Raw genomic sequence first — 53387 nt, 5'->3', positions numbered from 1 at the left:
GGCGGTGCGGGATCGCGCCATCATGGAGTTGATGTACTCCTCAGGGCTGCGTCTGGCCGAGCTGGTGGGGATCAATCTGGTGGATCTGAAGCTCGACGACCGTCAGCTCAAGGTGACCGGCAAGGGCTCGCGGGAGCGGGTGCTGCCCATAGGCCGGATGGCGGTCGAGTGGCTGCAGAAATGGCTCAAGGTGCGCCCGCTGCTGGCCGGGGATGAGAGCGAGGCGCTGTTTGTCTCCAGCCGCAAGCAGCGGCTGTCGGCCCGCTCGGTGCAGGCCCGCCTCGATGGCTGGGGCAACAAGCAGGCGCTCAACGCTCATGTCCATCCCCACAAGCTGCGCCACAGCTTCGCCACCCATATGCTGGAGTCCTCCGGCGATCTGCGGGCGGTTCAGGAGCTGCTGGGACATGCCGACCTCTCCACCACCCAGATCTATACCCACCTCGACTTCCAGCATCTGGCCAAGGTTTACGACAGCGCCCACCCAAGGGCCAAGCGTGACCCGGATGCACAGGACGATGAATAACGGGCCCTGAGCCCCGTTGCAGAGGAGAGTCCATGCACTTCTATCGCCGCTGGCAGCCGGTTGCTGCCATCTCGTTTGACCTCGATGACACCCTCTATGACAACGGCCCCGCCATCGTGCGCGCCGAGCAGTGGATGCTGAGCCATCTGCGCAGCGAATATCTGGCCACCGCCATGCTCGACAAGCCGCGCTGGCTGGAGTTAAAACGCACCGTGTTGCTGGCCAGGCCCGAGCTGCGCCACGATGTCAGCCTGGCGCGCCAGCAGACCATCCGCGCCGCTATGGTGGCGGGGGGGATGGCTGACCAGCAGGCCAGCCGCGAGGCGGAGCAGGTCTTTGCCGCGTTTCTGGCAGAGCGCTCGAAGATCGAGGTGAGCGAGTCCACTCATCAGCTGCTGGCCAGACTGGCCGAACGCTACCCGCTGGTGGTCATCACCAACGGTAATCTGGATCTGGCGCAGGCAGGGCTGGATCGCTACTTCAGGCTGGTCTGCAAGGCGGGGATGAATGCCAGAATGAAGCCTGCCCCGGATATGTTTGAGCAAACCCGCAGTGCCCTCAAGCTGCCTGTGGAGCGGATCCTCCATGTTGGGGATCATCCCGAGACCGATGTGCTGGGTGCCCGCTTGCACGGCTTTCGCGCCGCCTGGATCAACGAGCGGCAGCAACCGTGGCAACAGCTGCAACTGTTGCCGGACGTGGAGCTGACGGCACTGGAGGAGCTGGCCGAGCTGCTGCTCTGATGGCGCTGGCGGGTGGCCCGGCTCAGGCGGTAATGGCTGTCATCGAATAGCGATGTATGGCAAGGGGTCACGACCGCTATTTGCGGCAAATCAGCCCGAGCAGGGTGTAGCGGTCGCGCTGGTTGACGCGGCAGTAACTGATGCCGACGGGCAGCGCCTGCTGCAGGGTGATGGCGCTGTTTTGATAGCGGCAGACCAGATAGAGGGGGCGCAGGCTGCTATCGAGCTGGCTCCAGTAGTGGATCTCGTCGCTGTCGCCATTATCCGGTTTGAGTTGGGCCAGCTCGGCAGGATCTCCGTCGAACAGGGCCAGATTATCGAGCCGGTGGCTGAGGGTTTCGTCTTGTTTGCCATCGTCATTGCGGGTAAACGCCTGCCAGCCCTGCTGCGGGGTCAGCAGCTGCTGGCGAGTCTCGATGGTGGCGGGACAATCAAATTGCAGGCTGGCGGCAAGGGCCAAGGTGGTCAGTAACATGGCTGCGGCTCTCTCTTCACGTCCTCAATACGATGCCATGCTACGTCATCTTCCGCCGAACAGCTTCATCAGTTTATCAAGCAGATCAAGCTGTTGTGGTGGCTGTTTCATGGCTTCCGCCTCCCGCTCCAGCAGGGCCCGCTGCTCCTGCTGGCGGTCGCTCAGCACCCGGTAGAGGGGCTCGACCAGCGCCTCGCGCTGCATCACCAGCTCCTGAAACATTGCCTGATTGATGCGATAGGTTTCGACGGTGGCCACCGCCCGTACCGTGAAGGAGCTGGGCTCGCCGGTGAGCAGGCTCAGTTCGCCAAAGAAGTCTCCCGCGTTGAGCGTACCAAGCTTCAGCTCTCGCCCTTCGACATTGACCACCATCTCGGCTTCCCCTTTGACCAGCACGAACAGCCAGCTGGAGACATCTCCCTGCTCCAGCATGATGTCGCCGCTGACGAAGGGGGCGAACTTCACCTGATCGGCCAGCTGGAGCAGCTCGTTCTCCTGCAACATGGCAAACAGCGGCAGCTTGCGCAGGGTATCGGTTCGTTCGGCGGTGTGGCGCTTGTGGCGGGCATCCAGATGCTGCTTCTCCTTGGCCATAAAGACGTTGAAGATCGGCGGGGTGAGGCGGCGATCGTTGCGGCGCAGGGCGGCATCGATCAGGCTGCGCACCATGGAGTCGGTCGGATCGTCGCGAGCCAGGTCAGTGAGCCAGTAGCGCACCGCATAGCGGGCGATGCCCCCCTCGACATTCATCAGCAGGCAGTCCGGTTGCGGATGCTTGGCGACGCAGGGGAGCTTGGTCTCCCGCAGGGATTTCTCGATCAGCGCGATGATCTGGGTCGGCAGGGTATCCAGGGTCAGATCGAACCAGACCCAGCGCCGCCACTGCAAGGGTTCGCCACGACGGCGCCCGAGCACGGTGAAGCGCTGTTTGAGCAGGTGGCTGTTGGGGATGACGACTGTCTCCCAGTTGCGGGTCTCGATGGTGGTGGCACGCCAGTTGATCTCCACCACCCGGCCCTGGGTGGTGTCGACTTGCAGCCAGTCACCGATGGCGATGGAGTTGTCGAGCTGAATGGAGACCCCGGCCAACAGGTTGCCAAGGGTGTCCTGCATGGCGAAGGCGATGACCGCGGTGATGACCGCCGAGGTGGTGACTATCTCCCCGAGCGCCATGCCGGAGGCGTAGAGGCGAAACAGACCCCAGCCGATATAGCCGATGGTGATGACGATATCGGCGATGATCCGCGGGATCCGCACATGGCAGAGGGGGAGCAGAAATTCGAACAGCAGGATCCCCCATATCTTGACCAGTATCAGGCCGGCCAGCAGGGTGGAGATCTCGATCAGCAATTGATGGGGCAGCGGCAGTTTGAACCAGCCCCCTTCCAGCTGGATCAGCAGGATCACCACCGCGCTAATCATCACGAAACTGAGCTCGGAGAGCAGCTCCCGTCGCTGTCCCGGACGGCGCCAGAAGTGGATCAGCATCAGGGAGAGGGTGAGCAGGGTCCAGAACGGGTGTTCGCCAATCCAGATCAGCGTCGGTAGCGCGGTGAGGTTTTCGCCAGCCATAGCAGCACCTTATTGTGGTTTTATTTCCAGCATAGCTGCTGCGGCGCGGGGAAATGGTGCGTTGGGGCGGCAATTTATTTATCCTGTGCAGAACCGGGCAAAGGAGTGCGATTGAGTGAAATTTTCAAAGAAAATCATCTGTTTGATGGCCCTGTTGCCATTGGCGGGCTGCGACCTGCTGACCGAGAAGTATCGGGTCGAATTCCGGGATGGCTCCTGGCGTGAAATAGCCATTACCCCCTTCTCCAGCGAGGCGCGCTGGCGTGAGGGGTGTGCCACCGGCGAGGTGCTGAGTGACATGAAGGTGCCCATCAAGCGGGGTGACACGGTCAATGGCCGCGAGCAGTTGCTGATCGGTGGCGAGAAGTTCGAGCTGGATGACAACAACCTCTACCGTAGCAACGGCATGGTGTTTGGCCATTCGCCTGACCATATCCAGCGTGGGCTCAAGGGGATGGATATCTGCCGTACCCTGCGCCCCGAGCGGGGCGGACTGCCCAAGCTCAAGGCGCGCGGGTTTGGCGACTGAATCGATGAGGGATTAACTAGCCGCCATCAATGCACTGCGTTGGCGGCAGGCATCGCCAAAGGCTTGAAAGATCTTGATGGAGTGGGGGTTTTCATTGGCCTTCCACTCCGGATGCCACTGCACTGCCAGCAAAAAGGGTGACAGTGCGGGAGCATGAAGCGCCTCGATCAGCCCATCTTCGGCGTGGGCCAACGGCTCCAGACCCTTCCCCAACCGGTTGATACCCTGTCCATGCAGGGAGTTGACCGGAATCTGTTCTTCCCCCATCAGCTTGGCAAACCAGCTGCCTGGCAGCAGTTTGATCTGATGGCTCGGCCCATACTGCTCGTCGACCGGATCGTCGGCATCCTCCCGGTGATCGTCATAACCCGGCTCGCTGTAGACCTTCTGATGGATGTCTCCCCCCAGCGCTACGTTGATCTCCTGCATGCCGCGGCAGATCCCGAGGATCGGCAAGCCACGGGCGAGCGCCCCCTTGATGAGGGGCAGATCGAACAGGTCGCGATCCCTGTCTTGCTGTTTTTCCGGCGTGAGGTTCTCCTGGCCGTAAAGGGCTGGATCGATATTGGAGCCGGCGCCGCTCAGATAGATGCCGTCAGCCAGATCCAGATACTGCTCCAGATCGGCGGTGCCGCAGCAGGTGGGAACCAGCAGCGGGACGCAGTCGCTTATCTCCACCAGCGGCATGATGTATTTGTGGGTCATCACCTGATAGGCGTGGCCGTTGCGGGGCTGGGCGCCCATGGTCATCAGCACGACAGGTTTACGGGTGGCGGGAGGTTGGGGATTTGGCATAGGGCACCTTGATTATCCTTGGCGTTGAAGTCTCATCCTGCGCCTTGGGCAGGCCCTTGCAAACCGACAGGGCAAGGGCATGCCTCAAGGCATGGTCATGGGATCCCGCGTCGGGCCGGGTGGCAGAATCGTTGGTCAGTCTGGGCAGCGACGGCATGGATCCTCTCTTCAGTCTGCCAAGGCCGTTCAATATGTCAAACAAAATGATGCCAAGTTGTTAACGGATTTGTCTTGAACTGCTCTGAAGCTGCGATTTAACGGGGCTGTTGAGATGGGCCGTTATGGTTGGGGTAGCGAAGTGGTGGATATATTAAACGTGCAGGGATGGCGGGGATGTGGAGAGGAAAAGGCATCAATAGAAACACGCCTCCGCGAGGGGAGGCGTGTTTCGGGGATCACAGCAGGTCTTCGATCTCGCCGCGCAGATACTGGTACATCTCGCGGTAGGCGACCGGCGGCTTGTTCAGCTCCCGCTCCTTGTTGGCGGAGCGGATCAGCTGGCGCAGCTTCTGGCGATCCAGCTCGTGGAACTGGGACATCAGCTCGTTGAGGGCGCTGTCACCTTCGGTGATCAGGCGCTCGCGCCACTGCTCCAGCCGATGCAGGCGGGCATTCACGGTGGAGTGACGGTTCTTGATGATGGAAAGCGCTTCGGCAATCGGCTCGATATCGCGGCTGCGCATCAGGCGGCCGATGAACTGCAGATGGCGACGGAAGGACTCATCCTTCTTCGGCTTGAGTTTGCGACCCAGCTCGACAGCTTCTGCAAGCTCTTCATCCAACGGGATTTTTTCCAGCTCGCTGTGGCTGAGGGAGACGATCTCTTCCCCCATTTTCTGCAATGCTTCGGCATCGCGCTTGAGCTGGCTCTTGCTGGGGCCCCAGTCTTCGAACTCGTTGTCGTCTTGATATTGACTCATCGGTCTCTTGATTCCTGTCATTCACGTTTGGCGGATATGTTACCAGCTTCTCCCGCTGGGCGCAGGGGTCTGATATGCTTACCCCCCTTTCCTTCTTTCATACAGATGTGAGTTATGGATCAGCAAGACCAAATCCGCCAGGATCAAGCCCATCTCGAGGCCGTGGTTGCCGAAGCCCTGGAGATAGCCAAAGGACTGGGCGCCTCGCTGGCCGAAGTCTCCATCAGCAAGCAGACCGGGTTGTCGGTGAACACTCGGGGTTGTGAACTGGAAAGCATTGAATTCAATAAGGATGGCGCCCTCGGCATCGCTGTCTATCGCGATGGTTGCAAGGGATCTTCCTCGACCACCGATCTGAGCAAACCCGCCATTCGTGCCGCCGTTGAAGCGGCTATCGAGATTGCTCGCCACACCTCGGCCGATGATTGCGCCGGTCTGGCGGACGCCGAGCTGCTGGCTTGGGATGCCCCCGACCTGCAACTGTGCCACCAAATCGAACTGGATCCCCAGCGCGGGATCGAACTGGCCATCGAGTGCGAACGACTCGCTCTGGGCCGCGATGCCCGTATCAAGCACTCCGACGGCGCCGGTTTCTCCAGCCATCTAGGCATCAAGGTCTATGGCAACAGCCACGGCTTCGTCAAAGGTTATGCGGCGTCGCGCAACTCCCTGAGCTGTGTGCTGATCGGCGAGCAGGATGGCGACATGCAACGGGATTACGGCTACTCCTCCAGCCGTACCCTCGACGGGCTCTGGAGCCCGCAGCGCATTGCCGACGAAGCCGTTGAGCGTACCGTCTCCCGCCTCGGCGCCCGCAAGATCTCTACCCGTCATGCGCCTGTGCTGTTCCACCCGGACACAGCCTCCGGTCTGTGGGGCCATCTGGTGATGGCCATCAGCGGTGGCAACCTCTATCGCAAGTCGAGCTTCCTGCTCGACAAATTGGGCAAGCAGATCCTGCCCGAGTGGCTCACCATTCAGGAGTTCCCCCACCTGCTGGGCGGGCTTGCCAGTACCCCGTTCGATGGCGAAGGGGTGCGTACCCGAGACATGGATATCATCCGTAACGGCGAGCTGATGAGCTGGCTGCTGACTTCCTACTCCGCTCGCAAGCTGGGGCTGACTACTACGGGTCATGCCGGTGGCATCCACAACTGGCAGGTCTCCAATACTGGCCAGGATTTTCAGGGCATGCTTAAAGAGATGGGCACCGGTCTGCTGGTGACCGAGCTGATGGGGCAGGGGGTCAATATCGTCAATGGCGACTACTCCCGCGGCGCCGCCGGTTTCTGGGTCGAGAATGGCGAGATAGCCTATCCGGTCGAGGAGATCACCATCGCCGGCAATCTGGCCGAGATGTTCAGCCATATCGTGGCGGTGGGTCGTGACGAGGATGAGCGCTCCAGTCTCAAGACCGGCTCGGTGCTGGTAGAGAATATGAAGCTGGCGGGCCACTGATCCCGGTTTCAACAGAACCGAAACCATGAAAAAGGCCCCCTCGCCAACGCGAGGGGGCCTTTTTATCGGCCAGCGATCAGGGGGCTATCAGCCCTTGATGCGCTCGATGCGGCCACCCAGACCCTGCAGCTTCTGCTCGATGTCTTCGTAGCCACGGTCGATGTGATAGATACGGTCGACGATGGTGGAGCCTTCTGCCACGAAGCCGGCCAGCACCAGACTGGCGGAGGCGCGCAGATCTGTCGCCATCACCTGGGCACCCTTGAGCTGCTCGGTGTCACGGCAGATGGCTACGTTGCCCTGCAGTTCGATGTCTGCACCCATCCGTACCAGTTCAGGAACGTGCATGAAGCGGTTCTCGAAGATGGTCTCGGTGACCATGCCGGTGCCTTTGGCAACGGCGTTCAGCACGGTGAACTGTGCCTGCATGTCGGTCGGGAAGGCCGGGTAGGGGGCAGTCTTGATGGTGACCGGCTTGAGGGGGCGGCCAGTCATGTCGAGGGTGATCCAGTCTTCACCCTTCTCAATCAGGGCGCCAGCCTCTTCCAGCTTGACCAGTACCGCTTCCAGCAGAGTCGGGTCTGTCTTGCGACAGGTGATCTTGCCGCCGGTGACCGCTGCACCCACCAGGAAGGTACCGGTTTCGATGCGGTCAGGCTGTACGCTGTAGTTGCCGCCGTGCAGACGCTCGACACCGTCGATGGTCAGGGTGTCGGTGCCCGCGCCCTGGATCTTGGCGCCCAGAGTATTGAGGAAGTTGGCCAGATCGACCACTTCCGGCTCGCGCGCGGCGTTTTCGATCACGGTGCGGCCATCAGCCAGGGTGGCGGCCATCATCAGGTTTTCGGTACCGGTCACGGAGACCATATCCATCAGGATGTGGGCGCCTTTCAGGCGGCCATCGACACGGGCCTTGATGTAACCATCTTCGATGGTGATCTTGGCACCCATCAGCTCCAGGCCGTGGACGTGCAGGTTGACCGGACGGGCACCGATGGCGCAACCGCCGGGCAGGGAGACGTCAGCCGCGCCGAAACGGGCAGCCAGCGGGCCCAGCGCCAGAATGGAGGCGCGCATGGTCTTCACCAGCTCGTAGGGGGCGACATGGTTGTTCACCGCACCGGTCAGCACGGTGACGTTGCCGTTGACCTTGGTGGTCGCGCCCAGCATCTCCAGCAGCTTGATGGTGGTGCCCACATCTTTCAGGCGCGGCACATTGGAGAGGTGTACCTCTTCATCACAGAGCAGGGTCGCGAACAGGATCGGCAGCGCGGCGTTTTTGGCGCCGGAGATGGTCACTTCGCCGTTGAGAGTACAACGACCATCGATTTTGAATTTGTCCATTTTTACTTCGTTACCAAATCAGGAGGGCAATAGGAATTTACGTTCGCGTTTCCACTCGGCGTCGGTGAACGCCTTGATGGAGAGGGCGTGAATGGCGTTGCTGGCGATCTTGTCCATCAGCGGGGCATAGATGGCCTGCTGCTTCTTGACCCGGCTCATGCCGTCAAACATGTCACCGACGGCGATCACTTGGTAGTGACTACCGTCCCCTTTGACATGGACTTCGGACAATGGCAGAGCCTCAAGGAGTATCGCTTCAATTTCAGAGACTTGCATTATGCGTCCTCAGTTGTGAGCGGGGTTGACTGAAACAGCCCGGCCACTCCGTAGAGGTTGGCCAGGGTATAGAAATCACTGGAGGCGCCCACCAGTTGCGGTGTGGCGCCTCGCGCTAATACGGCTTTGGCCCATTTGACCAGCAGGGCCAGTCCGGCAGAGTCGAGGGTGGTGACGCCGCCGAGCTCGAGCTGGTCGTCCTGCCACCATTCGGCGCGGCGTTGCCACAGGTCATTGACCTGTGGCGCCTGCAGCTCACCGCTGAGGGTCATGGTTTGAGTACCAGCGGCTTGGCGTTGTGTTCGCGCAACTGGGCGATCACCGCATCGATGCCGTTTTGGCGGATCAAACCGCCCAGCTCGCTCTGCTTGGCGGAGAGCAGGCTGATCCCCTCGGCAACCATGTCAAAGGCTTTCCACTCGCCGGTCTTGTTGTTCTTGCGCAGTTTGAACTCGAGGAAGATGTCCGGCTTGCCGGCCTCTTTCACGCTGACGTTGACGGCCGTGATGTTGCCGCTGGGAGCTTTGCCCGGCTCGACCTTGACGGTCTGTTTGTCAAAATGGGCCAGCGCATCGGCGTAGGAGCTCACCATGTACTCGGTGAACACCTCGACGAAGGCATTGCGCTGCGCTTCGGTGGTCTCTTTAATCTGGTTGCCAAGCACCTTGTAGGCGGCGAAGCGGTTGTCCACATAGGGCAGCAGCTCTTCGCGGATGATCACCCGCAGGTGATCCGGATTGCTTTTCACCTGGGCCTGATCGGCTTTCAGGCGGGCAAAGGTCTGCTTGGCAGCCTGATCCACCAGCGCGTTGGGGTCGGTGGCATCGACGGCGGCCTGGGCAGACAGGGAAAAGAGCATGCTGGTCATCAGACCCAGCAGCAGGGCGATTTTCTTGAACATGATTACTCCTTCTTGCTGTCTGATTTGCTGTCGGAGGATTGGCTGTAGAGGAACTTGCCAATCAGATCTTCCAGCACGATGGCGGATTTGGTGTCTTCAATCAGGTCGCCATCCTTGAGCATCTCGGTGCCCATCTCCTCATCGCTGAAGCCGGGGGCCAGACCGATGTACTGCTCGCCGAGCAGACCGGAGGTGAGGATGGAGAGGGAACTGGTATCGGCGAACTCGCCAGCGCTCTTTTGCATCATCAGGGTCACTTCGGGCACCTGGGTTTTCGGGTCCAGTACGATGTCGCTGACCCGACCAACCACCACGCCGCCGACCTTGACCGGCGAACGGACTTTCAGGCCGCCGATATTATCGAAATGCGCGCGCAGGGTATAGGTTTCTCCTTCCGGTTTGAAGCTCAAACCGGCCACTTGCAGGGCCAGTGCCAGAATGGCACCGATGCCAGCCAGCATGAAGGTGCCGACCAGGAATTCTACTTTGCTGAACTTCATCTTTACCTTATCCAAACATGACTGCAGTGAGTATAAAATCCAGGCCGAGCACGGCGAGGGATGAGTGGACCACGGTACGGGTCGTGGCCTGACTGATCCCGGCCGAGGTCGGCTTGGCATCATAGCCGTTAAAGAGCGCAATCCAGGTGACCACCAGGGCGAAAATCAGGCTCTTGATGGCGCCCTGCATGATGTCTTCATGCCAGTCGACGGAGGCCTGCATGGCAGACCAGAAGCCCCCTTCGTCCACGCCGAGCCAGTCCACACCGACCAGCTTGCCGCCGAAGATACCGATCAGGCTGAACATAAAGGCCAGCAGCGGCATGCTGATGACGCCAGCCCAGAAGCGGGGGGCAACCACCCGGCGCAGCGGGTCGACCGCCATCATCTCGAGGCTTGAAAGTTGCTCGGTGGCCTTCATCAGGCCGATTTCAGCGGTCAGGGCCGAACCGGCACGGCCGGCAAACAGCAGTGCCGTGACCACAGGACCCAGCTCCCGCAGCAGGGAGAGGGAGACCAGCGGTCCCAGGCTCTGCTCGGCGCCGAAATCCTTCAATACGTTGTAACCCTGCAGCGAGAGCACCATGCCGATGAACAGGCCGGAGACCAGAATGATGGCCACCGACTGCACACCCACCACATAGAGCTGCTGGACAAGCAGCGGGAAGTGCTTGCGCGGCTCGGGTTTGCCCGCCAGCGCATGGAACAACATGATGGTGGCGCGACCGACGGAGCTGATAAACCGCACTCCGACCCGCCCCAGCTTGCTTATTTGACTTATCAACATCAGAGATCCTGTAGCAGATCGCCTGCCGGAAAATGAAACGGAACAGGACCATCGGGCAATCCTTTGAGGAACTGCTCGACTTCGGGATTGTGCTCCTCGCGCAGCTGATCCGGCGTACCGTGCGCCACCACCTTGCGATTGGCGATGATGTAGGCGTAATCGGCGATGCTCAGCACCTCTTTCACGTCGTGGGTGACGATGACGGAGGTGATACCTAGGGCATCGTTCAGCTCCTTGATCAGTTTGACCAGCACCGCCATGGTGATGGGGTCCTGCCCGACGAACGGCTCGTCATACATGATGAGGTCAGGATCGAGCGCAATTGCCCGAGCCAGCGCCGCCCGGCGCGCCATGCCGCCGGAGAGCTCGGAGGGCATCAGTTTCGCCGCGCCGCGCAAGCCCACCGCCTGCAACTTCATCATGACGATGGTGTGGATCAGCTCCTCCGGCAGGCCGGAGTGCTCCCGCAGCGGGAAGGCCACGTTGTCGTAGACCGTCATGCCGGTAAACAGGGCGCCGCTCTGGAACAGCATGCTCATCCGCTTGCGCACTTCATAGAGGCGCGAACGGGAGAGGGTGGGGATATCTTCCCCGTCAAACAGAATGTGACCGGACTCCGGCTTGAGCTGGCCACCGATCAGCCGCAGCAGGGTGGTTTTACCGATGCCGCTCGGGCCCATGACGGCGGTGACCTTGCCACGAGGAATGGTCAGGTTGATCCCGTCATACAACAGCCGATCTCCGTGACTGAAAGTCAGATCGGAGATAGTGATCAGGTCATTGTTCAAACAATTGTCCATCCGGTGTAAATGAGGTGCGAATTTTATGGGGTAGTCTAGGTCTAAGCAACAGCAAGGAACAACTATTGAACAGGCTGCCAGCCCATTTGCACGACAGTTTTCTGTAACAAAGTGCGTCATCGAGAGCGGGACTTGCCATCCGATTCGCTTATCCGGGCAGACTTTTTTATAATCCCGCAGCTAATTTCGGCCCGGAGCTGTGTCTTTATGTCTGTAAAGCCTGAGAAAGTGTCTGAACTGTTCGATTTTCGTCGCAGTGCCCGCGCGGTGCTGGACACAGAAAAGCAAGCCATTGATGGACTCTATCAGTATCTGAATGACGCCTTCGACAAGGCGTGCGAAATGGTGCTGCGCTGCGGTGGCAAGATAGTGGTCACCGGCATGGGCAAATCGGGCCATATCGGCAGCAAGATCGCCGCCACCCTCGCCAGCACCGGCACACCGGCCTTCTTCCTTCACCCGGGAGAAGCGAGTCACGGCGATCTGGGGATGATCTCCAGTGGCGACCTTATCATCGCTATCTCCAACTCCGGCGAGAGCGACGAAATCCTGGCCCTGCTGCCGGTACTCAAGCGCCGCGGCATTCCGCTCATCTGCATGACCGGTAATCCGGCCTCCACCATGGCCAAAGAGGCCAACGTGCACCTGTGTATCAAGGTGGAGAAAGAGGCCTGCCCGCTGGGTCTGGCACCCACTTCCAGCACCACGGCAACCCTGGTGATGGGCGATGCCCTGGCGGTCGCCCTGCTGGAAGCGCGCGGTTTTACCGCCGATGACTTCGCCCTCTCTCACCCGGGCGGGTCGCTCGGCAAGCGTCTGTTGCTGCGGGTCGGCGATCTGATGCACAGCGGCGAGCTGTTGCCCCGGGTGGGGATAGATGCCACCATCAGCCAGGCGCTGCTGGAAGTGAGCCGCAAGGGACTCGGTATGACGGCTGTGGTCGATGGCAATGGCCTGCTGGCCGGGCTCTTTACCGATGGCGACCTGCGCCGCATTCTTGACCAGCAGATCGATATCCATCACACCCCCATCAGCCGTGTGATGACGGCCAACTGTGTTACCGTAGGTCCAGAGATGATGGCTGCGGAAGCCGTCAAGCTGATGGAAACGAGAAAAATCAACGGATTACTGGTCGTGGATGAAGAGAAACGCCCGCTCGGCGCCTTCAACATGCACGACCTGCTGAAAGCCGGAGTAATTTGATGCAAAACGTACCGACCCTCTATGGTCCGGTGACGCGCAGCCAGTTTGAGAAGGCGGCGCAAATCCGCCTGCTGGTGTGCGATGTGGACGGGGTGCTCTCCAACGGCCTCATCTACATGGGAAACAACGGCGAAGAGCTGAAAACCTTCTGCACCCGCGATGGTGCGGGCATGCGAGCACTGCTCAATGCCGGGATCGAGATCGCCATCATCACCGGGCGCAACTCCCGTATCGTTAGCGATCGGATGAAAAGCCTGGGGGTGGCTCATGTGGTGCAGGGGGCTGATAAAAAGCTGCCTCACTTCGAAGCGCTCCTGGCCAAGCTGGGGCTGACTGCTGAACAGGCCGCCTATATGGGCGATGACACCATCGATCTGCCGGTGATGGCCGCCTGCGGCCTGGGTATCGCGGTGGCCGATGCCCATCCGCTGGTGCTGAGCCGTGCCGATATGGTGACCCGGCTTGGCGGTGGCATGGGCGCGGTGCGCGAGGTGTGTGACCTCATTTTGCAGGCGCAGGGCCACGACGATTATCAGCCCGAGGCCTCGGTATGAGCAGACAGACCCTGTTGTTTGCCCTGCTGTTTCTGGTCGCGCTGGTTGCCTGGCAGTTGGGCAAGGTTGAGCTGGTGCCTGAGAGCGCCGTCAAAATCGAAAACTATCAGCCGGATTTTGTCGCCAAAGATCTGGTGACCACCCGTTTTGATATCAACGGCAAGCGCACCGAGCGGTTGGAGTCGACCTACGCCGAGTATTATCAAATCCTCGAGCAGGCCACCTTCGACAAGCCGGTGGTCTACATGTATGACGATCAGGGTGCTGCCGAGTGGAAGGTGACCGCCGAAACCGGCGTGCTCAACACCGGCGACAACGTCATCCTGCGGGACAAGGTGCATCTGGATGGTCTGCTACCTACCTCTTTCATCTCCACACTGGATACTCCCTATCTGGAGCTGGATCTGGTGACACAGGATGTGCGCAGCAACCGGGAAGTGAACATTCTGGGTCGGGATTTCCAGACCCAAGGGGTTGGCCTCAAGGGCCATCTGGACCGCAAATATTTTGAGTTACTGGATCAAGGCCATGCCATCTATTTCAATGAAAAACGCTAATCTGGCCCTCGCAGCCCTGTTGTTGTGTGGTGCGGTGACCGCCAAAGAGTCCGACTTTGCCGAGAAGGTCTACGTCGATGCCGTCAAACAGGTGGCCGAGATGCAGGACAATCGCATCACCTTCGAAGAGGATGTGACCATCAATCAGGGCACCATCCGGATCAAGGCTGACAAGGTGGTAGTGACCCGTTCCGGCGAGAAAGGAGCCGAGGTGATGACTGCCTACGGTAAGCCCGCCACCTTCTTCCAGATCCTGGATAACGGCAAGCCGGTCAATGCCCACGGTAACACTATACGCTACGAGCTGAAGAACCGGCTGGTGACCATCACCGGCAACGGTCAGCTCAAGCAGGAAGATAGCCAGGTCAATGGCGATCTGATCCGCTACGACATCGTCAAACAGAAGATGATCGCCGAGAGCAAGAGCCCGAGCCAGCGGGTCAAAACCGTATTCCTGCCTGATCAGGTAGAGAATTTCGACAAGCCCGCCGACCAGAAGAAGCAGGGAAAATAAGCCATGGCAGTGTTGAAAGCAGTGGGCCTGCAGAAGAGCTACAAGCGCCGCATGGTGGTGAGTGACGTCAGCCTTGAAGTGGGCACCGGCCAGATTGTCGGCCTGCTCGGCCCCAACGGGGCGGGCAAGACCACCTCCTTCTACATGATCGTGGGGCTGGTGCAGCGCGATGCCGGTCTCATCACCATCGACGATCAGGACATCAGCCTGCAGCCCATGCATGTGCGGGCGCGCAATGGCATTGGTTACCTGCCGCAGGAGGCCTCCATCTTCCGTCGCCTGTCGGTGTTCGACAACCTGATGGGAGTGATGCAGACCCGCAAGGGGTTGAGCCGTGAGGAGCGTGAGGACAAAGTTCAGCAACTGCTGGAAGAGTTCAATATCACCCACATTCGCGACAACCTGGGTCAGAGCCTCTCCGGCGGTGAGCGCCGTCGGGTCGAAATTGCCCGTGCGCTGGCGGCCGAGCCGCGTTTTATTCTGCTGGATGAACCCTTTGCAGGGGTTGACCCGATTTCTGTGATAGACATCAAGAAGATCATTCAGCATCTGAAAGATAGAGGCCTTGGCGTCTTGATTACCGACCACAACGTCAGAGAGACTCTGGACGTATGTGAGAAGGCCTATATCGTCAGCCACGGCAAGATGATTGCCGAAGGTGCACCGGCTGACATCCTTGCCGATGAGCAGGTCAAGCGCGTCTATTTGGGCGATCAATTCAGTCTATAGTAAGGGGGCATGCCTTCATTTCCTTTGACGAGTGCCTCGCTGAACATAAGGATATCCCGACGTAGATGAAGCCGACATTACAGTTGCGTCTCGGTCAGTCCCTGACCATGACGCCGCAATTACAACAAGCGATTCGTCTGCTCCAGCTCTCCACTCTGGAACTTCAGCAGGAAATTCAGCAAGCGCTCGAAAACAACCCTCTGCTGGAGCAGGAAGAGAGCGAGGCGCAAGAGACCAGTCCGGAAGCGCCGGTCGATGCCAGCCAGCTGGATTCCAGCGATGCCATGGCCCAGGAGCAGATGCCGGACGAGTTGCCGGTGGATACCACCTGGGACGAGGTTTACTCTGCCGGCACAGCCCAGAGCGCGGGCCCCATCCATGATGGGGAAGATAGCGTCTATCAGGGTGAAACCACCGAAAACCTGCAGGATTATCTGCTGTGGCAGATGCGGCTCACACCGTTTAGCGATGTGGATGCCGCCATCGCGCTCGCCATCATCGATGCCATCGACGAATCCGGTTATCTGACCGTTGCGCTGGAGGATATCCAGGCTGCCGTCACCAGCGATGATGTAGAGGTGGAACTCGATGAGGTCGAGGCGGTACTCAAGCGGGTGCAGCACTTCGATCCGGTCGGTATTGCTGCCCGTTCTGTGCAGGAGTGTTTGCTCATCCAGCTGGATCAGTATGACCCGCAGACCCCCTGGCTCAACGAGGCCAAAGAGGTGATCCTCGAGCACATGGAGCTGCTCGGCAACCGGGATTACCGCACCCTCGCCCGCAAGACAAAACTCAAGGAGAGCGACCTCAAGGAGGTGCTGGATCTGATCCAGCTGCTGGAGCCGCGCCCCGGCAACGGCATTATCCAGAGCGACTCCCAGTACGTGATCCCCGACGTCTCCGTGGTCAAGAAGGGCAGCAAGTGGGTGGTCGAGCTCAATCCCGACTCTGCCCCCCGCATTCGGGTCAATGAGACCTATGCCGCCATGGCCCGCAACGCCCGCAGCAGCACCGACACCCAGTTTATCCGCTCCCATTTGCAGGAAGCCAAGTGGTTCATCAAGAGCCTGGAAAGTCGCAATGACACCCTGCTGAAAGTGGCCAGTTGCATTGTCGAGCAGCAACAGGGCTTTTTCGAGTATGGTGAAGAGGCGATGAAGCCGATGGTGCTCAATGACATCGCCGAAGCGGTAGAGATGCATGAGTCGACCATCTCCCGGGTGACGACCCAGAAGTACATGCATACCCCCCGTGGTATCTTCGAATTGAAGTTTTTTTTCTCCAGCCATGTGAACACCGAAGGAGGAGGAGAGTGCTCATCGACCGCAATTCGCGCGCTCATCAAGAAGCTGGTCACGGCAGAGAATCCTGCCAAGCCGTTAAGTGATAGCAAGATCGCGGATTTGCTGGCCGAACAGGGTATTATGGTGGCGAGACGCACGATCGCTAAGTATCGCGAATCCTTGTTTATCCCACCTTCCAATCAGCGCAAACGCCTGGTTTAGGCAAACAAAAGGATGATGTTATGCAAATTAACCTGACCGGACACCATGTCGAGATCACCGAAGCTCTGCGTGATTATGTGAATAACAAATTTGCCAAACTCGAGCGTCACTTCGACCACATCAACAATGTTCATGTGGTGCTTAGCGTGGAAAAACTGAACCAGATAGCGGAAGCCAAATTGCACGTCAGCGGTGGCGAAGTGTTTGCCAACTCTGAACATGCCGATATGTATGCTGCGATAGACACCTTGCTCGACAAGCTGGACAGGCAGATCATCAAGCACAAAGATAAGTTAAATAAAAAATAACCATGCAACTTGAACACATACTGAGTCGGGACTGCACCAAGAGTGCAGTCCCTTGTACCAGCAAGAAACGCGCCCTCGAAATCATCAGCGAGCTGGCCGCCGAACGCCTTGGCACCTCCCGTCAGGCGCTGTTTGAATGCTTGCTGGCCCGCGAAAAAATGGGTAGTACCGGGATCGGTGCCGGTATTGCGATCCCCCACGGTCGCATTGACGATGAGTTCCCGCCAACCGCGATCCTGATGACCTTTGCCGACCCTATTCCTTTCGACTCCATCGACAATCAACCGGTTGACCTGCTGTTTGCCTTGCTGGTGCCGGAAAGCGAGTGCAAGCAGCATCTCAAGACCCTTTCTCTGATGGCTTCCAAGCTGGGTGACAAGGCGGTTTGCCGCCAGTTGCGTCAGGCAACCAGCGACGAAGAGCTCTATCAGATCATGACCTCGGCCTGATAGCAGGCCAAGGATGAGACACCCGTTTTGGCGTGAGGGAACAAGATGCAGTTAATCGTGGTAAGTGGACGTTCGGGCTCCGGTAAAACGGTAGCCCTGCGAGTGCTGGAAGATCTGGGTTACTACTGTGTGGACAACCTGCCGGTCAATCTGTTGCCCCAGCTGATTGTTTCGGTGGAGAGCCAGTACGACAAGCTGGCGGTCAGCATCGACGTGCGCAACCTGCCGAGCGATCCGGAGAAACTGGAAAATCTGCTGGCTCAGGTGCGCAATGAGGGGCGGGTAGAGTTCTCCAGCTTCTTCTTCGACGCCGACAACGGCACCCTGCTCAAGCGCTATGGCGAGAGCCGCCGTTTGCACCCCCTCTCACGCAACAAGCTGTCGCTGGATGAGGCGATTCGGGAGGAGACCCACCTGCTGGCGCCACTCTCCTCGACTGCTGACCTGCGTATCGACACCACCACCCTCAGCATTCACGACCTGAGCGAGCTCATCAAAACCCGGGTACTCGGCAAGAAAGAGAACGAGCTGGTGCTGGTGTTCGAGTCGTTCGGCTTCAAGTACGGCATTCCCAAGGATGCCGACTTCGTGTTCGATGCTCGCTTCCTGCCCAATCCGCACTGGATCCCCGAGCTCAAGCCGTTTACCGGCAAGGATGAGCTGGTTGCCAACTACCTCTCGGCGCAGGCTGACGTGATGCTGTTTACCCAGCAGATCGAGAACATGCTGGTGACCTGGTTGCCCCATCTGGAGCGCAACAATCGCAGCTACCTCACGGTCGGCATCGGTTGCACCGGCGGTCAGCACCGCTCGGTCTTTATTGCAGAACGGCTGGCCAGTGCATTCCGTTTGCTTGGCAAGAACGTGCAGATCCGCCACCGCACTCTCGACAAGAGTGCCCCCCAATCCTGACGGACCAATAGGAAGACCCGATGACTGTTTCCGCCTCGGTTGAAGTGAAAAACAAGCTGGGTATTCATGCCAGACCAGCCATGATGCTGTTCGAGTTGGTGCAGGGTTTCGATGCCCACGTGCTGCTGCGCAATGAAGATGGTGTGGAGGCCGATGCTGACAGCATCATCGGCCTGCTGATGCTGGATTCCGCGCAAGGGCGGCAGGTGGAAGTACAGGTTGAGGGCCCCGAAGAGGTCGAGGCCCTGGCCGCCGTGGTGGAGCTGTTCACCTCCGGCTTCAATGAGGAGTAGTCACTCCTCGTTTTATGTTATGAACCGGTACGCGCCAGTGCTTTGAAGCTGGCAAAATCGCGACAAGCCAGCAAATTCTTGCTGGCTTTTTCGTTCATCAGTGCCAGAAACAGGTCGTAGAGACCCATCGCCTCCTCGTAGTCGGCCTTGCTGATGGCCAGCACGACGATGAGCGTCGCGATTTCTCCGTTGCCCCAGTCGATCCCCTGCGGGGCCAGTACGGTGTAAACCAGAGTGCGGCGCGCCAGCAGACCGAGGGAGTGGGGCAGGGCGATCCCTTCTCCCAGCATGGTGGAGACGATCCGCTCCCGCTCCCGCAGTGAGGCTCTGAAGCCGCTCTCCACCAGGTCTTCCGCCTCCAGCTGATCACAGATACGGGCAAACAGTTCGGCCTGGCTGAGGGGGCCGTTGACCACCATGAAGTGGTCGGCATCGAAATATTTGTCGAGCATGTAGGGGCGGGTGCGGTCGATCAGCACCAGCTTGCCAAGCTGCTCCAGCTGGTATTGGGTCGGGAAGGGGGCAATGAGTACCACGGGGGCGTTTTTTTCGTTCACCTTGACGGTACTGATGACAAAGTCCTGCGCGATCTGCGCCAGACCTTCGTAATCCCGCACCGATTCAAGTGTGGTCAGCTGCAACTGGGGATACTCCCGCTTGATGCGTGCTTCCAGCACCCGGAAGGTGGCGTTGCCCGCATCACAAAGCAATAGCGCCTGCGGGCGGCGGGTATAGCCGATATCGTAATGGCGCTCCAGCCCGACCCCGATATGGATCACCAGATAGCCGATCTCGTGGTGGGTCAATCGGTAGGGGGTCTGCTTGATCCACTCCGAAATGGCCGCCAGCGTAATGTCGTAGGCGAGGGGGTAGTACTGCTTGATGTGATCGGCCAGCGGGTTGTGGTTGCCAATCTGGTATTTAACCCGTAGCAGCATGGCGCTGATATGGGTTTGTAGGTCGGCCCGCAGCTGTTGGTCGCCTCGCAGGTCGTAAGGGTAGTGTTGATGAATGTAGGCCAGCAGATGCTCCACCAGCTGTTCGCTCTCGGCGGCCATCGCCGGGCTGAGCTGGGGAGTATCGGCAATCAGGCGCGCCTGGATTTGGATGGCGAGACCGGCGATCTCGTCCTCTACGGGGGGCGTCAGGGTGGGCAATACCGCATATATATCGCGAGATACTGCCAGCAGCGGCAGAGTCAGATCCTCGCTGGCGAAGTGGCGCAACTCGTGACCGGATGCCTGACGCAGCAGGGCAACGGCGCAGTAGATGGCGAGCTGCTGCAAGCTCTCGTCAGCGAGACGCAGCTGATGTCGGGCAAGCTGGGCATGGATGTGATTGCCCACTACCTCCATCGTCTTGCTGGGGCAAAGGTTGGGCAACAGAGTTTGCAACTGGTTGTTGTGCAGCAACTCCTGATAGAGCAGTTGGGTCAAACAGGCACGGATCGCCGTCTCCTCCCCCTGAATGCGCATCCCCAGGCGGGGTTTGCTCTCAACGCTGAGCCTGAAGTGGCTGAGCTGCTCGCGGACTTCCGCCATATCCCCCTGCAGTGCCGCCCGGCTCAGATACCAGGTATCAGCCAGCTCATCGAGCTTGATCCCCTGCTCTGCCGTCAATAGCAGGATCTGCAGGTGCAGCACCCGCTCCCGGCTGGTGCGTGGCAGGCCGCTATCCTGACCCTGGGCCGCCAGCAGAGCGTCGAACAGTCCCTGATTGTAGATTTTCAGCTGGTAGCCGCTGCCACGCTGGTGGATCAGGTGAGCGCCGTGGGTGGCAATCAGTTCGTTGAGGGTCGCCACATCGGTGCGCACCGTGCGGGTGGAGACATTGAGGCGGCGAGCCAGCTCCTCCTGTGGCAGTGGTTCGGCATGGAGCTGGATCAGCAGTTGATGGAGCCTGGGGTGGGGCAGCTTGATCATAGGGGGTATGCAAGACTCCTGTTGCGAGATAAAGGGTCGATGTTAACAAGTGGGTCATCAACAAGCCAGGCACCGGTCAGTGATTGAACCGGCGCCGTGACTGCCATCAGGCCAACAGTCGTTTCACTATGGCCAGCAGAGCGCGCACATCCTCGGGGCGAGTGTGCCCGTTCGTGTTATCTATGATGGAACTGTAGACGTGCGGGATCACCTTCTCGACTCCGGCGTCCAGCGCAATCCGGACTATCTCCTCGAAGTTCTCCAGATCGATGCCGCCGGTGGGCTCCAGCCAGAAGCCGTGGCGGGCACAAGCCTCGGCCACTGCCTGATACTCGTCGCGGCAGGCCAGCCCACCCATGGGGAAGAACTTGACCGAGCTGCCGCCCATGTCCTTGAGCAGGGCAATGGCGGTATCGATGGGCACTATGCCATCGGGCTGCCCGGCGCTGAGTGGACCGGTGGAGATCTTCACCATGCCCGGCATGCCGGTAGGGGAGATCAGCCCGTTGACCAGTGTCTCTGACTGGCCGAGCAGCGCCCGGCTGGCGCCGACACCGGTGAACACCTGATTGACGTGCTGGGGCTGCAGCTCGCAGGCCAGTTCGGCCACCATGGCGGATTGACGCGGATCACCGGCCCCCAGACCGATGGAGAGGGCGTTATCGATAAGCTTGGCGTACTCCTTCATATCGGCAACTGCGGAGGGAATATCCGGGTAGTTTTTGGAGAGCACGCCGACCAGCACGTGGCCTTCGGCTGCGTCGTATACCTCGACGGCATTCTCCTTGGAACCTGCCAGCACGTTGAGACAGACCCGATCACGGTAGTAGTTGGGGGTAAGGGACATCAGCGATTCTCCTGAACGAGGTTGGCAATGGCGGAGTGGATTTGGTCGAGCTGGGGCACGGTGACGCTGCGCACATCGATCTCGATGTGCCCCTCGTTGGCCTTGTAGCCGCGGCAGTAGATGGCAGGCGTGCCCTGTTGCAGACGGCTGACGACCTGCACTGTGGTCATGCCGATCTTTTGGTGGTCAAAAGCGATATCGGTGCGGGCAATGTCGCGTCCTGCGCTGTCCCATACCACCTTGGCGGTGACGCCGGGCAGCTGGTTGAGGCGCTCGATAAAGGGGCTCATCTTGGCGACCATGGCGGCTCCGCTCTCTTTCTCTTTGGCCAGATAGCGCTCGATGGCGTGGGTCAGGCCGAGGATACCCTCCTTGCCCACCTTCATGGCGCGACCGATACCATTGGCCTGCTGTTTGACCCACTCCACGTACTGACGCTTGCCGAGCACCAGCCCGCTGGTGGGCCCTTCAATGGCCTTGGCGCCGCTGTAGATGACCAAGTCCGCACCCTGGTTGTAGTAGAGGCGCAGATCCTCTTCGGCAGCCGCATCGACGATGAGCGGGAGCCCGTGGGTCTTGGCGACCTCGGCGGCCTCGGCCACCGACAGAATGCTCTTCTGCACGCAGTGGTGGGACTTGATATAGAGGATCGCAGCGGTGTTGGCATTGATGGCGGCTGCCAGCTGGGAAGGGGAGCACTCGTTGGCGTAACCGGCTTCCACTACTTTGCCGCCACCCAGATTGACCATGGTACCGACCGGGGCGCCGAAGTTGACGTTATGCCCCTTGGGCAGCACGATTTCGCTTGGCACGTCATGGGGGTGGGCATGCAGGTGCTCGAGGCGGTAGGGGTCGCCGCGCACTATCACGGCGGCCACTGACTGGGCGATGCCGGCGCTGGCACACGAAATGACCACCGCATCTTCCACATCCAGCAAACCAGCCAGGTAGGCGCCGGTCTTGTTGACCAGATCCTTGACCTCGAAGTAGTGGCCCAAGCCGAAATTGACCGCATCGACCACCTCCTGCTCGGGGGTGGAGACGCCGAGAATGGTCATGCGCCCGGAGGCGTTGATCACCGGTTTGAGCTGATATTTCTCATAAACAGAAGGCATGGTGTGATTTCCCATAGTGAGTCAGAACCAGTTCGCCACCGACCAGAACGGCGAGAGGCTGCAGTTGTTGGTCACCGCTGCGAGACTGGGCTTCGGTATCCATAAACAGGGTCGGGCCGCTGGCGACCTCGAACAGGGTCAGATCGGCATCGGCGCCCACCTCAAGCCGTCCCTTGCCGGAAAGGCGCAGGGCATCGGCGGCCTGATGGGTGACGCAGGCGAGCACCTGCTCCAGCGTCATGCCGATGGCGAGAAACTTCGACATCACGTGGGCCAGACTGTAGACCGGCCCCTTGATGCGGTTCTTGCAGTAGATGTCGGAGCTGATGGTGCGGGGCAGGATCCCCTGCCGGATAGCCAGCTCCGCCACCTCGAAGCTGAAGCTGGCGCCGCCGTGGCCGATGTCGAGCAAGAGGCCCCGTTTCATCGCCTCGCGCACCGCGACCCGCAGCTCGCCAGCCGGAGTCAGGATGCGGTTGGGCTTGCCGTTGAAGCAGTGGGTCAGCAGATCGCCATCCCCCAGCAGAGCGACGATCTCGTCCAGATCCGGTGGCGTGTTGCCCACGTGCACCATCAGCGGCAGCTGGTCGTGAGCCTGTTGCAGCGTCTTGGCCATGCGCAGCGGTTGCAGACCGTTTTCTCCGACCACGCTGCCGCTCATCCGCGCCTTGATGCCGACAATAAAGTCGGGGTAGCGGCGAATGGCTGCCGAGGCGAGATCCATATCGAGGTCTCGGCTATCCGCCAGCTCGTTCTGGCGCAGCAGGCCGATGCGGGAGATGTTGAGCAGGGCATGCACCCGGGTCTTGCAGCCCGCAGCGATCTGCTGGAAGTCATCCACATCATCGGCTCCGGTGCTGCCGGCGTCGATGACGGTGGTGACGCCGGACTCTACGCCCACCTTGTCCGGCTCATCGTGATAGATCGGGGAGGCGGGGTAGCAGTGGGTGTGGCTGTCGATCCAGCCTGCGCTCACATGCACCCGGCCGCCGAGATCCAGGATCTGCCGCGCCGTTGCCATCTCCGGCAGGGAGCCGATGGCAGCGATTTTGCCCTCCCTGATGGCAATATCGACGAGCTGGCCATCTCCCAGGCGCCCCGCTTTGATGATGATGTCGTACATGCTGATAACCTCTGGCGAGCCGCCCCGCAGGGCGGCTGGTACTTACACAAGGGCGACCGGGAAGAAGGTACCCAGCAGCATGGCTCCCAGGATGGCACCGCCGGTGATGGGCTTGCCCCATACGTAGAACAGCAGCGCACCCAGCAGGGAACCGATACCGATGGGAATGGAGGCGCCCATGGCGGAGAGGATGATGAGGGGGCCGAGGAAGCGGCCAGAGCTGTTGCCAGCACCCATCATCACGTCAGCACCGTAAGTGGAGTTGCTCTGGTTGATGGTGAACTTGCGCGCCAGAATGATGATGTAGCCGATGGCCAGACCAATCCCCATACCGGTTGCCAGCGAGGCACCGAAGTTTTCCACCGGATAGACGATGCCGGCTCCCAGCAGCAGGGCTGGCACTCCGAGGCCGACCCCGGTCTGGATGGCTCCGCCGATATCCAGGATCCCCACCAGGGATCCCTCGATGATGCGGGCGAACAGGAAGCTGGCACCGAACGCGGCCACCGCGCCGTAGGCACCCGTGTCCATTCCGGCTTTCAGCATGGCGACGAAGGCTACCTCGTTGAAGGCACCAACCCCGTACAGATAGAACATGTGGGTACCGGCAAAGACCCCGGCCGAGAGCAGGCCGACGAAGATGGGGAAGGACCAGTCGGCATACCAGAAGTTGTTTTTCAATTTCTCATCCATGGTGTGACCCCTTATTTGCCGCTCAGCAGGTTATGGACGTTTTCCAGCCATAGGGGGACGCCCATATGGAAGGATTCAATCAGTTTCATGTCGAAGCCGCGGAAGAAGCCGCTCAGCACGAACAGCAGGACGATGGCTGCCATCATCACCTTGGTGACATGGTTCCAACCGCTCTCTTCCACACCCTTGCCGATCAGGATGCCGAGCACCAGACCCGGTACCGCGTTACCCATGATGAGCTGTGCCAGACCGCCGAAGATGGTGGCCCAGAAACCGGATTTCTTGCCCGCCTCGATGGCTGCGAGCCAGAAGATCACCGGCATGACGGTGTTGACCAGCAGGTTGGCGGCCGGTACCAGCACCTTGACCGCAGTGACCTGCAGGGCGGCCGGGACGGCTGCGGCCGTGCTGTTGAGGAAGGCAACCACGATGGCACCTATGATGCCGCCAGCGATGGCCATCTTTTTCGGGTCGTGCAGAGTGGTGGCGAGATCCCGATTTTTGAACAGCAGTGCCGCCGTGGCCCAGTGCGGGATGATGCGGTGATCCACATCCTGGGTGAAGGCGCCGGCCGCCACGGTCGAGGCCCAGGCGTTGAAGAAGAAGCCCAGACCAAACGAGAAGTGAGAAGCGGGATCCCCCTCGCAGGAGTTAAGTTCGCCCAGGGTGCGGAAGGCACCCATACCCTGTACGGTCGGGGCGTGGAACATCCGCGCCGCGCCGGCCCCCACCCCGACGCCAACCAGGCCGCCAATGATGAGTGACTTGATAAAAATGATTAGAAACATCCAACGTATCCTTCTTGTGGGGTTGTGCCTGCGCAGGCATCACACCTGGGTGAATGTCACCTTGGCGACATCCAGACTGGTGACCTGAACCTTGATCTCCAGCTGGACGCGGTATTCGCGGCGCTGGCGCGGCAGGAAGAAGAACAGGAACTTCTCCACCCGGACCGACTCCTCGGCTTTGAGCACCTGTACATCGACCGGCTCAATGCGCAGCAGTACCTGCTGGTTGTCCTTGAGCAGTGTGGGTTGCACCTGGCTGAGGGCGGAGGCAAACGCCTGCTGGCGGGTCGTCCCCTTGCCGTTGACGATGACCTGGGTGGTGAAGTTCTCTTTCATCAGGCGCGTCCGTGCTTCTTGGCGAAGGCTTCGACCAGCTTCTGGCCCAGCTCTTCCTTGTCCATGAAACCGAAGCCCAGCACCACGCACCCTTCGTTGATGGCGGTGACGCCCTCTTCAACAGAGCGCATGCCGTAGCGGCACTTGTAGCCGTATTTGGTCTGGGCGGTGATCGCCCCGGCGCCGCCGCTGCCGCAGAAGGAGATGCCGAGATCCGCCTGCTCCTTGTTCATCACGTCGCCGAGCTTCATGTCAGCGGCCATGCCGGGGATGATGGTCACGTTGGCCCCGGCAGCTTCCGCGCCTGCCCCCACTTTCTGACCCTTGCCGAGACGATCTCCGATTACGAGTTTGATGGCTGTCATATCGATTTCTCCTTGAGTTACGGGTTCTGCACCGAGCTGAGTTCGTTTTCTTTGGCGACTTCAAAATGGACGGACAAGAGGTGTGCCTCCTCATAAGCAAGCTGATCCAGCCAGCTGACGACCTGTTCGGCGAGACGCAGTGAGAGGGGGGAGATCTCTTCAAACAGGCTGAGGTCAACTTCTGGCAGGGGCTCGCCGCTGTGGGAGCGCCACACCATGGCTTTGACATGGGAGGCCAGCATCTGCCGTTGCACCTCGTTGGGGATGATGCCCTGTTCGACCAGCAGGGGATAAATGCGCGCGAGGATATGATCGGTCTGGCGCAGCAACTCCGGGCTGTTCGGGGTCAGGGTCTGGTCGTGAGTCTCTGTTTGCAATGTCTGCTCTCCAAGGCTGGCAGAAGGTATGGCGTTACCCTAAGCCTGCGCGTCGATGTGGAGGAGGCAGTGTTTTTCCGATTCGAAGCGGAAATTCCTGAGGAAATGGCCCCGAAGTGATCGTTTGGATACTGAAAAGGTAAAAAGAGTGCTTATTGAAGCTGGTTTTGTGTGATCGGTAGCGCACAAATCGGGGGGCGGGGGCAGGGCAAGCGTTGCGGGAAACTGTGAGTCATCTCACGGTAAGAGACGTTGCCGAGAGGGCAGATATGGAAAAGGGCGGTTTCCCGCCCTTCTCATTAAAAGGAGTGACGCTAGCTGGCTGACGCGGCGCTCGAGCTGCTGGCCATCCGCTTCTGGTAGCGCAGGTCTTCTTCTATGGTGACCACCACTTCCAGCGGCTTGCCGGAGCGGAATACCGAGATGGTCAGCTTGGTGCCGGGGCGGCTCTCGACAATCTTGTCCATGGCGCTGCGTACGCCACTGATGGCCTCTCCGTTGATCTTGAGCAGCACATCTCCTCGCTGCAGGCCACCTTTGGCCGCCGGGCCGTTGGGATCCAGACTCTCTACCACCAGACCACGCAGGTCGCCGAGGTTCATCATCCGCGCGACTATGGGGTTGATCTCGACGCTGGAGATCCCGAGGTAGCCGCGGATCACCCGGCCGTTGGCGATCAGCTCATCCATGATCCGTTTTGCCAGCCGGTAGGGGATGGCGAAGCTGATACCGTAGCTCTCCTGATTGCCGTTGAGGTGATAGGTGGCGGTGTTGATCCCCACCAGATCGCCACGGCCGTTGACCAGCGCGCCACCCGAGTTGCCCTCGTTGATGGCGGCATCGGTCTGCAGCAGATCCTGACGGCCATTGCTGTCAGGTCCCATGCTGGAGAGGCCGGTACGGCCGGTCGCACTGATGATGCCCTGGGTGATGGTCTGGCCGACGTTGTAGGGGTTGCCGATGGCGAGCACCACATCCCCCACTTCTGGCAGTCGCTCGGGATCCTGCGGGATCACCGGCAGGTTGTCTGACTCGATATAGAGCACGGCGAGGTCGGTGAGCTGATCGGTTCCGACCAGCTCGGCGCTGAAGACCCGGCCATCCTGCAACGCGACGATGATCTGGTCGGCATCGGCGATGACGTGGTAGTTGGTCAGCACATAGCCGCGCTGATTCATGATGACGCCGGAACCCAGCCCTTGCGGGCGCAGTTCCCCCTGATTGCCCTGATTGGGGGCAAAGCTGCGGGTATAGATGTTGACGACGGCAGGGCCTGCCCGATGGGCGGCATAGGAGAAACTCAGTTCACGGGCATTGGTGATGATGCCGGGCAGTTGGGCACCACCGCGAAACTGGGGAAACAGCAGCAACAGCAGCGCCGCGACGGTCAATCCAAAACCGACAGACTTGCCCAAGTAACTGACTAAAGGGGGGATTTTCATGTCATTCTCATCCGTACAGGCTGCGCGCAGAGAATAACACTATCGATGGATAAAAATCACCCGCGGTGAAGGCCGCGGGTGATAGAGGGGTTGGCGAACAACTTGAGCGTTAGCGGATCACCAGATAGAGCGAGGAGTCGCCGCGCTGGATGTTGAGTGCCAGCACGTCAGGCTTGTTCTTGAGCGCCTTGGTCAGCTCGCCCAGGGTGTTGATGCGCAGGCGGTTGACCCCGATGATGATGTCACCCTTCTGCAGGCCGGAAGCAGCTGCCGGAGAGCGAGGATCAATGTCGGCCACCGCAACACCGGAGACCGGGTCGGTAGTGGTGCTCAGCTTGGCCCCTTCCAGTGCCGGATGCAGCGCGCTGGCGCGTACTTCGCTGTCATCTGCCTGCTTCAGGGTCACTTTGGCAGTTTGTGACTTGCCATCGCGGATCAGTCCCAGTTCGACCTGCTTGCCAGCGCCCATGGTAGCGATCTTGGCGCGCAGCTCACCGAAGGAGCGAACCGGTTTGCCATCGATGCTGACGATGATATCGCCAGCCTTGATGCCCGCCTTGTCGGCCGCCGAATCAGGCATGACCTGATTGACGAAGGCTCCATCCTTCTTGTTGTAGCCGAAGGTTTTGGCTATGTCGGAGGTAAGCTCGGTGCCGGTAATACCCAGCTGGCCGCGACGCACTTCACCGTACTTGACGATCTGCTCGGTCAGATCCCGCACCATGTTGGAGGGGATAGCAAAGCCGATGCCGATGTTGCCGCCGTTCGGGCCCAGAATCGCGGTGTTGATACCGATCAGCTCGCCACGCAGGTTGAGCAGGGCTCCGCCGGAGTTACCGGAGTTGATGGCCGCATCGGTCTGGATGAAGTTCTCCAGATTCTCGATGTTGAGGCCGCTGCGACCCAGCGCACTGACAATACCGGAGGTGACGGTCTGGCCCAGCCCAAACGGGTTGCCGATGGCCAGCGCATAGTCACCTACCCGCAGCTCATCGGAGTCGGCGAACTTGATCTGCACCAGATCCTCGGCCTTGATTTGCAGCAGGGCGATGTCGGACTGCTTGTCTTCACCGATCTTCTTGGCCGCGTACTCACGACCATCCTTCAGGTTGACCTTGATCTCGTCCGCCTCGTGCACCACGTGGGCGTTGGTGATGACGTAACCCTTCTTGGCATCGACGATGACACCGGAGCCGAGCGCCTGGAACGGCTGCTCGCTCACCTGTTCATCGGGCATGTTGGGGCCGAAGAAGAACTTGAACTGTTCCGGCAGACGCTGACGGGTAATTTTTTTGCCAGAAACCGAGATATTGACCACCGCCGGGGTGACCTGTTCGAGAACAGGCGCCAGGCTTGGCATCTCCTGATTTGAACCTAACAGGGAAGGCAGTGCAGCCTGAGCAGGGGCCGCAGACATGGCGATACCGACACTGAGGGCTAGCACACTGAGCATGGAAAGAGGTTTACGCATATGAAAAACAGCTCCCAGAAAAAGTTGCATTGCAATCGTCAAGGTCAGACCACGGGACTGGCCAATTAGTTCCGCGAGGAACTAGTTTGGTTGCTTGAGCAGTCCGGAAGAGGCGCCAGCATAGTCGCGAGGCGGAACGCCCGGCTCTTCTGCCACATTGGCAGGGGCTTCTTCTACCAATGACTCGCGGAACAGCGGTTCCTGCGCCTTGGCCAGGAATTTGCTCTGCTCGGCCATGTGGCGATAGAGGGTCTGATACTGCTCGGCCAGTTGCTCCATCAGGGCAGCACTGTCGGCGAAGTGGGTGTTGATCTGGCCCTGATAACTCTCGAGCTCCTTGTGGGCCTTCTTCAGTTCCTGTTCGAGACGGCCAGCATCGCGGCTACGTACCGAAAAACGGCCGAGAACGACACCGATAATCAAGGCCGTGACAGCCAGCAGGATCCCAGTTAACAGACTCATAGATGCTCCTTGTTACAGCTAAAACAGAGTGGGTTTATGCGGTCGTCATAACCGCCATGCCTTGATGGCACTATACCGTGCGTCCTGAGGCCGTGATACCATTTTGTCCTCGATTCAGGGACTTGGAGAGGCGCTCAAGGATGACACCGCAGCAAAAATACCAGCAGGATCTGCTGCGCCCCGGCTTTGTGGCCGACCCCGCGCAGGGGATGGCCATTAGCAGGCTGGAGCGACTGTATCAGGATTTGCTACGGCGCCCGACTCCGACCAGATCTCGAGGGCTGCTGGGTTGGCTGCAAAAGCCCAAGCCGCCGGAGCCCGTCCTCGGTATCTATATGTGGGGCGGAGTGGGCCGAGGCAAGACCTGGCTGATGGATACTTTTTTCGACAGCCTGCCTGGGACGCGCAAGATGCGCAGCCATTTCCACCGCTTCATGCACCGCATTCACGATGAACTGCAGGGGCTGAGCGGGCAATCCGATCCCCTCAAGCTGGTGGCCAGCAAGCTTGCCAGCGAGACAGACATCATCTGTTTCGACGAATTTTTTGTCTCCGACATCACCGACGCCATGTTGCTGGGTACGCTGTTCCAGGAGCTGTTTGGTCACGGTGTCGTGCTGGTTGCCACTTCAAATATTCCGCCGCAGGATCTTTATCGCAACGGGCTGCAGCGAGCCCGTTTTCTGCCAGCTATCGAGCTTATCGAGCGTCATTGCGAGGTACTTAACGTGGATGGCGGTATCGACTATCGCCTGCGTACGCTGGAACAAGCCGAGATTTATCACTGCCCGCTGGATTTGCAGGCAAAAGCCAATCTTGACCACTATTTTCAGCAATTAACCGGCGGACACTCGGCTTGCGAGGGGACGTTCGAGGTCAATCATCGTCAGCTGACGTCGCTCGGGATGGGGGAAGGGGTGCTCTATATGGAATTTGAGCAACTTTGTTGTACTCCCCGCTCCCAGAACGACTATATCGAGCTGGCCAGGCTGTTCCATACTGTTCTGCTGGCCAATGTGCAACCAATGGGCACAGGCACGGATGACGCGGCTCGCCGCTTCATTGCCATGGTTGATGAGTTCTACGAACGGCACGTCAAGCTCATCATGTCGGCGGCGGTTCCCATGGCAGAACTCTACGGCGAAGGGCTGCTGAATTTCGAATTCCAACGCTGTCTTTCACGGCTTAAGGAAATGCAATCGCACGAATACCTTGCCAGAGTGCACCTTCCTTAGTCACAATACCGCGCCTGCCAGTCGGATGGGCATCTGCGGCAGGTAGGGCCGGGCGACATTTGCTGGTTTCATGGCAGTGAAATTAGCAGGTGATATTTAAGGCAACTTCACTTATAATCGCCCGGCCCACGTTACAGCTGTCGATAAGACAGCAACACTTTAAGCTTTACTTGTATTCGAAGGGGTACAGGTAGGCCATCGTTTGTTGTTTGTGGGAGAGCCCCCATAAGCAATTGGGTCTGTAACAGGTAATTGGGTTTAACTTAATGAAAACTTTCGTTGCCAAGCCAGAAACCGTAAAACGTGACTGGTACATTGTGGACGCAGAAGGTAAAACTCTGGGTCGTATCGCAACCGAGATCGCTGCTCGTCTGCGTGGTAAGCACAAAGCTGAGTACACTCCGCACGTTGACACCGGTGATTACATCATCGTTGTAAACGCTGAGAAGGTACACGTAACCGGTAAGAAATTTACCGACAAAATGTACCACGCTCACTCCGGTTTCCCGGGTGGTATCAAGTCAATCAGCTTCGACAAGCTGATTCAGCGTAAACCGGAAATGGTAATCGAAGCAGCCGTCAAAGGCATGCTGCCGAAAGGTCCTCTGGGCCGTGCCATGTTCCGTAAACTGAAAGTTTACGCAGGCGCCGAGCATGCTCATGCTGCTCAGCAACCTCAAGTACTGGATATCTAATCGGGAACTGGCAACATGGCAGAAAATCAATACTACGGTACCGGCCGTCGCAAAAGCTCCACTGCTCGCGTATTTATCAAAGCGGGTAGCGGCAAGATCGTAATCAACCAGCGCTCCCTGGAGCAGTACTTCGGCCGTCCGACTGCCCGCATGGTAGTTCGTCAGCCGCTGGAACTGGTTGAGATGACCGAGAAACTGGACCTGTACATCACCGTTAACGGTGGTGGCATCTCCGGTCAAGCTGGTGCGATCCGCCACGGTATCACTCGTGCTCTGATGCAGTACGACGAAACCCTGCGTTCCGAACTGCGTAAAGCTGGCTTTGTTACTCGTGATGCCCGTAAGGTTGAGCGTAAGAAAGTTGGTCTGCACAAAGCTCGTAAGCGTCCGCAGTACTCCAAGCGTTAATTCGCTTTTGGTACTCACTCTTTCGAGTGTCAAAAAAGCCTGGCAACTGCCAGGCTTTTTTTATTGGTAATATTACCGACATCAATGCTAACCACGCGTCACAAAAGACAAAAAATTGTTTCTTTATTGTTTTCATTGCTCACCGCTCTTTCTTGTCAAGTTGTTATCTTTTCTTTAAAATTTCCCCTGTTTTCTGTGGCAATTGTAAATCCAGCTTCCGCCGCTGTTGTCACGGAAAAAATGGGGAACAGGGACACTATAAGAATGTGCGGAGTCCACATGGGAGAGTTTTTGGATGAGCAATGCGCCAGTTGATACCGGTCGCCGCAGATTTCTTACCTGGTCAACGGTTGCCGTTGGTGGGGTAGGAGCTGCGTTTACCGCAGTGCCGTTTATAAAGTCATGGAATCCGAGCGCCAAGGCCAAAGCAGCCGGTGCGCCGGTTGAAGTCGATATCAGCAAGTTGGAACCGGGTCAGCTCATCCGTGTCGAGTGGCGAGGCAAGCCTGTCTGGGTGGTGAAACGCACCAAACAGACGCTGGATGCCTTGGCCGCGCATGATGACAAGCTGCGGGATCCCTCATCTGAAGAGCCGCAGCAGCCTGACTATGCCCATAACGGGTACAGATCGATCAAGCCCGAAATTTTTGTCGCGGTCGGTATTTGCACCCACTTGGGGTGTTCACCTTCCTATCTGCCTGACAGCTTTGGCGAGCAGGTGCAGGGCGTTACGTCCGGCTTCTTCTGCCCGTGCCATGGCTCCAAGTTCGACATGGCCGGCCGTGTGTTCCAGGGGGTGCCTGCACCGCTGAACCTGGTCATTCCGCCCTATCAATTCATTAATGACACCACCATCCTGGTCGGTGCCGATGGCAAGGAGGCCTGACCATGTTGAGTAAACTGATGGGCTGGATCGATTATCGATTCCCGCTCACGGCCATGTACAACGACCACATGGCCAAGTATCCGGCACCGAAGAACCTGAACTTCTGGTACTTCTTCGGCTCGCTGGCCATGCTGGTGCTGGTCAACCAGATCATCACCGGTATCTGGCTGACCATGAACTACAACCCCTCTGCGGAAGGTGCGTTTGCCTCCGTGGAGTACATCATGCGCGATGTGGAGTACGGCTGGCTGCTGCGTTACATGCACTCAACCGGTGCGTCTGCATTCTTCATCGTGGTCTACATGCACATGTTCCGCGGCATGATCTATGGCTCTTATCAGAAGCCTCGTGAACTGCTGTGGATCTTCGGCATGCTGATCTTCCTGGTGCTGATGGCAGAGGCCTTTATGGGCTACTTGCTGCCCTGGGGCCAGATGTCATTCTGGGGGGCTCAGGTCATCATCTCGCTGTTTGGCGCCATTCCGGTCATCGGTGACGATCTGACCCTGTGGATCCGCGGTGACTACGTGATCTCCGGTGCGACCCTGAACCGCTTCTTCGCGCTGCACGTCATCGCGTTGCCGCTGGTGCTGGTGATGCTGGTTGCCATGCACATTCTGGCGTTGCACGAAGTGGGCTCCAACAACCCGGATGGTATCGACATCAAGAAGCACAAGGACGAAAACGGCTGGCCGCTGGATGCGGTGGCGTTCCACCCTTATTTCACCGTCAAGGACATGATCGGTGTGGCGGGCTTCCTGTTCTTCTTCTGCGCCATCATTTTCTTCAAGCCGGATATGTGGGGTTACTTCCTCGAGAAGCCGAACTTTGAAGTGGCCAACGGCCTGAAGACTCCTGCTCACATCGCGCCTGTGTGGTACTTCACTCCCTTCTACGCGATTTTGCGTGCCGTACCCGACAAGCTTCTGGGCGTCATCATGATGGGCCTCTCTATTGTGGTGTTGTTCCTGCTGCCTTGGCTGGATCGCTGCAAGGTGCGTTCTGTTCGCTATCGCAGCAAGCTGCACAAGCTTAACATCGCCCAGTTCGTGGTCTGCTTTATCATCCTGGGGGTGCTGGGTGTACTGCCGTCGACGCCGACCCTGACGCTGGTTGCCCAGATTTGTACCTTGGGTTATTTCGGTTTCTTCGTGCTGTTGTTCTTCTACAGCAAAAACGAACGCACCAAGCCGCTGCCGGAGAGGGTTACATTTAAATGAAAAAAATAATATTTGCAGTGCTGACCCTGCTGCCATCACTGGTGTTTGCCAATGCTGGGGCCGTGCATCTGGACAAAGCCAATTATGATCTGAGCGACAAGGCATCCCTGCAACGTGGAGCTGCCACCTTCATGAACTATTGTGCAGGCTGCCACTCTACCCAGTATCAACGCTACAACCGGGTTGCTGCCGATCTGGAGATCCCCGAGGAGTTGATGAAGGAGAACCTCATCTTCACCGGCGCCAAAGTGGGTGATCTGATGAAGAGCGCCATGTCCGAGAAGGATGCCGCCAAGTGGTTTGGTGCGCCGCCCCCCGATCTGACTCTGGTTGCCCGGGTGCGCGGTGCAGACTGGATCTACACCTATCTGCGTTCCTTCTACGTGGATGAGACCCGTCCGTTCGGGGTGAACAACGCCGTGTTCCCGTCCGTGGGCATGCCCCATGTGCTGGAGCCGTTGCAGGGAACCCCCCGTGCAGAGTTCGCTACTCACACGGTCGACGGAGTGGAAACCCAGCAGGTTGTCAGCATCAAATCTGACGGTAATGGTGAAATGGATGACGAAGAGTATGATCAGACGGTACTGGATCTGGTAAACTTCTTGGTCTACTCGGCTGAACCGGTACAACAGGAGCGTGAACGCATGGGCTTCTGGGTGCTTGGTTTCATCGTGATCTTCTTCATCTTCACTGTGCTGTTGAAGAAGGAATTCTGGCGCGACGTTCACTAAGCGACCAGATCCGGGTAATATAATGCACGGCAATGAAGACCAAGATGCTTCATTGCCGTTTCTGCTTTTTAATGACGGGAGGGTTCAATGGCTGTAGCTGCCAATAAGCGTTCGGTAATGACGCTGTTTTCCGGTGCCAACGATATGTTCAGCCATCAGGTGCGTATTGTCCTGGCGGAGAAGGGTGTTAGCGTGGATATCTGCCAGGTTGATCCAGCCAATCTGCCGGATGAGCTGGCCGAGCTGAACCCGTACAACTCTGTACCGACCCTGGTTGATCGTGAGCTGGCACTCTACACCTCGCGCATCATCATGGAGTATCTGGACGAGCGCTTCCCGCATCCGCCCCTGATGCCTGTTTACCCGGTTGCCCGCGGTAACAGCCGTCTGATGATGCACCGCATCGAGCTGGACTGGTACTCCCTGGCCGACAAGATCATGGCCGGTGCCGATGCTGAAGCAGCACGCAACGAACTGCGTGACAACCTGCTGGCCATCGCGCCGATCTTCGGTGAAATGCCCTATTTCATGAGCGAAGAGTTCGGTCTGGTGGATTGCTACATGGCACCGCTGCTGTGGCGTCTGCCGAGCCTTGGCATCGACCTGACCGGTCGTGGCGCCAAAGAGCTGAAGGCCTACATGGTTCGTCTGTTCGAGCGTGAGTCCTTCCAGGCTTCCCTGACCGAAGCCGAACGCGAGATCCGTGCTGGCGTATGAGCATGGAACCGACAATGACACCGAGCCGCCCGTACTTGTTACGGGCGTTCTTTGACTGGTTGCTGGACAACGATCTGACCCCTCATCTGGTGGTCAACGTCAACATTCCCCATGTGATGGTGCCGATGCAGTTTGCTCAGGACGGGCAAATTGTGCTGAATATCGCGCCCCGAGCCGTGATGCAATTTCACATGGATAACGAAGCAATCAGCTTCAGTGCCCGCTTTGGCGGGGTCTCCCAGCAGGTTTACATCCCGATGGCAGCCGTACTGGCTATTCATGCCCGGGAGAACGGCGTGGGCACCATGTTCCCGCCTGAGCCGGGTTACGATATCTGGCTGGAGCAGGCTGAAGCGCCGGTGGAGCCTGAGCCGGAACCGCCGCGTCCAAGCGGTCGTCCGACCCTGAAGGTGATCAAATAAAAAACGCAGCCGATTGGCTGCGTTTTTTTATGTGCGGTCGGGCTTAGTTCTGGGCGAACTCGAAGGCCTTGATCACGCGCTTCACGCCAGTGACATGGCGGGCGATGTTGACTGCCTGCTCTCCCTCCTGACGTGTCACCAGACCAATCAGGAACACCTCGCCGTTCTCGGTGACCACCTTGACCTTGGTGCTGTCGAAATTCTTGGTGCCGAACATGTCGGCTTTCACCTTGGAGGTGATCCAGGAGTCATTGCTGCGAGTGGTGAAACTGGCAGGTTGGCCGATGCGCAATTCGTTGTAGACGTGGCGAACCCCTTCGATGCGACTGACAATTTTGCCCGCCTCAATCTTGTAAACGTCAGAAGGTGTCTGTCCGACCAGCAGGACGCGGCCATTGTTGCTGTAGACGCTGATCTTGCTGGCTGCGCTGAGTGGTTTGTTGTCGGCCAGCAGATTGGCCGCTTTCAGCTCGATGGTCTGGTCATCCCACTGCGCGCCCAGCGTCCGGCGATCGCCAGAGGCCTTGGCAGTCCCTGCGGCGCCGCCAACAACCAGGGCTGCGCAGCCTTGCAGCAGCAGGGTGCTAACCAGCAGACCGAGCAGGATAGTGTGCTTTTTCATGGTTTCAATCTTCCTGTTGCGGGAAAAGTGTCTGGTCGATGAGATCACACAGGCAGTGCAGGGTCAACAGGTTCACTTCCAGAATGCGAGGGCGACGGGCGGAGGGAACACGGATCTCCACATCGTTCGGGCCGAGCAGACCTGCCATTTCGCCACCGTCACCCCCGCTCAGCACCACTATGGTCATGTCGCGGGAGAGGGCGGCTTCGGCGGCCTTGATCAGGCTGCGGCTGTGGCCGGAGGTGGTGATGACCACCAGAATGTCGCCAGGCTGGCCCAGCGCGCGGATCTGCTTGGCGTAGACCTCTTCAAAACCGTGGTCGGTGGCGATGGCGCTGATGGTCGCCATGTCCGGGGTCAGGGCCATGCCGGGCAGGGAGGGGCGCTGGGTCTCGTAGCAGTTGACCAGCTCGGAGATGAACAGTTGCGCCAGTGCGGCAGAAGGACCGTTACCGCATGCCAGCACCTTGTGGCCATTGAGCAGGCAGATGGTGATCATCTGGGCTGCAGTATGGATGGCATCCGGCAGCGCCTCGGCGGCGGCTATCTTGGTCTGGATGCTTTCGGTGTAGTTCTCTTTGATGCGATCAGTCATAGGGTCCTCTTAAAATGCGTTCTGGATCCAGGCTGGCTGGTCGCCCTCGAACGCAATCACATCGAATCGGCAGGCCTGATTGGCCTCGTTGATGGCATGTTGCTTCAAATAGTGGCGCGCTGCCAGCATGATCTTGTGCTGTTTGCTGCGGGTGACCGAGCTGGCGGCCCCGCCATGGCTGCCGGTGGCCCGGTAGCGCACCTCAACAAACACCAGGGTCTGGCCCTGGTGCATGATGAGATCTATTTCACCGCCACGACAGCGGTAGTTGCGAGCTACCGGTTGCAGGCCCCGAGCCTGCAACCAGCGTTCAGCGACTTGTTCAAAGTGCTGTCCCTTGCTCGTTGGTGAGGGGAACAGGCTCGGCAACTGCTGGCGTATCCGTTTCCATAGTTCCTTCATTGGAGGGCTCCTCCAGTTGCTGAACGGCGTTCTCGTCGACCAGTTTGCCGTTCTGGTAAGTACCCCAGCTCAGCATCCGCACGATATTGCCCTGGGCATCCACGCTCAGCTGACCGCTCATGCCGGCCTGCTGCATGCCACCCACCTTGCGCATCTGCTGCAGGTTCTCAGCCAGGCTGACGGCATCGTAGCCCATGGCAAACAGACGCAGCAGGTCGCCCTGAGTCTGCGGCCAGAGCAGGGCGATCTGCTCGCGCTGTTTCTCGTAGCCGCCTAGCAGCAGCGGCATATCGGCGATATGCATGCCGTTGAGCTCGGAGGCGACCTCGGTGGCGGCGCTGTCGTAGCCGCGGGAGCTGGTGTAGATGGGCAGGCTGCCCATCGGATTGACCGAGACATCCACGTAGGGCTTGATCATCCGGGTTTCCAGGCTGTTGGCCACCACATAAACGGCATCGATGCTGCGCGGTGCGGCATCAGAGAGTTGCACTACCTCGCCAGCACGGGCGGTAGAGCGGCCGCTCAGGGCATTCTTGACCATCCCCTGTACTTCGTTGCGGGCACCGAAGGTGGCAACCACCGGCTTATCCTGGCTCAGGGTGGCCCAGCTCTGCTCGAACGCTTTGATACTGCTGTAACCGATCCGACCCTGGGCGGCGATCAGCAGCGGTTTGCGGTAGCCCTGGGTGTAAAGGTACTGAGCTGCCTGCGCGGCATCTGCGGCGGCAGAGAGGGAGAAGTAGTAGGTGGTGTCGTTGACGACCGGCTTGTCCAGCTCGTTGAGTGCCAGTACCGGCACGGTCGGATTGGCCTTGAGCAGCTCCTCGACCCGGTCTTTCAGCAGCGGGCCTATGATCATGTCAGCCCCTTCCTGAATCGCCTGCTTATAAAGGTCGCCGGTCGACTTGCTCTGGGTGTCGTAGAAGTTCAGGGTGAATTGCCCTTGATTTTCCTTATAAGACATCAACATACCGTTACGGATGGCGGCGCCCTGCGGCTCCAGATTGCCGGAGAGGGGCAGCAGCACAGCGATCTGTTGCACTGAGGTGCTGGCAGTTGCAGCCAGATCGCCCAATCCTGCCGGCATATCTTTCTGGGCTGGATGGTTGGGGAAGTCGCGCTTCCAGCCTGCCAGTTGGCGGGCCAGCAGGTTCGGCTGGGCGCCAAACTCGTTGACCAGTGCCGCCAGTCGCAACCAGCCGGTGGTCACATCAGGGGCTGGTGCTTCTTCCAGTGCCTGCAGGGTGGAGGGGGTCATGCTTTTGAGCAACGACCAGATTTGCTGATGGTTGGTGGCCTGCTCGCTCTGATTGAGGTAGGGCTCCAGTGCAATCAACGACTTGGCTGCGCCAAACTTGTTGTTGATGTCGAGCTGCAGTACGACGCGCTGGCGATACCAATCCTTCTGGGTATCGGCATCCAGCACTACCTCGGGTTTGCCTTCCAGCAGGATCAGCGCCTGATTGGCGTGGCCTTGCGCCAGCAACAGATGGGCTTGCAGCAGTTGCAGCTGTGCCTTCTGAACGGGATCCTTGGCCTGCTTCTGCAATTGCTGGAACAGTGCCGAGGCCGGTTTGGCCTGGCCCAGCGCCAGATAGCTGCGTGCCGCCAGCATCTGCCAGGTAAAAGCCTCGGCCGGCTTGGCCGGATCCACCTGCTCAAGATACCACTGGGCATTCTTGGTCAGATTGGAGAACGCAGAGGGCATGCCTGACTGCCCTGACGGTTGATTGGGCTCCGACGCACAGGCGGCGAGCAGTACTGCCGCGAGTATGATGCCGAAGAGTCGTGATACACTTAGCTGCTTTGTAACCCGGTTCAAGTTCATTCCCCGACCAGTGTTGAAGTTCCCCATAGTGTAAACGGGCCAATATGGCGACACAATTGTCGGGGCACTCGGAGATCCCATGAGTGACATCCCAACCCTGTATATAGTCCCCACTCCGATCGGCAATCTGGCGGACATCACCCAGCGTGCATTGGACATTTTACGCAGTGTCGATCTGGTGGCAGCCGAAGATACCCGTCATACCGGTATTCTGCTCAGCCACTACCAAATCTCGGTGCCGACCTTCGCCCTGCACGATCACAACGAGCAGCAGAAAGCCGATGTGCTGATCGGCCGGATCAAAGAGGGCAAGAGTGTTGCGCTGGTCTCCGATGCCGGCACCCCGCTCATCAGCGACCCCGGTTATCACTTGGTCACCCGCTGTCGTGAAGCCGGGGTCAAAGTGGTGCCGCTGCCCGGTCCCTGTGCCGCCATCACCGCCTTGAGCGCGGCCGGTCTGCCCACCGATCGCTTTGCCTTTGAAGGCTTCCTGCCCGCCAAGAGCAAGGGACGTGACGATCGCCTGCAAGCCGTTATTGAAGACACCCGCTCGCTGGTGTTCTACGAATCCCCGCGCCGTGTGCAGGATACAGTGGAAGCGATTGCTCGCATTCTCGGCGAGCGTCAGGTGGTGGTGTGCCGTGAGCTGACCAAGACCTTCGAGTCTATCCATGGTCTGCCAGCGTCCGAAATGCTGACCTGGCTCGGTGAGGATGACAACCGCTGCCGCGGCGAGATCGTGCTGGTCGTGGCTGGTGCCTCCAAAGAAGAAGAGGATCTGCCAGCCGAGGCGATCCGTACTCTGGGTCTGCTGGTGACTGAGCTGCCACTGAAAAAAGCGGCTGCCCTGACCGCCGAGATCCACGGCGTGAAGAAGAATGCCCTCTATAAATACGGTCTCGAGCACTATTGAGTCGGTTAATAGGTCGTCAGACTGTTTTTTGACCTGAGCAATCCCTTGTATCGACAATCAGTCAGCCTATAAACGGGGGCCAAAGCGCGATAAATGGCTGTAAACGGGAATTGCCGGTTTACCCCGTGCGTATCGCAAGGCTATAATCCGCGCCTCGGAGTTGGCTGGGCAATCGCTGCTTCGTCGTTGTGTCCCTCGGGACAGACGGGCGGAGGGGAGGAAAGTCCGGGCTTCACAGGGCAGGGTGCCAGGTAACGCCTGGGGGGCGTGAGCCTACGACCAGTGCAACAGAGAGCAGACCGCCGATGGCCCGCAAGGGATCAGGTAAGGGTGAAAGGGTGCGGTAAGAGCGCACCGCGCGACTGGTAACAGTTCGTGGCACGGTAAACTCCACCCGAAGCAAGACCAAATAGGCCCCTATTGGCGCGGCCCGCGTTGGGGGCGGGTAGGTTGCTTGAGCCAGCGAGCGATTGCTGGCCTAGAGGAATGATTGCTACCCGGGGCAACCCGGTACAGAACCCGGCTTACAGGCCGACTCCGACCTCATTCCGAAGAGCCCCGCGATTTATCGCGGGGCTCTTTTTTATGCATGAGAAAATATGGCTTCGTTGGCAGGATATTTTCGACCTTGTCATTTTGAATGAAATTATATGTTTTAAATCAATCGAATAGTTTTGTATTTGGCACGATGGCAGCGATAGATGGTGATAGAACCGAGGATGGTTGTTCGCACCCACATATTGTGTATGTTCTCAGTTCATTCACTTATTTCAATTAATCACCAGAGTTTAACGCCAAATAACTTGTGGAAAATCAACCCACTCAATCCGCGGTATGCAATTGCTGCGTCAATATGTTCCCTCTGTCCCATCTCCTTGCTTGAAAAGCCCCCTGCACGTCCTTAAACTTCAAGGTGGGGAAAAGTGGATCAAAGTGGTTTTTAGAGGGGCAATCTGCCTGCTCACTCACCTTCAGGGACTGCAATTTGTTGCGTGGCGCTCATGCCATCAGCCTGGACAGTAAAGGGCGGCTGGCAATTCCGACCAAATTCCGTGATTGGCTGCGCGATGAAAGCGACGGCCAGCTGGTCTGCACCATCGATATTGCCCATCCCTGTTTGCTGCTTTATCCCCTGAATGAATGGGAAGAGGTCGAGCGCAAGCTCAAGACTCTCTCCAGCATGAATCCGCAAGAGCGCCGCTTGCAGCGACTGCTGCTGGGACATGCAACCGAATGCGAGCTGGATGGCAATGGCCGTCTGCTGCTCAGCCAGCCACTGCGCAACCATGCGGGGCTGGACAAGAAAATCATGCTGGTGGGCCAGCTCAACAAGTTTGAGCTGTGGGATGAAGCCCGCTGGCAACAACAGGTCAATGACGACATCTTGGGTCTGCCCGGGGACGATTGGGCAAGCTCACCACGACTACAGGATTTCTCTTTATAAATGACCCAAGCCGCTGAACACATCACAGTGCTGCTGCACGAAGCCGTTGAAGGTCTGGCCATCAAGCCGGACGGTGTCTACGTCGACGGTACTTTTGGCCGTGGTGGTCATTCTCGTCTGATCCTGCAGCACCTTGGCCCCAATGGCCGCCTGATCGCCATCGACCGCGATCCCCAGGCGATCGCCGAAGCGGCCAAGATCCAGGATCCCCGCTTCGAAGTCGTGCACGGCCCCTTCTCCGGCATCGCCTCCTATCTGGATGAGCGCGGTTTGCTGGGCAAGGTGGATGGCTTCCTGCTGGATCTGGGGGTCTCTTCACCCCAGCTGGATGATGCCGAGCGCGGCTTCAGCTTTATGAAAGATGGTCCTCTCGATATGCGGATGGACCCCACCTCCGGTCAGAGCGCCGCCGAGTGGCTGGCCAAGGCCGATGTGGATGACATCGCCTGGGTGCTGAAGACCTTCGGTGAGGAGCGTTTTGCCAAGAAGATCGCCCGCGCCATCGTGCATGACCGTGTGACCGAGCCTTATGTGCGTACCCGTCAACTGGCGGAGATGATTGCCCGGGTCAATCCGAGCAAGGAGAAGGGCAAGCATGCGGCAACCCGCAGTTTCCAGGCCATTCGCATCTATATCAACAGCGAGCTGGACGAGATCGAAACCGCGCTCAACGGTGCACTGGAAGTGTTGGCACCACATGGCCGTCTGTCGGTTATCAGCTTCCATTCGTTGGAAGACCGATTGGTAAAGCATTTCATCCGCAAGCACGAGAAGGGGCCGGAAGTGCCTTACGGCATTCCGTTGACCGAGGCCCAGCTGGCTGGCGGTCGCAAATTGAAGTCGGTCGGCAAGGCACTCAAGCCTTCTGATCATGAAGTATCTGAAAACAGCCGGTCACGCAGCTCGGTGCTGCGGGTTGCCGAACGGCTGGCGGAGTAAGCGATGAGCGAAGTGCGTGTTCATCTGGCCAAGGAGATCGTTGCCGATCTCTGGCGGCACAAGCTGCAGATTTTTCTGTCGGTCGCCGTGCTGGTGACCGCGTTTGCCGTGATCCTGGTGACCAACATGACCCGCGGTCTGACGGCCAAGCAGAACGATCTGATGGCGGAAGAGGATCGCCTCAATATCGAATGGCGCCACCTGCTGCTGGAGCAGGGCACCCTGGCTGAACACTCCCGGGTGGCGAGTCTGGCGATGGACAAGTTGCAGATGGGTCGTCCGCTGGTGACCACCGAGAAGGTAATTACCCAACCATGAAACGCAAGGCTACAGCCAAAGCTGCCAAAGCGAATGTCAAAGCGCCATCGATCTATCCGTGGCGCTTTCGCACGCTTGCGGTGTTTATCGGCATCGCGTTTGTGGGTTTGATCCTGCGCCTGGCCTGGATCCAGGTGATCAATCCGGATCGTCTGCGTCAGGAGGGTGACATGCGCTCCCTGCGTACCACCTCTACCCAGGCGGTGCGCGGCATGATCACCGATCGCAACGGCGAGCAGCTGGCGGTTTCGGTACCGGTCGAGGCGGTCTGGGCTGATCCCAAGACGGTGCATGAATCCGGTGCCATCAATAATGAGCGAGCCTGGCTGGCACTTTCTGCCGTGCTCAAGCTCGACATCAATACCCTCAAACACCGCATCGCCAACCCCAGCAAGCGCTTCGTCTATCTGCAGCGTCAGGTTACTCCTGCGGTGGCGGAATATATCAAGGGGCTCAAGCTGGGTGGCGTCTACCTGCGCCCAGAAGCGCGCCGCTTCTACCCGACCGGCGAGATCAGCGCCCATCTGGTGGGGGTGACCAACATCGATGGCAGCGGTATTGAAGGGATCGAGCGCAGCTACAACGAATGGCTGACGGCGACACCCGGCGAAATGCGGGTGCGCAAGGATCGTCAGGGGCGCGTCATCGAGCGGCTTGGCATCGTCAAAGAGGGCAAGAACGCCAACGATCTGCAGCTCAGTATCGATCAGCGGGTGCAGGCTCTGGCCTACCGTGCCCTCAAGCGGGCAACCGACGAGAACAAGGCGACCTCCGGTTCCATGGTGATGCTGGATATCAAGACCGGTGAAGTGCTCGCCATGGTCAACACCCCCTCCTATAACCCGAACAACCGCGGCCAGTATCAGAGCTTCCGGGTACGCAACCGGGTGGTGACTGATACCTACGAGCCTGGTTCGACCGTCAAGCCATTGATTTTGCTCAGTGCCTTGCAGGCAGGTGTCACCAGCTGGAAAGATTTCATTCCTGGTGGGCCGCTCTTTATCGGTGCCAAGCAGATCAAGGACGTCAGTATCCACAAGGCGACCAACCTCTACGATATCCTGCGCTACTCCTCCAACATCGGTATGTCGCGCATCGCGCTGCGGATGCCGGCGCAGGAGATGATCAACACCCTCAGCATGTTCGGTTTCGGTATGGATACCGGCAGCGGGCTGATGGGCGAGAGCAGCGGCATGCTGCCCCAGCGTCGTCGCTGGTCCGATATCGAGCGGGCAACCCTCTCGTTCGGTTATGGTCTGCGGGTCACCCCGCTGCAGCTGGCTTCCGCCTACGCCACCCTGGCTAACAAGGGCAAACGGGTGCCGCTCTCCATCGTCAAGGTGACTACGCCGCCCAAGGGTGAGCAGGTGATTGATCACAACAACGCCGCTGCCATGTTGCAGGCGCTGGAGTATGTGGTCGACAACGCTATTCCAAAAGCCAAGATCCCGGGCTATCGGGTCGGTGGCAAGAGTGGTACCGCCAAGGTCGCCGTCGCCGGTGGCTATGGCAAGGATTACATGGCCTGGTTTGCCGGTTTCGCACCCGCCAGTGATCCCCGTTTCGTCATGGTGGTGGTGATCAACGAGCCAAAAGGTAGCGCCTACTATGGCGGCGCCGTGGCGACCCCACCGTTTGCAGAGGCCATGGGCGGGGTGCTGCAGCTCTTCAATATTCGTCCCGATGCGGTGCCGCCAGCGGTGCCCACCAAACTTGCCCGTACGGAGGCTTCTCTTGTCCCGCGCACTTGATGCATTACTGCGCCCCTTCGGTATCCAGGCGCCGGCGCTCACCCTGACCGATATCCAGCTGGATAGTCGGCGGGTTGGCCCCGGCTCGCTCTTCGTGGCCATTCGCGGCCATCAGGTGGATGGCAGACGGTTTATCGAACAGGCGGTGGCTCAAGGAGCGACCGCTGTTGTGTTTGAGGAGGATGGTGAATTTATCCCACCATCGACTCCGGTTCCCTGTATTGGGATGCGGGATCTGCCCGCTCACCTCTCTGCTCTTGCAGGTTATTTCTACGATCAACCAGCCAAAAAACTGGATCTGGTCGGGATCACCGGCACCAATGGCAAGAGCACTACGGCGCTGCTGGTCGCCAACTGGCGCACCCTGCTGGGTGGCAAGGCGGGTGTGATGGGCACCATCGGCAACGGCCTGTTCGGCAATTTGATCGAAGCGGAAAATACCACCGGCAGCGCCGTGCAGGTGCAAGCCAATCTGGCTGCGCTGCAAGATCAGGGCGCGGACCTGGTAGCGATGGAGGTTTCAAGCCACGGTCTGGTGCAGCATCGCGTCGCCGCGCTGCCGTTTGCCGCTGCTGTTTTTACCAACCTGAGCCGGGATCACCTCGACTACCACGGCACCATGGAGGCCTATGGCGCCGCCAAGGAGCAGCTGTTGCAGCTGGTCGATGAGTCGAATGCGGTGATTAACCGTGATGACGAGTTGGGTGCCAAGTGGCTCGAAAAATACCCGGCAGCGGTGGCCTTCAGTGTGGATGGCCCGATTGAACACCATTCTGGCCGTCAATTAACGGCGCAGCAGCTCGATTTTCACCAGCAAGGTTTTCGTGCGCAGATTAACTCCAGCTGGGGGAATGGTGTATTATCCGCCCCCTTGCTCGGGCGCTTCAACGTCAGCAATGTGCTGGCCGCGATGGGCGTGATGCTGGTGCTCGGTCACGACTTCAACGAACTGCTGGCGACAGCGCCTCAATTGCAGCCGGTGACCGGTCGCATGGAGTGTTTTGGCGGTGGCGATACGCCGCTGGCGGTGGTCGATTACGCCCACACCCCTGATGCACTGGAGAAGGCATTGCAGGCCCTGCGGGTGCACTGCACAGGGCAGCTCTGGTGTCTGGTCGGTTGTGGTGGCGACCGCGATCGCGGCAAGCGCCCCATGATGGCCGCTATGGCCGAGCAGTATGCGGATCGCGTGATCCTGACCGACGACAATCCCCGTACCGAGGAGCCGGCCCGGATCATGGCCGACATGGTGGCGGGTCTTCGCGATCCTGCTGCGGTGCAGGTGGAGCACGACCGGGTCAAGGCGATTTCGCTGGCCATCGGTCAGGCGAGCAAACAGGACATCATCCTGGTGGCCGGTAAGGGTCACGAGGATTATCAGATCATTGGAACCGACAAGCGGCACTACAGCGACCGGGAAACCGTCGCTGCCGCCTTGCACACATTATTGGAGTCATTCAAATGATGACCCTCAGGCTTGCCGAGCTGGCGCAGGTACTCGATGCCCGTCTGATTGGTAACGATGGCGAGATCACCGTCGTCAGTACCGACACCCGCACTCTGGGCGCGGGAGCCCTGTTCGTTGCCCTGCGCGGCGAGCGCTTCGATGCCCACGATTTTTGCGAGCAGGCCGTTCAGGCTGGGGCCTCTGCCCTGCTGGTCGAGCGTGAGCTGCCGCTGGCCATCCCCCAGCTGGTGGTAGCCGACAGTCTGAAAGGACTGGGCCGACTCGGCAAACTGGTGCGCGAGCGTATCAACCCGAAAGTGCTGGCCATTACCGGCAGCTGCGGCAAGACCACGGTGAAGGAGATGGCAACCGCCATCCTGCGCAACGAAGGGGAAGTGCTGGCCACCGCTGGCAACTTCAACAACGAGGTGGGCGTGCCGCTCACCCTGCTGCGCCTCGAGCCGCAACACAAGTTTGCGGTGATGGAGCTGGGTGCCAACCATCCGGGCGAGATCGCCTGGACCACTTCACTGGCCAAACCCGATGCCGCCATCATCAACAATGTGGCGGCGGCCCATCTGGAGGGCTTCGGCTCGCTGGAAGGGGTGTTTCACGCCAAGAGCGAAATTTTTGAGGGCTTGAGCGAGGGCGGCACCGCCATCGTCAATGCCGACAACGAATTCTGGCCGAAGTGGCGGGAACGCGGCATTCAGTGCGCCTTCTCCATCGAAGATCAGAGCCAGCCGTTCCATGCTCGCGATGTAGTTCTCAACACTCAGGGTTGTGCCGAGTTCGTGATGGTGACTCCGCAGGGTGAGCTGAGCCTGACTCTGGCGATCCCGGGTCGCCACAACGTGGCCAATGCGTTGGCTGCCGCCGCGGGCTGTCTGGCCCTCGGCGCATCCCTCGCCTGTGTCAAGGCGGGGCTGGAACAGATGGCACCGGTCAAGGGGCGCTTCTGCGTCCAGCGCTGGGGCGGTCTGACTCTGGTGGATGATACCTACAATGCCAGCGTGGAGTCCGTGCTGGCGGGCATCGATGCCCTGACCGCCATGGGCGGCTTCAAGGTACTGGTGTTCGGTGATATGCGGGAACTGGGTGAGGAGTCTGCCGAGCAACACGCCCGGGTTGGCCGTCATGCCCGCGAGCGCGGTCTGGATGCCGTGCTGACAGTGGGGGAAGAGAGTCGCCACACCGCAGATGCCGCGGCTGGCCGACATTTCGATAACAAGGCGTCGTTGTTTGAAGTGCTTGCGCAAATGATAAATACACATCAGGAAATTTCGATTCTGGTCAAGGGCGCCCGTGGCTCCCGCATGGAAGATATCGTCGAGATGGTCAAAGGCCATCAGGAGTCAGCCACATGCTAGTCTGGCTGGCCGAACTGCTCACCCCGCACTTCACCTTCTTCAACGTCTTCTCCTACCTGACGTTTCGCGCCATCCTGTCGATCATCACCGGACTGGGGGTTGCCCTCTGGATGGGGCCACGCCTGATCCGTCGCCTGCAGATCCTGAAGTTTGGTCAGGTGATCCGCAACGACGGTCCCGAGTCCCACCTCAGCAAGCGGGGCACCCCGACTATGGGTGGCCTGATGATCATTGCGGCGATTTTCACGTCTGTGCTGCTCTGGTGCCGCCTCGACAACCCCTATGTCTGGCTGGTGCTGTTTGTGCTGGGTGCCTACGGCGCCATCGGCTTTGCCGACGACTACCTCAAGGTGGTGCGCAAGAATACCGACGGCCTGATCGCGCGCTGGAAGTATTTCTGGCAATCCGCGGTAGCGCTGGCGGTGGCGGTGTTCCTCTATGCGACCGCAACCCATGAGGGCCAAACCCAGCTGGTGGTGCCTTTCCTCAAGGATGTGATGCCGCAGCTTGGCCTGATGTTTATCGTGCTGACCTACTTTGTCATCGTTGGCACCTCCAACGCGGTCAACCTGACCGACGGTCTCGATGGCCTGGCCATCATGCCGACCGTGATGGTGGCGGGGGGCTTTGCCCTGATCGCCTGGGCTACCGGTAACGTCAACTTTGCCAGCTACCTGCACATTCCCTACGTGCCCTATACCTCCGAGCTGGTGATCGTCTGTACCGCCATTGTCGGGGCTGGTCTGGGCTTTCTCTGGTTCAACACCTATCCGGCACAGGTCTTCATGGGGGACGTCGGTTCCCTGGCATTGGGCGGCGCGCTCGGCACCATCGCCGTGCTGGTACGCCAGGAGTTCCTGCTGGTGATCATGGGCGGTGTCTTCGTGATGGAGACTGTCTCGGTGATCCTGCAGGTGGGGTCTTACAAGCTGCGCGGCGTGCGGATCTTCCGCATGGCGCCGATCCATCACCACTACGAGAAGAAGGGCTGGCCGGAGCCGCGCGTCATCGTGCGCTTCTGGATCATCACCCTCGTGCTGGTGCTGCTGGGTCTTGCCACCCTGAAGGTGAGGTAAGGCCATGGTCATCATCATCGGATTGGGCAAAACCGGGCTCTCCTGTGTCGATTACTTCCTCGGCCGTGGCGTGACGCCACTGGTGATGGATACCCGCGCCAACCCGCCCGGCAAGGAGCAACTGCCGCCGGAGGTGGAGCTGATCCACGGGCTCGACGAGGGGCTGCTCAAGCAGGCGCACATGATCGTCGCGAGCCCGGGTATCGCGCTGGCGACCCCCGAACTGAAAGCAGCTGCCGAGTGTGGCGTGCAGATCGTCGGTGATATCGAGCTGTTTGTGCGCGAGACCCAGACCCCGGTCATCGCCATCACCGGCTCGAACGGCAAGAGCACTGTCACTACCCTGGTGGGCGAGATGATTGCCGAAGCCGGCCTCAATGTCGGTGTGGGCGGCAATATCGGCACGCCTGCGCTGGAGCTGCTCAAGCAGCCGATGGATCTCTGCGTGCTGGAGCTCTCCAGCTTCCAGCTGGAAACTACTCACAGTTTGCGTGCTGCCGCCTCCGTGGTGCTGAACCTCTCCGAAGATCACATGGATCGCTATCAGGGTATGGCCGACTATCGCGCCGCCAAGATGGAGATCCATCAGTACTCCAAACACATTCTGGTCAATCGTGACGATGCCCAGACCCTGCCCGATGTGGGTCAGGTGTGGCAGAGCTTTGGTCTCGACTGCAATGGTTATGGCCGTTGCCTGCTGGATGGCCGCTACTGGCTGACCCTGCACGGTGAACCGCTGCTGGCGGTGGACGAGATGAAGATCGTCGGTGCCCACAATCAGGCCAACGCCCTTGCGGCCATGGCGCTGTGCGATGCGGTCGGTATTCCCCGTGCGGCTCAGCTTACCGTGCTGCGTCGTTTCGAGGGCTTGCCCCATCGTGCCCGCTTCGTGCGGGAGGTGAACGGGGTGCGCTGGATCAACGACTCCAAAGCCACCAACGTGGGGGCCACGCTGGCTGCCGTTGCCGGTGTGCGCGAGTCGGTCAAGGGGCGCCTGCTGCTGCTGGCCGGTGGTCAGGGCAAGGGGCAGGATTTTGGCCCGATCCAGGCGCTGCTAGGCAACCAGATCGATCACATGTACTGCTTTGGTCAGGATGCCGAGGTGCTGCTGGCACTGGGCGAGCAGACCGAACGGGTGGCCGACCTGGCCGCTGCGGTTGCCAAAGCGGCTGCCGATGCCAAGCCCGGTGACTGGGTGCTGCTGGCGCCGGCCTGTGCCAGCCTCGATCAGTTCAAGTCGTTCGAGGTGCGCGGCGATCGCTTCACCGAGATGGTGCTGGCGCTATGAACGCCCTTCGTGCAGCAGCAGGTCTGTTCCAGCGCTGGTTGTTACCGGCGCGTCCTGCCGGTCTCTACGATCGGCAGCTGGTACTGCTGGCGCTCTCCCTGATGGCGGTCGGGGTGGTCATCGTGGCCTCGGCGTCGATCCCCGAAGGGATTGCGCTGGGGGATGACCCCTTCATGTTTGTGAAGCGTCATGCCCTGTTTCTGGTGATGGCGCTCGGTATCTCCTGGTTTGTGTTGCAGGTGCCGATGGCGCGCTGGCAACAGCACAACGGCCCCATGCTGCTGCTGGCGATCTTGATGCTGGTGCTGGTGCTGCTGGTGGGCCGCAACGTCAACGGTGCGGTGCGCTGGTTGCCGCTTGGCCCCTTCAACCTGCAGCCTGCCGAGTTTGGCAAGCTGGCGCTGTTTGTCTATCTGGCCGGTTATCTGGTGCGGCGCCAGAGCGAAGTGCGCGAAGCCTGGATCGGCTTCCTGAAACCGCTGGCGGTGTTTGGGGTGCTGGCGGTCTTGCTGCTGTTGCAGCCGGACCTGGGTTCCACCGTGGTGATGTTCGTTACCTCGTTCGGCATGCTGTTTCTGGCCGGTGCCCGATTGGGACAGTTTTTGACCCTGATCGGCGCGGGCCTCGGTTCGGTGGTGATGCTGATCATCGTCGAGCCCTACCGGATGCGGCGGGTGACCTCCTTTATGGATCCTTGGGCCGATCCGTTCGGCAGCGGCTACCAGTTGACCCAGTCGCTGATGGCGTTTGGTCGTGGCAGCTGGTTTGGCGAAGGGCTTGGCAACTCTATCCAGAAGATGGAGTACCTGCCGGAAGCGCACACCGACTTCGTGTTTGCGATCCTCGGTGAAGAGCTGGGTTACGTCGGGGTGCTGGGAGCCCTGTTCCTGATTTTTGCGCTGGCGGTCAAGGCGCTCAAGCTGGGGCATCGCGCGCTGGTGGCCGAGCGGCTCTATGACGGTTATCTGGCGATCGGCATCGGCATCTGGTTCAGCTTCCAGACCTTCGTCAACGTTGGCGCGGCCAGCGGCATGATGCCAACCAAGGGCTTGACCCTGCCGCTGGTCAGTTACGGTGGTTCCAGTCTCATCATCATGTCGGTGGCGGTGAGCATGTTGATTCGAATCGATTTTGAGTTGCGTCAGGCGACAGCCCAGGCGCGCGTGCGGGAGGTTTAGTGAGCAAGACTCTGTTGGTGATGGCAGGTGGTACCGGTGGGCATGTGTTCCCCGGTCTGGCCGTGGCCGATCGCCTGAAGGCCCAGGGCTGGACTGTCCACTGGCTCGGCACTGCTGACCGGATGGAGGCGGAACTGGTGCCCGCCCACGGTTATCCCATCTCCTTCATCGATATTCAGGGGGTGCGTGGCAACGGCATCAAGCGACTGCTGGTTGCGCCCTATCGCATCGTCAAATCGATCTTGCAGGCGCGTCAGGTGCTCAAGACCGTTCGCCCTGATGTGGTGCTCGGCATGGGTGGTTTTGCTTCCGGCCCGGGTGGCGTGGCGGCCTGGTTCTCCGGCATCCCGCTGCTGCTCCATGAGCAGAATGCTGCTGCTGGCATGACCAACAAGTTGCTGGCCCGTATCGCCAGGCGGGTGTTGATGGCATTTCCGGGCGCCTTCGCGCCGAGCCGTCGTACCGCTGTGGTGGGCAATCCGGTGCGTCCCGAAGTGGTCGCCCTGCCGGATCCGCAACTGCGCAGCGGGGATGAGCCACTGCATCTGCTGATCGTGGGCGGCAGTCTGGGAGCGCGGGTGCTCAACGAGCAGGTACCTGCTGCGGTGGCGGCATCCGGCGTGCCTATTGAAGTGCGTCACCAGTGTGGCAAGGGCAATGCCGAGACTGTCTCTGCTGCCTATGCCCAGCACGGCATCAATGCCGAGGTGAGTGAATTTATCAAGGATATGGCCAGCGCCTACGCTTGGGCCGACCTGGTGGTTTGCCGTGCCGGTGCCCTGACTGTTTCCGAAGTGGCTGCCGCCGGTGTGGCTGCCATTTTCGTGCCGCTGCCCCATGCGGTGGATGATCACCAGACCCGTAACGCCTTGACTCTGGTCGACGGCGGTGCGGCCGAGTTCCTGCCCCAGTCCGAGCTGAATACCGCATCGCTGGCGGCGCGTCTGACCTGGCTGGCTGGTCGCAGGGAGACCCTGTTTAACATGGCGAAAGCGGCTCGCCGCGTCGCCATCACCGATGCGGCCGAGCGGGTTGCAGATGAGTGCAAACAGCTCGCAACCGGGCAGCGTGGTAAAGATTGATGAGCAAGGTTGCAGCGGTGACACCGTGCAGCCTTGTACCTGTATGTATTGATGCCGCCGTGCAGCCGCGCTTTGACGGCGCATGGCCTGCGGCAGACTAAAGAGACGATTATGACCAAGGTTGAACTGGCAAAACTGCGTACTGTGATCCCCGAAATGCGCCGCGTGCGTCGCATCCACTTTATCGGCATCGGTGGTGCCGGTATGGGCGGGATTGCCGAAGTGCTTGCCAACGAAGGGTATCAGGTAACGGGTTCTGATCTGGCTCGCAACGCCGTGACCGAGCGGTTGGCCGGACTGGGCGCCCACATCTTTGTCGGCCACAGTGCCGAACACGTTGAGGGTGCCAGCGTGGTGGTGGTCTCTACCGCCATCAAGCAGGACAACCCGGAGCTGCTGGCCGCCCGCGAACTGCGGATCCCGGTCGTACGCCGCGCCGAGATGCTGGCCGAGCTGATGCGTTTCCGTCACGGTATCGCCATTGCCGGTACCCACGGCAAGACCACCACCACCAGTCTGGTGGCGAGCATCTATGCCGAAGCCGACCGCGACCCGACCTTCGTCATCGGTGGCCTGCTCAACAGTGCCGGTACCAATGCCCGACTGGGCAGCAGCCGCTACCTGATCGCTGAGGCGGACGAGAGCGACGCCTCTTTCCTGCATCTGCAGCCGATGGTCTCTATCGTGACCAACATCGAAGCGGATCACATGGATACCTACGGCGGTGATTTCTCCAAGCTGAAGGCCACCTTCATCGAGTTTCTGCACAACCTGCCCTTCTACGGACTGGCGGTGGTCTGCATCGATGATCCTGTGATCCGTGGCATGTTGCCCGAGATTGCCCGTCCGACCCTGACCTACGGTCTCTCCAACGATGCCGATGTACAGGTGCTGGATTTTGTCCAGACCACCAACCACAGCTGCTTCCGTGTTCGCCGCAAAGAGGCGGGTGAGCTGCAGGTGACCCTCAATTTGCCGGGTATTCACAACGCATTGAACGCCGCAGCGGCGATAGCTGTCGCGACAGAGGACGGGGTCAGCGACGAGGCCATCATCTCTGCACTGGCCAAATTTGAAGGGGTCGGTCGCCGCTTCCAGCAGTATGGCGAGTTTGAAACCGGTCGCGGCAAGGCGATGCTGGTGGACGATTACGGTCACCACCCGAGCGAAGTGAAGGTCACCATCAACGCCGCCCGTGCCGGTTGGCCCGAGAAGCGTCTGGTGATGGT

61 protein-coding genes and 1 other RNA gene (2 of these 62 cut by a window edge) are annotated in these 53387 nt (G+C 59.5%); 35 read left to right on the top strand and 27 right to left on the bottom strand.

Annotation, left to right across the window (positions count from 1 at the left end):
- Together xerC and OKC31_RS09210 are read left to right on the top strand one after the other, a co-directional pair.
- Nucleotides 1-526: the 3' portion of a tyrosine recombinase XerC gene (gene xerC / locus OKC31_RS09215; RefSeq protein ID WP_100652483.1), read on the top strand. 452 nt of this gene lie to the left of the window's left edge; the window shows 526 of its 978 coding nt (coding positions 453-978); its start codon lies beyond the left edge, outside the window; its stop codon occupies nucleotides 524-526.
- A gap of 32 nt (nucleotides 527-558) precedes the next feature.
- On the top strand, nucleotides 559-1269 hold the full coding sequence (locus OKC31_RS09210) for an HAD-IA family hydrolase (RefSeq protein WP_247823592.1): 711 nt from the start codon (nucleotides 559-561) through the stop codon (nucleotides 1267-1269).
- A gap of 76 nt (nucleotides 1270-1345) precedes the next feature.
- Here OKC31_RS09210 and OKC31_RS09205 read toward each other — a convergent pair whose 3' ends face one another.
- Nucleotides 1346-1744, bottom strand: a complete 399-nt coding sequence (locus OKC31_RS09205; protein ID WP_247823591.1) for an STY0301 family protein — start codon at nucleotides 1742-1744, stop codon at nucleotides 1346-1348.
- Nucleotides 1745-1789: 45 nt separating this feature from the next.
- The gene (locus OKC31_RS09200) at nucleotides 1790-3316 is read right to left on the bottom strand and encodes a cyclic nucleotide-binding domain-containing protein (RefSeq protein WP_005356684.1); all 1527 of its coding nucleotides are present in this window, start codon (nucleotides 3314-3316) and stop codon (nucleotides 1790-1792) included.
- A 145-nt stretch (nucleotides 3317-3461) separates the two neighbouring features.
- Here OKC31_RS09200 and OKC31_RS09195 point away from each other — a divergent pair, with 145 nt between their 5' ends.
- Nucleotides 3462-3845: a hypothetical protein gene (locus tag OKC31_RS09195; RefSeq protein ID WP_247824149.1), complete on the top strand. Its 384-nt coding sequence runs from the start codon at nucleotides 3462-3464 to the stop codon at nucleotides 3843-3845.
- A 12-nt stretch (nucleotides 3846-3857) separates the two neighbouring features.
- On the opposite strand, the gene OKC31_RS09190 is transcribed toward OKC31_RS09195, so the two are convergent.
- Complete coding sequence (locus tag OKC31_RS09190; RefSeq protein ID WP_247823590.1) at nucleotides 3858-4640, bottom strand: gamma-glutamyl-gamma-aminobutyrate hydrolase family protein; 783 nt, start codon at nucleotides 4638-4640, stop codon at nucleotides 3858-3860.
- Between the two features lie 395 nt (nucleotides 4641-5035).
- Nucleotides 5036-5560 carry a ribosome biogenesis factor YjgA gene (gene yjgA, locus OKC31_RS09185; protein ID WP_005336359.1) on the bottom strand — a complete coding sequence of 175 codons (525 nt, stop codon included), beginning with the start codon at nucleotides 5558-5560 and terminating at the stop codon, nucleotides 5036-5038.
- Nucleotides 5561-5674: 114 nt separating this feature from the next.
- Between yjgA and pmbA the strand changes: the two genes are divergently transcribed.
- On the top strand, nucleotides 5675-7018 hold the full coding sequence (gene pmbA / locus OKC31_RS09180; RefSeq protein ID WP_040068810.1) for a metalloprotease PmbA: 1344 nt from the start codon (nucleotides 5675-5677) through the stop codon (nucleotides 7016-7018).
- Nucleotides 7019-7105: 87 nt separating this feature from the next.
- Here the strand turns inward: pmbA and murA are convergent, their stop codons facing one another.
- The 7 genes from murA to mlaF are packed head-to-tail and all read right to left on the bottom strand — an operon-like array spanning nucleotide 7106 to nucleotide 11626.
- Nucleotides 7106-8362, bottom strand: a complete 1257-nt coding sequence (gene murA / locus OKC31_RS09175) for a UDP-N-acetylglucosamine 1-carboxyvinyltransferase (RefSeq protein WP_058058614.1) — start codon at nucleotides 8360-8362, stop codon at nucleotides 7106-7108.
- Nucleotides 8363-8380: 18 nt separating this feature from the next.
- Nucleotides 8381-8638 carry a BolA family iron metabolism protein IbaG gene (gene ibaG, locus OKC31_RS09170; protein ID WP_005306001.1) on the bottom strand — a complete coding sequence of 86 codons (258 nt, stop codon included), beginning with the start codon at nucleotides 8636-8638 and terminating at the stop codon, nucleotides 8381-8383.
- Complete coding sequence (locus OKC31_RS09165; protein ID WP_005336352.1) at nucleotides 8638-8910, bottom strand: STAS domain-containing protein; 273 nt, start codon at nucleotides 8908-8910, stop codon at nucleotides 8638-8640. The genes ibaG and OKC31_RS09165 overlap by 1 nt, the downstream gene beginning before the upstream one ends.
- A complete protein-coding gene (locus tag OKC31_RS09160) occupies nucleotides 8907-9539 on the bottom strand; it encodes an MlaC/ttg2D family ABC transporter substrate-binding protein (RefSeq protein WP_005336350.1) in 633 nt (210 codons plus the stop codon). The genes OKC31_RS09165 and OKC31_RS09160 overlap by 4 nt, the downstream gene beginning before the upstream one ends.
- A gap of 2 nt (nucleotides 9540-9541) precedes the next feature.
- Nucleotides 9542-10039 carry an outer membrane lipid asymmetry maintenance protein MlaD gene (gene mlaD, locus OKC31_RS09155; protein ID WP_005336348.1) on the bottom strand — a complete coding sequence of 166 codons (498 nt, stop codon included), beginning with the start codon at nucleotides 10037-10039 and terminating at the stop codon, nucleotides 9542-9544.
- A 7-nt stretch (nucleotides 10040-10046) separates the two neighbouring features.
- Nucleotides 10047-10826, bottom strand: a complete 780-nt coding sequence (gene mlaE, locus OKC31_RS09150; RefSeq protein WP_005336345.1) for a lipid asymmetry maintenance ABC transporter permease subunit MlaE — start codon at nucleotides 10824-10826, stop codon at nucleotides 10047-10049.
- Nucleotides 10826-11626 (bottom strand): phospholipid ABC transporter ATP-binding protein MlaF, encoded by an 801-nt coding sequence (gene mlaF, locus OKC31_RS09145; RefSeq protein ID WP_005336343.1) that lies wholly within the window; start codon nucleotides 11624-11626, stop codon nucleotides 10826-10828. The genes mlaE and mlaF overlap by 1 nt, the downstream gene beginning before the upstream one ends.
- Nucleotides 11627-11833: 207 nt before the next feature.
- On the opposite strand from mlaF, the gene OKC31_RS09140 reads away from it, so the two are divergent.
- The 10 genes from OKC31_RS09140 to npr all read left to right on the top strand — a co-directional run bounded on the left by OKC31_RS09140 (nucleotide 11834) and on the right by npr (nucleotide 18650).
- Nucleotides 11834-12829, top strand: coding sequence for a KpsF/GutQ family sugar-phosphate isomerase (locus OKC31_RS09140; RefSeq protein WP_058057518.1), 996 nt, complete (start codon nucleotides 11834-11836; stop codon nucleotides 12827-12829).
- Nucleotides 12829-13383, top strand: coding sequence for a 3-deoxy-manno-octulosonate-8-phosphatase KdsC (gene kdsC, locus OKC31_RS09135; protein WP_101530526.1), 555 nt, complete (start codon nucleotides 12829-12831; stop codon nucleotides 13381-13383). The genes OKC31_RS09140 and kdsC overlap by 1 nt, the downstream gene beginning before the upstream one ends.
- The gene (lptC, locus tag OKC31_RS09130) at nucleotides 13380-13940 is read left to right on the top strand and encodes an LPS export ABC transporter periplasmic protein LptC (RefSeq protein WP_005336338.1); all 561 of its coding nucleotides are present in this window, start codon (nucleotides 13380-13382) and stop codon (nucleotides 13938-13940) included. Before kdsC ends, lptC begins: the two co-directional genes overlap by 4 nt.
- Entirely contained in the window at nucleotides 13927-14454 is a 528-nt protein-coding gene (lptA, locus tag OKC31_RS09125; protein WP_040068817.1) for a lipopolysaccharide transport periplasmic protein LptA, read from the top strand. Before lptC ends, lptA begins: the two co-directional genes overlap by 14 nt.
- 3 nt (nucleotides 14455-14457) lie before the next feature.
- Nucleotides 14458-15183 carry an LPS export ABC transporter ATP-binding protein gene (gene lptB / locus OKC31_RS09120; protein WP_005336333.1) on the top strand — a complete coding sequence of 242 codons (726 nt, stop codon included), beginning with the start codon at nucleotides 14458-14460 and terminating at the stop codon, nucleotides 15181-15183.
- A gap of 65 nt (nucleotides 15184-15248) precedes the next feature.
- Nucleotides 15249-16688: an RNA polymerase factor sigma-54 gene (locus OKC31_RS09115; protein ID WP_005336331.1), complete on the top strand. Its 1440-nt coding sequence runs from the start codon at nucleotides 15249-15251 to the stop codon at nucleotides 16686-16688.
- A gap of 20 nt (nucleotides 16689-16708) precedes the next feature.
- Entirely contained in the window at nucleotides 16709-16996 is a 288-nt protein-coding gene (gene hpf / locus OKC31_RS09110; RefSeq protein ID WP_005336323.1) for a ribosome hibernation promoting factor, read from the top strand.
- Nucleotides 16997-16998: 2 nt separating this feature from the next.
- Nucleotides 16999-17445, top strand: a complete 447-nt coding sequence (gene ptsN / locus OKC31_RS09105; RefSeq protein ID WP_005336322.1) for a PTS IIA-like nitrogen regulatory protein PtsN — start codon at nucleotides 16999-17001, stop codon at nucleotides 17443-17445.
- 45 nt (nucleotides 17446-17490) lie between these two features.
- Nucleotides 17491-18357 carry an RNase adapter RapZ gene (gene rapZ / locus OKC31_RS09100; RefSeq protein ID WP_247823589.1) on the top strand — a complete coding sequence of 289 codons (867 nt, stop codon included), beginning with the start codon at nucleotides 17491-17493 and terminating at the stop codon, nucleotides 18355-18357.
- Between the two features lie 20 nt (nucleotides 18358-18377).
- Nucleotides 18378-18650 carry a PTS phosphocarrier protein NPr gene (npr, locus tag OKC31_RS09095; protein WP_005336318.1) on the top strand — a complete coding sequence of 91 codons (273 nt, stop codon included), beginning with the start codon at nucleotides 18378-18380 and terminating at the stop codon, nucleotides 18648-18650.
- 17 nt (nucleotides 18651-18667) lie between these two features.
- Here the strand turns inward: npr and OKC31_RS09090 are convergent, their stop codons facing one another.
- The 12 genes from OKC31_RS09090 to OKC31_RS09035 form a co-directional block, all read right to left on the bottom strand.
- Nucleotides 18668-20572, bottom strand: coding sequence for a BglG family transcription antiterminator (locus OKC31_RS09090; RefSeq protein WP_270656780.1), 1905 nt, complete (start codon nucleotides 20570-20572; stop codon nucleotides 18668-18670).
- A 106-nt stretch (nucleotides 20573-20678) separates the two neighbouring features.
- Nucleotides 20679-21419 carry a 2-dehydro-3-deoxy-phosphogluconate aldolase gene (dagF, locus tag OKC31_RS09085; protein WP_199427822.1) on the bottom strand — a complete coding sequence of 247 codons (741 nt, stop codon included), beginning with the start codon at nucleotides 21417-21419 and terminating at the stop codon, nucleotides 20679-20681.
- Nucleotides 21419-22534, bottom strand: a complete 1116-nt coding sequence (locus tag OKC31_RS09080) for a DgaE family pyridoxal phosphate-dependent ammonia lyase (RefSeq protein WP_270656779.1) — start codon at nucleotides 22532-22534, stop codon at nucleotides 21419-21421. The genes dagF and OKC31_RS09080 overlap by 1 nt, the downstream gene beginning before the upstream one ends.
- Complete coding sequence (locus tag OKC31_RS09075) at nucleotides 22518-23657, bottom strand: amidohydrolase/deacetylase family metallohydrolase (protein ID WP_247823585.1); 1140 nt, start codon at nucleotides 23655-23657, stop codon at nucleotides 22518-22520. Before OKC31_RS09075 ends, OKC31_RS09080 begins: the two co-directional genes overlap by 17 nt.
- A 42-nt stretch (nucleotides 23658-23699) precedes the next feature.
- A complete protein-coding gene (locus OKC31_RS09070; protein ID WP_005341755.1) occupies nucleotides 23700-24350 on the bottom strand; it encodes a DUF4310 family protein in 651 nt (216 codons plus the stop codon).
- 11 nt (nucleotides 24351-24361) lie between these two features.
- Nucleotides 24362-25138: a DUF4311 domain-containing protein gene (locus OKC31_RS09065; protein WP_005341754.1), complete on the bottom strand. Its 777-nt coding sequence runs from the start codon at nucleotides 25136-25138 to the stop codon at nucleotides 24362-24364.
- A 39-nt stretch (nucleotides 25139-25177) separates the two neighbouring features.
- Nucleotides 25178-25474, bottom strand: coding sequence for a DUF4312 family protein (locus OKC31_RS09060; protein ID WP_019444839.1), 297 nt, complete (start codon nucleotides 25472-25474; stop codon nucleotides 25178-25180).
- Complete coding sequence (locus tag OKC31_RS09055; protein WP_005355141.1) at nucleotides 25474-25839, bottom strand: SFCGS family glycine-rich protein; 366 nt, start codon at nucleotides 25837-25839, stop codon at nucleotides 25474-25476. Before OKC31_RS09055 ends, OKC31_RS09060 begins: the two co-directional genes overlap by 1 nt.
- 17 nt (nucleotides 25840-25856) lie before the next feature.
- Entirely contained in the window at nucleotides 25857-26216 is a 360-nt protein-coding gene (locus OKC31_RS09050; RefSeq protein ID WP_199427825.1) for a transcriptional regulator, read from the bottom strand.
- A gap of 314 nt (nucleotides 26217-26530) precedes the next feature.
- Nucleotides 26531-27658 (bottom strand): outer membrane-stress sensor serine endopeptidase DegS, encoded by a 1128-nt coding sequence (gene degS, locus OKC31_RS09045; protein ID WP_270656778.1) that lies wholly within the window; start codon nucleotides 27656-27658, stop codon nucleotides 26531-26533.
- Nucleotides 27659-27767: 109 nt separating this feature from the next.
- Nucleotides 27768-29129 carry a Do family serine endopeptidase gene (locus tag OKC31_RS09040; protein ID WP_005336295.1) on the bottom strand — a complete coding sequence of 454 codons (1362 nt, stop codon included), beginning with the start codon at nucleotides 29127-29129 and terminating at the stop codon, nucleotides 27768-27770.
- 81 nt (nucleotides 29130-29210) lie between these two features.
- Complete coding sequence (locus OKC31_RS09035) at nucleotides 29211-29591, bottom strand: YhcB family protein (protein ID WP_100646900.1); 381 nt, start codon at nucleotides 29589-29591, stop codon at nucleotides 29211-29213.
- A 140-nt stretch (nucleotides 29592-29731) separates the two neighbouring features.
- Between OKC31_RS09035 and zapE the strand changes: the two genes are divergently transcribed.
- The 8 genes from zapE to OKC31_RS08995 all read left to right on the top strand — a co-directional run bounded on the left by zapE (nucleotide 29732) and on the right by OKC31_RS08995 (nucleotide 35905).
- Nucleotides 29732-30826, top strand: a complete 1095-nt coding sequence (gene zapE / locus OKC31_RS09030; RefSeq protein WP_227272908.1) for a cell division protein ZapE — start codon at nucleotides 29732-29734, stop codon at nucleotides 30824-30826.
- 266 nt (nucleotides 30827-31092) lie between these two features.
- A complete protein-coding gene (rplM, locus tag OKC31_RS09025; RefSeq protein WP_005336289.1) occupies nucleotides 31093-31521 on the top strand; it encodes a 50S ribosomal protein L13 in 429 nt (142 codons plus the stop codon).
- A 15-nt stretch (nucleotides 31522-31536) separates the two neighbouring features.
- A complete protein-coding gene (gene rpsI, locus OKC31_RS09020) occupies nucleotides 31537-31929 on the top strand; it encodes a 30S ribosomal protein S9 (protein WP_005336286.1) in 393 nt (130 codons plus the stop codon).
- Nucleotides 31930-32224: 295 nt separating this feature from the next.
- Entirely contained in the window at nucleotides 32225-32815 is a 591-nt protein-coding gene (petA, locus tag OKC31_RS09015; RefSeq protein WP_040068840.1) for a ubiquinol-cytochrome c reductase iron-sulfur subunit, read from the top strand.
- A gap of 2 nt (nucleotides 32816-32817) precedes the next feature.
- Nucleotides 32818-34035: a cytochrome b gene (locus OKC31_RS09010; RefSeq protein ID WP_040068842.1), complete on the top strand. Its 1218-nt coding sequence runs from the start codon at nucleotides 32818-32820 to the stop codon at nucleotides 34033-34035.
- Nucleotides 34032-34766: a cytochrome c1 gene (locus OKC31_RS09005; RefSeq protein WP_110303993.1), complete on the top strand. Its 735-nt coding sequence runs from the start codon at nucleotides 34032-34034 to the stop codon at nucleotides 34764-34766. Before OKC31_RS09010 ends, OKC31_RS09005 begins: the two co-directional genes overlap by 4 nt.
- 87 nt (nucleotides 34767-34853) lie before the next feature.
- On the top strand, nucleotides 34854-35483 hold the full coding sequence (sspA, locus tag OKC31_RS09000) for a stringent starvation protein SspA (RefSeq protein ID WP_201943706.1): 630 nt from the start codon (nucleotides 34854-34856) through the stop codon (nucleotides 35481-35483).
- Entirely contained in the window at nucleotides 35480-35905 is a 426-nt protein-coding gene (locus tag OKC31_RS08995) for a ClpXP protease specificity-enhancing factor (RefSeq protein WP_005336278.1), read from the top strand. The genes sspA and OKC31_RS08995 overlap by 4 nt, the downstream gene beginning before the upstream one ends.
- Before the next feature lie 43 nt (nucleotides 35906-35948).
- Here OKC31_RS08995 and dolP read toward each other — a convergent pair whose 3' ends face one another.
- Genes dolP through OKC31_RS08975 form a run of 4 tightly spaced genes read right to left on the bottom strand, consistent with a single transcriptional unit; the run spans nucleotide 35949 to nucleotide 39232 of the window.
- Entirely contained in the window at nucleotides 35949-36527 is a 579-nt protein-coding gene (gene dolP, locus OKC31_RS08990) for a division/outer membrane stress-associated lipid-binding lipoprotein (protein WP_005336277.1), read from the bottom strand.
- Nucleotides 36528-36531: 4 nt separating this feature from the next.
- Nucleotides 36532-37122: a D-sedoheptulose-7-phosphate isomerase gene (locus OKC31_RS08985; protein WP_005336275.1), complete on the bottom strand. Its 591-nt coding sequence runs from the start codon at nucleotides 37120-37122 to the stop codon at nucleotides 36532-36534.
- 9 nt (nucleotides 37123-37131) lie between these two features.
- Nucleotides 37132-37524, bottom strand: a complete 393-nt coding sequence (locus tag OKC31_RS08980; RefSeq protein WP_058057529.1) for a YraN family protein — start codon at nucleotides 37522-37524, stop codon at nucleotides 37132-37134.
- Nucleotides 37445-39232 (bottom strand): penicillin-binding protein activator, encoded by a 1788-nt coding sequence (locus OKC31_RS08975; RefSeq protein ID WP_225315380.1) that lies wholly within the window; start codon nucleotides 39230-39232, stop codon nucleotides 37445-37447. The genes OKC31_RS08980 and OKC31_RS08975 overlap by 80 nt, the downstream gene beginning before the upstream one ends.
- 199 nt (nucleotides 39233-39431) lie before the next feature.
- Between OKC31_RS08975 and rsmI the strand changes: the two genes are divergently transcribed.
- The 13 genes from rsmI to murC all read left to right on the top strand — a co-directional run.
- Entirely contained in the window at nucleotides 39432-40265 is an 834-nt protein-coding gene (gene rsmI, locus OKC31_RS08970; protein WP_047438714.1) for a 16S rRNA (cytidine(1402)-2'-O)-methyltransferase, read from the top strand.
- A 156-nt stretch (nucleotides 40266-40421) separates the two neighbouring features.
- Nucleotides 40422-40808: RNase P RNA component class A (gene rnpB / locus OKC31_RS08965), an RNA gene on the top strand.
- A gap of 442 nt (nucleotides 40809-41250) precedes the next feature.
- Entirely contained in the window at nucleotides 41251-41709 is a 459-nt protein-coding gene (gene mraZ / locus OKC31_RS08960) for a division/cell wall cluster transcriptional repressor MraZ (RefSeq protein WP_013723406.1), read from the top strand.
- Nucleotides 41710-42648, top strand: a complete 939-nt coding sequence (gene rsmH / locus OKC31_RS08955; RefSeq protein ID WP_247823582.1) for a 16S rRNA (cytosine(1402)-N(4))-methyltransferase RsmH — start codon at nucleotides 41710-41712, stop codon at nucleotides 42646-42648. It begins immediately after the preceding gene.
- 3 nt (nucleotides 42649-42651) lie between these two features.
- Nucleotides 42652-42966: a cell division protein FtsL gene (gene ftsL, locus OKC31_RS08950; protein WP_005336166.1), complete on the top strand. Its 315-nt coding sequence runs from the start codon at nucleotides 42652-42654 to the stop codon at nucleotides 42964-42966.
- Entirely contained in the window at nucleotides 42963-44717 is a 1755-nt protein-coding gene (locus OKC31_RS08945; protein ID WP_005336163.1) for a peptidoglycan glycosyltransferase FtsI, read from the top strand. Before ftsL ends, OKC31_RS08945 begins: the two co-directional genes overlap by 4 nt.
- Complete coding sequence (gene murE / locus OKC31_RS08940; RefSeq protein ID WP_139734534.1) at nucleotides 44650-46182, top strand: UDP-N-acetylmuramoyl-L-alanyl-D-glutamate--2,6-diaminopimelate ligase; 1533 nt, start codon at nucleotides 44650-44652, stop codon at nucleotides 46180-46182. The genes OKC31_RS08945 and murE overlap by 68 nt, the downstream gene beginning before the upstream one ends.
- Entirely contained in the window at nucleotides 46179-47534 is a 1356-nt protein-coding gene (locus OKC31_RS08935) for a UDP-N-acetylmuramoyl-tripeptide--D-alanyl-D-alanine ligase (RefSeq protein WP_247823581.1), read from the top strand. The genes murE and OKC31_RS08935 overlap by 4 nt, the downstream gene beginning before the upstream one ends.
- On the top strand, nucleotides 47528-48610 hold the full coding sequence (gene mraY, locus OKC31_RS08930) for a phospho-N-acetylmuramoyl-pentapeptide-transferase (protein WP_005356635.1): 1083 nt from the start codon (nucleotides 47528-47530) through the stop codon (nucleotides 48608-48610). The genes OKC31_RS08935 and mraY overlap by 7 nt, the downstream gene beginning before the upstream one ends.
- Nucleotides 48611-48614: 4 nt before the next feature.
- Complete coding sequence (gene murD / locus OKC31_RS08925) at nucleotides 48615-49898, top strand: UDP-N-acetylmuramoyl-L-alanine--D-glutamate ligase (protein ID WP_247823580.1); 1284 nt, start codon at nucleotides 48615-48617, stop codon at nucleotides 49896-49898.
- Nucleotides 49895-51076 carry a cell division protein FtsW gene (ftsW, locus tag OKC31_RS08920; RefSeq protein ID WP_005336154.1) on the top strand — a complete coding sequence of 394 codons (1182 nt, stop codon included), beginning with the start codon at nucleotides 49895-49897 and terminating at the stop codon, nucleotides 51074-51076. The genes murD and ftsW overlap by 4 nt, the downstream gene beginning before the upstream one ends.
- Entirely contained in the window at nucleotides 51076-52158 is a 1083-nt protein-coding gene (gene murG / locus OKC31_RS08915) for an undecaprenyldiphospho-muramoylpentapeptide beta-N-acetylglucosaminyltransferase (protein WP_058057545.1), read from the top strand. The genes ftsW and murG overlap by 1 nt, the downstream gene beginning before the upstream one ends.
- Nucleotides 52159-52269: 111 nt before the next feature.
- Nucleotides 52270-53387, top strand: partial view of a UDP-N-acetylmuramate--L-alanine ligase gene (gene murC / locus OKC31_RS08910; protein WP_139440271.1) — the 5' portion only. Its footprint extends 337 nt past the window's final position; the window shows 1118 of its 1455 coding nt (coding positions 1-1118); it begins with the start codon at nucleotides 52270-52272; its stop codon lies beyond the right edge, outside the window.

This window comes from Aeromonas sp. Y293-4 (genome assembly GCF_027705905.1).
GTDB lineage: Bacteria > Pseudomonadota > Gammaproteobacteria > Enterobacterales > Aeromonadaceae > Aeromonas > Aeromonas veronii.
The sequence above is the reverse complement of the archived record's forward strand: the minus strand, read 5'-3'. Positions and strand labels throughout refer to the sequence as shown.

Excerpts from the sequence above, each read along its gene's own strand:
- mlaD (WP_005336348.1), bottom strand. The coding sequence starts at position 10,039 with ATGAAGTTCAGCAAAGTAGAATTCCTGGTCGGCACCTTCATGCTGGCT.
- OKC31_RS09190 (WP_247823590.1), bottom strand. The coding sequence starts at position 4,640 with ATGCCAAATCCCCAACCTCCCGCCACCCGTAAACCTGTCGTGCTGATG.
- OKC31_RS08945 (WP_005336163.1), top strand. The coding sequence starts at position 42,963 with ATGAAACGCAAGGCTACAGCCAAAGCTGCCAAAGCGAATGTCAAAGCG.
- OKC31_RS09010 (WP_040068842.1), top strand. The coding sequence starts at position 32,818 with ATGTTGAGTAAACTGATGGGCTGGATCGATTATCGATTCCCGCTCACG.
- kdsC (WP_101530526.1), top strand. The coding sequence starts at position 12,829 with ATGCAAAACGTACCGACCCTCTATGGTCCGGTGACGCGCAGCCAGTTT.
- OKC31_RS08985 (WP_005336275.1), bottom strand. The coding sequence starts at position 37,122 with ATGACTGATCGCATCAAAGAGAACTACACCGAAAGCATCCAGACCAAG.
- OKC31_RS09040 (WP_005336295.1), bottom strand. The coding sequence starts at position 29,129 with ATGCGTAAACCTCTTTCCATGCTCAGTGTGCTAGCCCTCAGTGTCGGT.
- OKC31_RS09005 (WP_110303993.1), top strand. The coding sequence starts at position 34,032 with ATGAAAAAAATAATATTTGCAGTGCTGACCCTGCTGCCATCACTGGTG.
- rpsI (WP_005336286.1), top strand. The coding sequence starts at position 31,537 with ATGGCAGAAAATCAATACTACGGTACCGGCCGTCGCAAAAGCTCCACT.
- ftsW (WP_005336154.1), top strand. The coding sequence starts at position 49,895 with ATGAACGCCCTTCGTGCAGCAGCAGGTCTGTTCCAGCGCTGGTTGTTA.
- OKC31_RS09080 (WP_270656779.1), bottom strand. The coding sequence starts at position 22,534 with ATGCCTTCTGTTTATGAGAAATATCAGCTCAAACCGGTGATCAACGCC.
- dolP (WP_005336277.1), bottom strand. The coding sequence starts at position 36,527 with ATGAAAAAGCACACTATCCTGCTCGGTCTGCTGGTTAGCACCCTGCTG.
- OKC31_RS09210 (WP_247823592.1), top strand. The coding sequence starts at position 559 with ATGCACTTCTATCGCCGCTGGCAGCCGGTTGCTGCCATCTCGTTTGAC.
- dagF (WP_199427822.1), bottom strand. The coding sequence starts at position 21,419 with ATGTCCCTTACCCCCAACTACTACCGTGATCGGGTCTGTCTCAACGTG.
- OKC31_RS09205 (WP_247823591.1), bottom strand. The coding sequence starts at position 1,744 with ATGTTACTGACCACCTTGGCCCTTGCCGCCAGCCTGCAATTTGATTGT.
- pmbA (WP_040068810.1), top strand. The coding sequence starts at position 5,675 with ATGGATCAGCAAGACCAAATCCGCCAGGATCAAGCCCATCTCGAGGCC.
- OKC31_RS09115 (WP_005336331.1), top strand. The coding sequence starts at position 15,249 with ATGAAGCCGACATTACAGTTGCGTCTCGGTCAGTCCCTGACCATGACG.
- OKC31_RS09195 (WP_247824149.1), top strand. The coding sequence starts at position 3,462 with ATGGCCCTGTTGCCATTGGCGGGCTGCGACCTGCTGACCGAGAAGTAT.
- OKC31_RS09060 (WP_019444839.1), bottom strand. The coding sequence starts at position 25,474 with ATGAAAGAGAACTTCACCACCCAGGTCATCGTCAACGGCAAGGGGACG.
- npr (WP_005336318.1), top strand. The coding sequence starts at position 18,378 with ATGACTGTTTCCGCCTCGGTTGAAGTGAAAAACAAGCTGGGTATTCAT.
- rplM (WP_005336289.1), top strand. The coding sequence starts at position 31,093 with ATGAAAACTTTCGTTGCCAAGCCAGAAACCGTAAAACGTGACTGGTAC.
- OKC31_RS09160 (WP_005336350.1), bottom strand. The coding sequence starts at position 9,539 with ATGTTCAAGAAAATCGCCCTGCTGCTGGGTCTGATGACCAGCATGCTC.
- petA (WP_040068840.1), top strand. The coding sequence starts at position 32,225 with ATGAGCAATGCGCCAGTTGATACCGGTCGCCGCAGATTTCTTACCTGG.
- mlaF (WP_005336343.1), bottom strand. The coding sequence starts at position 11,626 with ATGGACAATTGTTTGAACAATGACCTGATCACTATCTCCGATCTGACT.
- rapZ (WP_247823589.1), top strand. The coding sequence starts at position 17,491 with ATGCAGTTAATCGTGGTAAGTGGACGTTCGGGCTCCGGTAAAACGGTA.
- mlaE (WP_005336345.1), bottom strand. The coding sequence starts at position 10,826 with ATGTTGATAAGTCAAATAAGCAAGCTGGGGCGGGTCGGAGTGCGGTTT.
- OKC31_RS08995 (WP_005336278.1), top strand. The coding sequence starts at position 35,480 with ATGAGCATGGAACCGACAATGACACCGAGCCGCCCGTACTTGTTACGG.
- degS (WP_270656778.1), bottom strand. The coding sequence starts at position 27,658 with ATGAAAATCCCCCCTTTAGTCAGTTACTTGGGCAAGTCTGTCGGTTTT.
- zapE (WP_227272908.1), top strand. The coding sequence starts at position 29,732 with ATGACACCGCAGCAAAAATACCAGCAGGATCTGCTGCGCCCCGGCTTT.
- murA (WP_058058614.1), bottom strand. The coding sequence starts at position 8,362 with ATGGACAAATTCAAAATCGATGGTCGTTGTACTCTCAACGGCGAAGTG.
- ibaG (WP_005306001.1), bottom strand. The coding sequence starts at position 8,638 with ATGCAAGTCTCTGAAATTGAAGCGATACTCCTTGAGGCTCTGCCATTG.
- OKC31_RS09200 (WP_005356684.1), bottom strand. The coding sequence starts at position 3,316 with ATGGCTGGCGAAAACCTCACCGCGCTACCGACGCTGATCTGGATTGGC.
- rsmH (WP_247823582.1), top strand. The coding sequence starts at position 41,710 with ATGACCCAAGCCGCTGAACACATCACAGTGCTGCTGCACGAAGCCGTT.
- mraY (WP_005356635.1), top strand. The coding sequence starts at position 47,528 with ATGCTAGTCTGGCTGGCCGAACTGCTCACCCCGCACTTCACCTTCTTC.
- OKC31_RS09075 (WP_247823585.1), bottom strand. The coding sequence starts at position 23,657 with ATGTACGACATCATCATCAAAGCGGGGCGCCTGGGAGATGGCCAGCTC.
- OKC31_RS09035 (WP_100646900.1), bottom strand. The coding sequence starts at position 29,591 with ATGAGTCTGTTAACTGGGATCCTGCTGGCTGTCACGGCCTTGATTATC.
- murE (WP_139734534.1), top strand. The coding sequence starts at position 44,650 with ATGCGGTGCCGCCAGCGGTGCCCACCAAACTTGCCCGTACGGAGGCTT.
- OKC31_RS08935 (WP_247823581.1), top strand. The coding sequence starts at position 46,179 with ATGATGACCCTCAGGCTTGCCGAGCTGGCGCAGGTACTCGATGCCCGT.
- OKC31_RS08980 (WP_058057529.1), bottom strand. The coding sequence starts at position 37,524 with ATGAAGGAACTATGGAAACGGATACGCCAGCAGTTGCCGAGCCTGTTC.
- lptC (WP_005336338.1), top strand. The coding sequence starts at position 13,380 with ATGAGCAGACAGACCCTGTTGTTTGCCCTGCTGTTTCTGGTCGCGCTG.
- ftsL (WP_005336166.1), top strand. The coding sequence starts at position 42,652 with ATGAGCGAAGTGCGTGTTCATCTGGCCAAGGAGATCGTTGCCGATCTC.
- sspA (WP_201943706.1), top strand. The coding sequence starts at position 34,854 with ATGGCTGTAGCTGCCAATAAGCGTTCGGTAATGACGCTGTTTTCCGGT.
- rsmI (WP_047438714.1), top strand. The coding sequence starts at position 39,432 with ATGAGTGACATCCCAACCCTGTATATAGTCCCCACTCCGATCGGCAAT.
- OKC31_RS09165 (WP_005336352.1), bottom strand. The coding sequence starts at position 8,910 with ATGACCCTCAGCGGTGAGCTGCAGGCGCCACAGGTCAATGACCTGTGG.
- hpf (WP_005336323.1), top strand. The coding sequence starts at position 16,709 with ATGCAAATTAACCTGACCGGACACCATGTCGAGATCACCGAAGCTCTG.
- murD (WP_247823580.1), top strand. The coding sequence starts at position 48,615 with ATGGTCATCATCATCGGATTGGGCAAAACCGGGCTCTCCTGTGTCGAT.
- yjgA (WP_005336359.1), bottom strand. The coding sequence starts at position 5,560 with ATGAGTCAATATCAAGACGACAACGAGTTCGAAGACTGGGGCCCCAGC.
- lptB (WP_005336333.1), top strand. The coding sequence starts at position 14,458 with ATGGCAGTGTTGAAAGCAGTGGGCCTGCAGAAGAGCTACAAGCGCCGC.
- OKC31_RS09065 (WP_005341754.1), bottom strand. The coding sequence starts at position 25,138 with ATGTTTCTAATCATTTTTATCAAGTCACTCATCATTGGCGGCCTGGTT.
- ptsN (WP_005336322.1), top strand. The coding sequence starts at position 16,999 with ATGCAACTTGAACACATACTGAGTCGGGACTGCACCAAGAGTGCAGTC.
- lptA (WP_040068817.1), top strand. The coding sequence starts at position 13,927 with ATGAAAAACGCTAATCTGGCCCTCGCAGCCCTGTTGTTGTGTGGTGCG.
- OKC31_RS09140 (WP_058057518.1), top strand. The coding sequence starts at position 11,834 with ATGTCTGTAAAGCCTGAGAAAGTGTCTGAACTGTTCGATTTTCGTCGC.
- OKC31_RS09055 (WP_005355141.1), bottom strand. The coding sequence starts at position 25,839 with ATGACAGCCATCAAACTCGTAATCGGAGATCGTCTCGGCAAGGGTCAG.
- OKC31_RS09070 (WP_005341755.1), bottom strand. The coding sequence starts at position 24,350 with ATGGATGAGAAATTGAAAAACAACTTCTGGTATGCCGACTGGTCCTTC.
- OKC31_RS09090 (WP_270656780.1), bottom strand. The coding sequence starts at position 20,572 with ATGATCAAGCTGCCCCACCCCAGGCTCCATCAACTGCTGATCCAGCTC.
- OKC31_RS08975 (WP_225315380.1), bottom strand. The coding sequence starts at position 39,232 with ATGCCCTCTGCGTTCTCCAATCTGACCAAGAATGCCCAGTGGTATCTT.